The 57,671-nt window shown below is 47.3% G+C and carries 44 protein-coding genes and 1 other annotated feature (2 of these 45 cut by a window edge); of the genes, 21 read left to right on the plus strand and 23 right to left on the minus strand.

Features of this window, described 5'->3' with window-relative positions:
- Positions 1 to 490: the 5' portion of an RNase RNM gene (gene rnm, locus Q4Q52_RS09220; RefSeq protein WP_041411197.1), read on the minus strand. Its footprint begins 371 nt before the window's first position; only the first 490 of its 861 coding nucleotides appear in the window; its start codon is at positions 488 to 490; its stop codon lies off the left edge, out of view.
- Positions 491 to 700: 210 nt separating this feature from the next.
- Positions 701 to 808, plus strand: a sequence feature (Trp leader region).
- Positions 809 to 906: 98 nt separating this feature from the next.
- Between rnm and Q4Q52_RS09225 the strand changes: the two genes are divergently transcribed.
- The 16 genes from Q4Q52_RS09225 (at position 907) to xthA (ending at position 19,723) form a co-directional block, all read left to right on the plus strand.
- Entirely contained in the window at positions 907 to 2,580 is a 1,674-nt protein-coding gene (locus tag Q4Q52_RS09225; RefSeq protein ID WP_311990436.1) for an anthranilate synthase component 1, read from the plus strand.
- Positions 2,581 to 2,589: 9 nt separating this feature from the next.
- Complete coding sequence (locus Q4Q52_RS09230) at positions 2,590 to 3,213, plus strand: aminodeoxychorismate/anthranilate synthase component II (RefSeq protein ID WP_011847146.1); 624 nt, start codon at positions 2,590 to 2,592, stop codon at positions 3,211 to 3,213.
- On the plus strand, positions 3,210 to 4,283 hold the full coding sequence (gene trpD / locus Q4Q52_RS09235) for an anthranilate phosphoribosyltransferase (RefSeq protein WP_011847147.1): 1,074 nt from the start codon (positions 3,210 to 3,212) through the stop codon (positions 4,281 to 4,283). Before Q4Q52_RS09230 ends, trpD begins: the two co-directional genes overlap by 4 nt.
- A gap of 4 nt (positions 4,284 to 4,287) precedes the next feature.
- Positions 4,288 to 5,775: a bifunctional indole-3-glycerol-phosphate synthase TrpC/phosphoribosylanthranilate isomerase TrpF gene (gene trpCF / locus Q4Q52_RS09240; RefSeq protein WP_311990437.1), complete on the plus strand. Its 1,488-nt coding sequence runs from the start codon at positions 4,288 to 4,290 to the stop codon at positions 5,773 to 5,775.
- A gap of 198 nt (positions 5,776 to 5,973) precedes the next feature.
- The gene (gene trpB, locus Q4Q52_RS09245) at positions 5,974 to 7,164 is read left to right on the plus strand and encodes a tryptophan synthase subunit beta (protein WP_012089560.1); all 1,191 of its coding nucleotides are present in this window, start codon (positions 5,974 to 5,976) and stop codon (positions 7,162 to 7,164) included.
- 5 nt (positions 7,165 to 7,169) lie between these two features.
- Positions 7,170 to 7,991, plus strand: coding sequence for a tryptophan synthase subunit alpha (gene trpA, locus Q4Q52_RS09250; RefSeq protein ID WP_011847150.1), 822 nt, complete (start codon positions 7,170 to 7,172; stop codon positions 7,989 to 7,991).
- A gap of 384 nt (positions 7,992 to 8,375) precedes the next feature.
- Positions 8,376 to 8,786 (plus strand): glycerate kinase, encoded by a 411-nt coding sequence (locus Q4Q52_RS09255; protein WP_311990438.1) that lies wholly within the window; start codon positions 8,376 to 8,378, stop codon positions 8,784 to 8,786.
- Between the two features lie 236 nt (positions 8,787 to 9,022).
- The gene (locus tag Q4Q52_RS09260) at positions 9,023 to 9,307 is read left to right on the plus strand and encodes a DUF2798 domain-containing protein (RefSeq protein ID WP_006082193.1); all 285 of its coding nucleotides are present in this window, start codon (positions 9,023 to 9,025) and stop codon (positions 9,305 to 9,307) included.
- Between the two features lie 847 nt (positions 9,308 to 10,154).
- A complete protein-coding gene (locus tag Q4Q52_RS09265; RefSeq protein WP_311990439.1) occupies positions 10,155 to 11,669 on the plus strand; it encodes a lysine N(6)-hydroxylase/L-ornithine N(5)-oxygenase family protein in 1,515 nt (504 codons plus the stop codon).
- A gap of 2 nt (positions 11,670 to 11,671) precedes the next feature.
- Entirely contained in the window at positions 11,672 to 12,427 is a 756-nt protein-coding gene (locus Q4Q52_RS09270) for a GNAT family N-acetyltransferase (RefSeq protein ID WP_311990440.1), read from the plus strand.
- Between the two features lie 9 nt (positions 12,428 to 12,436).
- Positions 12,437 to 14,365: an IucA/IucC family siderophore biosynthesis protein gene (locus tag Q4Q52_RS09275; protein ID WP_311990441.1), complete on the plus strand. Its 1,929-nt coding sequence runs from the start codon at positions 12,437 to 12,439 to the stop codon at positions 14,363 to 14,365.
- Positions 14,366 to 14,443: 78 nt separating this feature from the next.
- A complete protein-coding gene (locus Q4Q52_RS09280) occupies positions 14,444 to 16,687 on the plus strand; it encodes a TonB-dependent siderophore receptor (RefSeq protein WP_311990442.1) in 2,244 nt (747 codons plus the stop codon).
- Positions 16,688 to 16,809: 122 nt separating this feature from the next.
- A complete protein-coding gene (locus Q4Q52_RS09285) occupies positions 16,810 to 17,946 on the plus strand; it encodes an IucA/IucC family C-terminal-domain containing protein (protein ID WP_311990443.1) in 1,137 nt (378 codons plus the stop codon).
- A 120-nt stretch (positions 17,947 to 18,066) separates the two neighbouring features.
- Positions 18,067 to 18,612 carry a septation protein A gene (locus tag Q4Q52_RS09290; protein WP_012587356.1) on the plus strand — a complete coding sequence of 182 codons (546 nt, stop codon included), beginning with the start codon at positions 18,067 to 18,069 and terminating at the stop codon, positions 18,610 to 18,612.
- Positions 18,612 to 18,911, plus strand: a complete 300-nt coding sequence (locus Q4Q52_RS09295) for a YciI family protein (protein WP_006082200.1) — start codon at positions 18,612 to 18,614, stop codon at positions 18,909 to 18,911. Before Q4Q52_RS09290 ends, Q4Q52_RS09295 begins: the two co-directional genes overlap by 1 nt.
- The gene (gene xthA / locus Q4Q52_RS09300) at positions 18,911 to 19,723 is read left to right on the plus strand and encodes an exodeoxyribonuclease III (protein WP_259579260.1); all 813 of its coding nucleotides are present in this window, start codon (positions 18,911 to 18,913) and stop codon (positions 19,721 to 19,723) included. The genes Q4Q52_RS09295 and xthA overlap by 1 nt, the downstream gene beginning before the upstream one ends.
- 760 nt (positions 19,724 to 20,483) lie before the next feature.
- On the opposite strand, the gene Q4Q52_RS09305 is transcribed toward xthA, so the two are convergent.
- Positions 20,484 to 21,500 (minus strand): IS110 family transposase, encoded by a 1,017-nt coding sequence (locus Q4Q52_RS09305; RefSeq protein WP_311990444.1) that lies wholly within the window; start codon positions 21,498 to 21,500, stop codon positions 20,484 to 20,486.
- Between Q4Q52_RS09305 and Q4Q52_RS09310 the strand changes: the two genes are divergently transcribed.
- Entirely contained in the window at positions 21,499 to 21,681 is a 183-nt protein-coding gene (locus Q4Q52_RS09310; RefSeq protein ID WP_311990445.1) for a hypothetical protein, read from the plus strand. The two genes, Q4Q52_RS09305 and Q4Q52_RS09310, sit on opposite strands and share 2 nt — an antisense overlap.
- Positions 21,682 to 21,921: 240 nt before the next feature.
- The gene (locus Q4Q52_RS09315; protein WP_311990446.1) at positions 21,922 to 25,521 is read left to right on the plus strand and encodes an SIR2 family protein; all 3,600 of its coding nucleotides are present in this window, start codon (positions 21,922 to 21,924) and stop codon (positions 25,519 to 25,521) included.
- 699 nt (positions 25,522 to 26,220) lie between these two features.
- Here the strand turns inward: Q4Q52_RS09315 and Q4Q52_RS09320 are convergent.
- The 8 genes from Q4Q52_RS09320 to Q4Q52_RS09355 form a co-directional block, all read right to left on the minus strand.
- On the minus strand, positions 26,221 to 27,675 hold the full coding sequence (locus Q4Q52_RS09320; protein ID WP_071939555.1) for a methyl-accepting chemotaxis protein: 1,455 nt from the start codon (positions 27,673 to 27,675) through the stop codon (positions 26,221 to 26,223).
- A 104-nt stretch (positions 27,676 to 27,779) separates the two neighbouring features.
- Complete coding sequence (locus Q4Q52_RS09325; protein ID WP_311990447.1) at positions 27,780 to 28,271, minus strand: DUF1097 domain-containing protein; 492 nt, start codon at positions 28,269 to 28,271, stop codon at positions 27,780 to 27,782.
- Positions 28,272 to 28,482: 211 nt separating this feature from the next.
- Positions 28,483 to 30,729 (minus strand): molybdopterin cofactor-binding domain-containing protein, encoded by a 2,247-nt coding sequence (locus Q4Q52_RS09330; RefSeq protein ID WP_311990449.1) that lies wholly within the window; start codon positions 30,727 to 30,729, stop codon positions 28,483 to 28,485.
- A gap of 1 nt (position 30,730) precedes the next feature.
- A complete protein-coding gene (locus Q4Q52_RS09335) occupies positions 30,731 to 31,249 on the minus strand; it encodes a (2Fe-2S)-binding protein (RefSeq protein WP_012587340.1) in 519 nt (172 codons plus the stop codon).
- Between the two features lie 3 nt (positions 31,250 to 31,252).
- Positions 31,253 to 32,035 carry a nucleotidyltransferase family protein gene (locus Q4Q52_RS09340; RefSeq protein WP_311990450.1) on the minus strand — a complete coding sequence of 261 codons (783 nt, stop codon included), beginning with the start codon at positions 32,033 to 32,035 and terminating at the stop codon, positions 31,253 to 31,255.
- Positions 32,035 to 33,051, minus strand: coding sequence for an XdhC family protein (locus tag Q4Q52_RS09345; protein WP_012587338.1), 1,017 nt, complete (start codon positions 33,049 to 33,051; stop codon positions 32,035 to 32,037). The genes Q4Q52_RS09340 and Q4Q52_RS09345 overlap by 1 nt, the downstream gene beginning before the upstream one ends.
- Before the next feature lie 349 nt (positions 33,052 to 33,400).
- Positions 33,401 to 35,140, minus strand: a complete 1,740-nt coding sequence (locus Q4Q52_RS09350; RefSeq protein ID WP_012089579.1) for a methyl-accepting chemotaxis protein — start codon at positions 35,138 to 35,140, stop codon at positions 33,401 to 33,403.
- A gap of 146 nt (positions 35,141 to 35,286) precedes the next feature.
- A complete protein-coding gene (locus tag Q4Q52_RS09355; RefSeq protein ID WP_311990451.1) occupies positions 35,287 to 35,931 on the minus strand; it encodes an MBL fold metallo-hydrolase in 645 nt (214 codons plus the stop codon).
- A 255-nt stretch (positions 35,932 to 36,186) separates the two neighbouring features.
- Here Q4Q52_RS09355 and Q4Q52_RS09360 point away from each other — a divergent pair, with 255 nt between their 5' ends.
- A complete protein-coding gene (locus Q4Q52_RS09360; RefSeq protein WP_311990452.1) occupies positions 36,187 to 37,476 on the plus strand; it encodes an alpha/beta fold hydrolase in 1,290 nt (429 codons plus the stop codon).
- A gap of 469 nt (positions 37,477 to 37,945) precedes the next feature.
- On the opposite strand, the gene Q4Q52_RS09365 is transcribed toward Q4Q52_RS09360, so the two are convergent.
- Entirely contained in the window at positions 37,946 to 40,063 is a 2,118-nt protein-coding gene (locus Q4Q52_RS09365) for a DNA topoisomerase III (protein WP_311990453.1), read from the minus strand.
- Between the two features lie 166 nt (positions 40,064 to 40,229).
- On the opposite strand from Q4Q52_RS09365, the gene Q4Q52_RS09370 reads away from it, so the two are divergent.
- Positions 40,230 to 40,517 (plus strand): hypothetical protein, encoded by a 288-nt coding sequence (locus Q4Q52_RS09370; RefSeq protein ID WP_012089583.1) that lies wholly within the window; start codon positions 40,230 to 40,232, stop codon positions 40,515 to 40,517.
- Positions 40,518 to 40,715: 198 nt separating this feature from the next.
- On the opposite strand, the gene purF is transcribed toward Q4Q52_RS09370, so the two are convergent.
- The 9 genes from purF to fabB all read right to left on the minus strand — a co-directional run bounded on the left by purF (position 40,716) and on the right by fabB (position 53,184).
- Positions 40,716 to 42,230 (minus strand): amidophosphoribosyltransferase, encoded by a 1,515-nt coding sequence (purF, locus tag Q4Q52_RS09375; RefSeq protein WP_006085457.1) that lies wholly within the window; start codon positions 42,228 to 42,230, stop codon positions 40,716 to 40,718.
- Between the two features lie 269 nt (positions 42,231 to 42,499).
- Positions 42,500 to 42,988: a CvpA family protein gene (locus Q4Q52_RS09380; RefSeq protein WP_006082220.1), complete on the minus strand. Its 489-nt coding sequence runs from the start codon at positions 42,986 to 42,988 to the stop codon at positions 42,500 to 42,502.
- A gap of 115 nt (positions 42,989 to 43,103) precedes the next feature.
- Positions 43,104 to 43,856 (minus strand): cell division protein DedD, encoded by a 753-nt coding sequence (dedD, locus tag Q4Q52_RS09385; protein WP_311990454.1) that lies wholly within the window; start codon positions 43,854 to 43,856, stop codon positions 43,104 to 43,106.
- A complete protein-coding gene (folC, locus tag Q4Q52_RS09390) occupies positions 43,849 to 45,120 on the minus strand; it encodes a bifunctional tetrahydrofolate synthase/dihydrofolate synthase (RefSeq protein ID WP_311990455.1) in 1,272 nt (423 codons plus the stop codon). Before folC ends, dedD begins: the two co-directional genes overlap by 8 nt.
- 44 nt (positions 45,121 to 45,164) lie before the next feature.
- Positions 45,165 to 45,950, minus strand: a complete 786-nt coding sequence (gene truA, locus Q4Q52_RS09395; RefSeq protein WP_012587332.1) for a tRNA pseudouridine(38-40) synthase TruA — start codon at positions 45,948 to 45,950, stop codon at positions 45,165 to 45,167.
- A gap of 102 nt (positions 45,951 to 46,052) precedes the next feature.
- A complete protein-coding gene (locus Q4Q52_RS09400; RefSeq protein WP_311990456.1) occupies positions 46,053 to 49,484 on the minus strand; it encodes a FimV/HubP family polar landmark protein in 3,432 nt (1,143 codons plus the stop codon).
- 178 nt (positions 49,485 to 49,662) lie between these two features.
- On the minus strand, positions 49,663 to 50,679 hold the full coding sequence (locus Q4Q52_RS09405) for an aspartate-semialdehyde dehydrogenase (RefSeq protein ID WP_106650935.1): 1,017 nt from the start codon (positions 50,677 to 50,679) through the stop codon (positions 49,663 to 49,665).
- 2 nt (positions 50,680 to 50,681) lie between these two features.
- Positions 50,682 to 51,812: a 4-phosphoerythronate dehydrogenase gene (locus Q4Q52_RS09410; RefSeq protein WP_311990457.1), complete on the minus strand. Its 1,131-nt coding sequence runs from the start codon at positions 51,810 to 51,812 to the stop codon at positions 50,682 to 50,684.
- A 160-nt stretch (positions 51,813 to 51,972) separates the two neighbouring features.
- Positions 51,973 to 53,184, minus strand: a complete 1,212-nt coding sequence (gene fabB, locus Q4Q52_RS09415) for a beta-ketoacyl-ACP synthase I (RefSeq protein ID WP_311990458.1) — start codon at positions 53,182 to 53,184, stop codon at positions 51,973 to 51,975.
- A gap of 138 nt (positions 53,185 to 53,322) precedes the next feature.
- On the opposite strand from fabB, the gene mnmC reads away from it, so the two are divergent.
- Entirely contained in the window at positions 53,323 to 55,374 is a 2,052-nt protein-coding gene (gene mnmC / locus Q4Q52_RS09420) for an FAD-dependent 5-carboxymethylaminomethyl-2-thiouridine(34) oxidoreductase MnmC (RefSeq protein ID WP_311990459.1), read from the plus strand.
- 95 nt (positions 55,375 to 55,469) lie between these two features.
- Here mnmC and Q4Q52_RS09425 read toward each other — a convergent pair whose 3' ends face one another.
- The 3 genes in view from Q4Q52_RS09425 to Q4Q52_RS09435 are tightly spaced (at most 4 nt apart) and all read right to left on the minus strand, a layout consistent with a single transcriptional unit that may run on beyond the window.
- On the minus strand, positions 55,470 to 56,216 hold the full coding sequence (locus Q4Q52_RS09425; protein ID WP_311990461.1) for an RNA methyltransferase: 747 nt from the start codon (positions 56,214 to 56,216) through the stop codon (positions 55,470 to 55,472).
- Positions 56,206 to 56,490 (minus strand): YfcL family protein, encoded by a 285-nt coding sequence (locus Q4Q52_RS09430; RefSeq protein ID WP_012089592.1) that lies wholly within the window; start codon positions 56,488 to 56,490, stop codon positions 56,206 to 56,208. Before Q4Q52_RS09430 ends, Q4Q52_RS09425 begins: the two co-directional genes overlap by 11 nt.
- Positions 56,491 to 56,494: 4 nt before the next feature.
- Positions 56,495 to 57,671, minus strand: partial view of an ATP-NAD kinase family protein gene (locus Q4Q52_RS09435; RefSeq protein WP_311890744.1) — the 3' portion only. 2 nt of this gene lie beyond the right edge of the window; the window shows 1,177 of its 1,179 coding nt (coding positions 3-1,179); its start codon straddles the right edge of the window (only 1 of its three bases is visible, at position 57,671); it ends in the stop codon at positions 56,495 to 56,497.

The following is a 57,671-nucleotide window of genomic DNA, read 5'->3' on the forward strand; positions in this document are numbered from 1 at the left end:
CAAGGTAGCGTTTAAACACGCTCGGCATATCCACAGCATGACCATTTTCAGCCATCCAGCGGGCGTAATGTCCACGGCTCAATGCAGCTTCACCCGCCAACGCCTTGGCACCTTCGTAAGCGCCTTCAATACCGGCCTTGGCTAATCTATGGCCAATTTCTTGAGCGCGTAATTCACGTAACTCACGCTGATTTTCTAAAAATGCTAATAACGCAGGATTATCCGCATCGAAGTTAAGCGCAACTATGTGGATATCATAACTGTTCCAGCGAGTAGAGATTTCTACGCCAGAGATCAATTTCAATGGTTCTGCTTGCGATAGATTAAAGGCACGGGCTTCGGGTAAACCTGCTACCGTGTCGTGGTCAGTAATCGCAAATAACTGCACGCCCTTTTCAAGGGCTCTAGCCACCAATTCAGACGGAGTTAACTGACCGTCGGATGCGGTCGTGTGGCTGTGCAGATCAGCCAATATGCTTTGAGTATTCATGGGCCTATTGTACGTGAATTTGTTAATAAATGCGCTGCTATCTCGCATTTTGTGGCTGTGTGACTTAAATTTTCTACGTCATTAAAGTGAATAAATCGCAGAAAATGAAAAATATTCAATTGACATTCGACCCCAGCTAAGGTTTTCTATACACCAATTACTGAATTAGCGAGACCCTTTTGAATGACACACATTAACGCTTCATTAAACATCATTTGGTGGTGGCACTTCCCAACTTAGCGGGTGGTGTGAAGCTCTGTGCTCATTTGAAAGTGACCAGAATCAACAAGAAGCCCGCAGAAATGCGGGCTTTTTTGTTAGGTGCGAAAAATGTCGGCAGACTCGGGTAACAAGATTAAGAAAGCGAGATAACTCATGATGTTAAAGACATTTTATAAGGTAGCTGGAGTATGAACATGCCCAAACAGACATTCGCACGCTCAAGCACACTCAAGTCGGCATTAACCTATCACAGCGATCCACTGCGCTTGTATCAGCACATTACCCAAGATGCGCCCCATACTATGTTGCTGGAATCGGCCGAAATCGACAGTAAAGATCACTTAAAAAGCATGGTGATGACCCATGCCGCCATGATGATCCGCTGCGACGGTTATCAACTGACCTTTACCGCACTGACCGACAATGGCGCGAGCTTACTTGCTCCCATCGCACTTTTTTTCAGTACTGCTGTCAATGTAGCCCGAGATAACTTGACTTTAGTGGTGACGCTGCAAAAAGACACTAAGTTGCAGGATGAAGATGCACGCTTAAAATCGACCTCGCCACTCGATGGCCTGCGGATGTTTATCCAGCAGATTGATTGTGGCGCTCATACTGACAGCCAAAGTAAACCCGCCTTTGAGGATCTGTTTTTAGGTGGCGTACTGGCCTACGACTTGATTGATACCGTCGAACCGCTGCCAGCCGTACCGAACCGCGATAATGATTGCCCTGACTACTTATTCTACCTCGCTGAAACCTTAATCCTGATTGACCATAAACTGAAACAAGCCGACATCATTACCCATAATTTCAGTAGCGATTCTGGCCAGAATGCCGCCATCACTGCAGCGCTGAGCGAACGAGTACAGCAGTTAAGTACACAATGTAAAACCCTCGGTAATTCACCTGCCGATGTGCCGACACTGGTCGCCATCGACGCAACTGAGCAAGTCAATATTTCCGATGAGGTGTTTAAACAAACCGTTATCGATTTGAAAGAACACATCATTGCGGGCGATATTTTCCAAGTGGTGCCATCGCGTAGCTTTAGTTTGCCTTGCCCGAATACCTTAGGAGCTTATCGTGCCCTGCGTCTAACGAACCCAAGCCCTTACATGTTTTATTTCAGGGGCCCAGATTTCACCCTTTTTGGCGCCTCACCCGAAAGCGCACTCAAATACGAAGCCAGCAGTAATCAAGTCGAAGTCTACCCGATTGCAGGCACCCGTAAACGCGGCAAAACCGCCACGGGCGAGATTGATTTTGACTTAGACAGCCGCATTGAACTTGAACTGCGTTTAGATAAAAAAGAACTGTCAGAACACTTAATGTTGGTCGATTTAGCTCGCAACGATATCGCGCGCATCAGCCAAAGCGGCAGCCGTAAAGTCGCCGAACTATTGAAAGTTGATCGCTATTCCCACGTGATGCACCTCGTCAGTCGCGTAACGGGTCAATTGCGCCAAGATTTAGATGCGCTGCATGCTTATCAGGCCTGTATGAATATGGGCACTTTAGTCGGCGCGCCCAAAGTAAGCGCATCACAACTGGTTCGCCAAGCGGAAAAAGCCCGCCGCGGCAGCTACGGCGGCGCTGTGGGTTACCTTAATGCTCTTGGTGATATGGACACCTGTATTGTGATCCGCTCGGCCTTTGTCAAAAATGGCACCGCCTTTATTCAAGCGGGCGCGGGCGTCGTGTTTGATTCGGATCCCCAAAGTGAGGCTGACGAAACCCGTCAAAAAGCCCAAGCCGTGATTTCGGCCATCAAAATGGGCGCTGGACTGCGAGTCAATGAATCGCCAGCGAATGACGCGTCAGCTCAATCGACTTTTGTGCCATCCACTTCAGTACCATCTAAATAGGAGCCAAACATGAAACTCTATCTACTCGATAACTTTGACTCCTTTACCTACAACTTAGTGGATCAATTTCGCAGCCTAGGCTGTGAAGTGGTGATTTACCGCAACGATGTTGCCGCCGACTTTATCGCTGAAAAACTGCTTAACGAACAAGAACCCGCAGCCCTAGTGTTATCGCCAGGTCCTGGTGCGCCCCATGAAGCAGGCTCTATGATGGCGCTTATCGCCAAAGTCGCCGGTAAAGTGCCTATGCTGGGTATCTGCCTTGGGCATCAAGCTATGGTGGAATATTACGGCGGCACAGTGGCGCGCGCGCCTTTTGTGGTGCATGGCAAGGCAAGCCCGACTTTCCATGATGGCACTGGCGTATTTGCCGGTTTGCCCTCTCCCCTGCCCGTTGCCCGTTATCACAGTCTAGTCGCCACTCACGTGCCTGATTGCTTGCAAGTGATTGCAACGACTGACGCTATGCCGATGGCAATTCTGCACCCTGAGCACAGAGCCGTTGGCTTTCAGTTCCACCCTGAATCGATTCTCACCACCTTAGGTAGCACACTGCTCATTCAAACCTTGGCCTTTCTTACCCAAGAGATGACATTTCTACCCCAAGACATGACAACAGGAGTAACCGCATGAGTACCAACCCTATTCAGCCTTTACTCGACGTTTTATACCAAGGTAAAAGTTTAAGCCGCGAGCAAACCGCCGAACTTTTTGGCGCGTTAATTCGCGGAGAGATGAGTGAAGCGGCAATGGCGGGAATGTTAGTTGCGCTGAAAATGCGCGGTGAGACCATTGATGAGATCAGCGGCGCCGCCGATGCTATGCGCGCCGCTGCCAAACCTTTTCCTTGCCCTGAGCGAAACAACAATCCGCTTCATAATGGCATAGTTGATATTGTTGGCACGGGTGGCGATGGCTTTAATACCATTAATATTTCCACCACTGCGGCCTTTGTTGCCGCGGCGGCAGGCGCTAAGGTCGCCAAACACGGCAATCGTAGCGTGTCGAGTAAATCGGGTTCATCGGACCTCTTGGCGCAATTTGGCATCGACTTAACTATGTCGCCAGAGACTGCCAGTCGTTGCCTCGACGCATTGAATCTGTGCTTTTTATTTGCGCCACACTACCATGGCGGGGTAAAACATGCGGTGCCCGTAAGACAAGCACTGAAAACGCGCACTTTATTCAATGTGTTAGGGCCGCTAATTAACCCCGCAAGGCCTGAGTTTATGCTACTTGGCGTGTATAGCCCTGAGTTAGTCTTACCGATAGCGAAAGTATTAAAGGCGCTTGGCACAAAACGCGCTATGGTAGTGCACGGCAGCGGTTTAGATGAAGTCGCGCTGCACGGCAACACCCAAGTTGCTGAGTTAAAAGACGGCGACATCATAGAGTATCAACTCACGCCCGCCGATTTAGGCGTGCCTTTAGCGCAAATATCAGACTTAGAAGGGGGCGAGCCCGCGCAGAATGCCTTGATTACCGAGGCGATTTTAAAAGGCCGTGGCACTGAAGCACACGCCAATGCGGTCGCCATCAATGCCGGCTGTGCTTTATATGTCTGTGGAATTACTGATTCAGTCAAAGCCGGAACCTTACTTGCGCTCGCTACCATTCAAAGCGGCAAAGCCTTTGAATTGTTAAGCCAGCTCGCAAAAGTCAGCGGTGAAGCCCTAGTCAACGGTCAAGAAAGAGGAAGATAAGCGAATGTCTCAAGTAGAAGTGACTCCAACAGCAATGACTCAAGACCTGCGTACTCAGCCAGAGGCAGCCACAAACGCTATGCCAAAAAGTAATGTGTTAACCCGTATCGTCGATACCAAAACGGCCCATATTGCCGCCCTAAAACTGCGTTTCCCTGAGGCGAGTCTGTCGCCAAAAATCTCTGACCGCAGTTTATTTTCCGCACTCAAGGCACCCAAGGCGGGTTACATTTTAGAATGCAAAAAAGCCAGTCCGTCCAAAGGGCTTATCCGCGATGTGTTTGATGTAGAAGCCATCGCCGATATTTACGGTAAATATGCGGCGGGCATTTCGGTATTAACCGACGAGCAATTTTTCCAAGGGGATATGGACTATATTCCTAAGGTGCGCGCTCGGGTGAACCAACCGATTCTGTGCAAAGATTTTTTTGTGGATGAATACCAAATCAAACTCGCCGCTCACCAAGGCGCCGATGCGATTCTGTTGATGCTGTCCGTGCTTGATGATGAACAATATCAAGGTCTAGCGAAAGAAGCCGCTAAGTATCAACTCGATGTACTGACCGAAGTCAGTAACGAAGAAGAACTTAAGCGCGCCATCGCATTAGATGCGCCGATTATTGGCATCAACAACCGTAACTTAAGGGATTTAAGTACCGATCTCGCCACCACAGAAGCCTTAGCGCCACACATTGGCAGCGACCGCGTGGTGATCAGCGAATCTGGCATCTACAACAATGAGCAAGTACGTCGCCTAAGTCCGCTGGTTGATGGCTTCCTTGTCGGCAGCTCGATTATGGCTGAGGCTGATATCGACTTGGCCTGCCGTAAATTGATCTTCGGTCACAATAAAGTCTGCGGCCTCACCCGTGTGGAAGATATTCGCGCCGCGGCAACAGCAGGCGCTGTCTATGGCGGACTGATTTTTGCTGAAAAATCCCCACGCGCGTTAACCCTTAATGCCGCAGAACAACTACTCAAGGAGTACCGTGCATCTGATGCCCCCGCCATTGAATTTGTCGGCGTGTTTGTTAATGCCGCGCCAAGCACCATCACCGATATCGCTGCCAGTTTGCAGTTATCTGCCGTACAGCTGCATGGCACTGAGACTGAGCTTGAAATAACACAGCTCGCTGAGCGACTTGAACAAGCGGGACTCACCACCCAAATTTGGAAAGCCGTCAGCGTCGATGCGCAAACGGGTGAGCTTGGCAACTTACCTCAGGGAGCACAGCGTTATCTGTTTGATAGTAAAACGGCAGGTCAATTTGGCGGCTCAGGCCAAGCCTTTAATTGGCAAAATATTGATGTGAAGTCCTTAGGCCAGCAAAAGGCCCATGCCATGTTGGCGGGCGGACTCAACGCCGAAAATGCGGCCAGTGCCAATGCCCAAGGATTTTACGGTTTAGATTTTAATTCTGGCCTAGAAACCGCCACAGGAATTAAGTCGGCGCAACTGATCCAAACGGCTTTTACCCATTTACGTCTCTAGCCTATCGCGCTAAGCAAGAAGCCCTAGATGCAGTTGGTGCTCGACAAGCGTGATGCTCGACAAAAAATATGAACCTATTAATGCCAGTGGCCAAAATAGATAACGGCTCAGTTAACATTATTTATACGATTAACACCAAGACGCTGTTAGCACAATCGAAGCCACTGACAAACTGATTGATAAGATAAGGAAAAAGGTATGTCAAAGTTAAAGCTTAACCCTTATTTCGGCGAATACGGCGGCATGTATGTGCCACAGATTTTAGTGCCAGCCCTTAAGCAATTAGAAACTGCCTTTGTGGAAGCGCAGGAAGATGACGACTTTAAAGCCGAATTTACCGATTTACTGAAAAACTACGCGGGTCGCCCTACAGCACTGACCTTAACCCGCAATTTAAGCCCCAACCCTATGGTGAAAATCTACCTCAAACGAGAAGATTTACTCCACGGCGGCGCCCATAAAACTAACCAAGTGTTAGGCCAAGCTCTGCTTGCTAAACGCATGGGCAAAAAGGAAATTATTGCAGAAACCGGTGCTGGACAACACGGCGTTGCCACCGCCCTTGCCTGCGCGCTATTAGGCTTGAAATGTAAAGTCTATATGGGCGCGAAAGACGTTGCGCGCCAATCACCGAACGTATTTAGAATGCGGTTGATGGGCGCGGAAGTCATTCCTGTCACCTCTGGTTCTGCCACCTTAAAAGATGCCTGTAACGAAGCGATGCGCGACTGGTCTGGCAGCTACGAAAAGGCTCACTATTTGCTCGGCACGGCCGCGGGGCCACATCCGTTCCCAACCATAGTGCGTGAATTTCAACGCATTATTGGCGAAGAAACCAAAAAGCAAATGCTAGAGCGTGAAGGTCGCCTGCCCGATGCGGTTATCGCCTGTGTGGGCGGCGGTTCCAACGCCATCGGCATGTTTGCTGACTTTATCGACGAGCCAAGTGTCGAACTGATTGGCGTCGAACCTGCGGGTAAAGGCATCGACACGCCAATGCACGGCGCGCCGCTTAAACACGGTAAGACAGGGATTTTCTTCGGTATGAAAGCGCCTTTGATGCAAGATAGCGAAGGCCAAATCGAAGAATCCTACTCGATTTCAGCTGGATTGGACTTCCCCTCCGTTGGCCCGCAGCACGCGCATCTTAATGCCACAGGCCGCGCCCGTTATGAATCCGCCACCGACGATGAAGCCTTGGAAGCCTTCCAACAACTGGCTCGCTGTGAAGGGATTATCCCCGCATTGGAATCGGCACATGCTATCGCCTATGCCGTGAAAATGGCGCGCGAGTGCACCAAAGAAACCATTTTAGTGGTCAATCTTTCCGGTCGTGGTGACAAAGATATTTTCACCGTTTCTGACATTTTGAATGGTAAAGAGGTATAACGAACATGAGTGATACATTGACTAACACTGGCCGTTACCAAGCCACCTTTGCCAAACTCAAAGCCGAAGGCCGTGGTGCTTTTGTCCCCTTCGTCACTCTTGGTGATCCTAGCCCTGAGTTATCGCTGAAAATTATCGATACCTTAGTGCAAAACGGTGCCGATGCCTTAGAACTGGGCTTTCCGTTTTCCGATCCCTTGGCCGATGGCCCTGTGATCCAAGGTGCTAACCTGCGTTCTTTAGCCGCTGGCACGACTCCAACGGCGTGTTTTGAATTACTGGCGCAAGTGCGTGCTAAATATCCTGAACTGCCAATCGGTTTGCTGCTGTATGCGAACTTGGTGTTTGCTAATGGCATAGATGCGTTTTACGCCAAAGCGCAGCAAGCGGGTGTGGATTCAGTGCTTATTGCCGACGTACCAGTAGAAGAATCGGCGCCCTTTAGCGAAGCCGCTAAAGCCCATGGTATCGCACCCATTTTTATCGCGCCGCCCAATGCCGACAGTGAAACCCTTGCACTGGTTAGCGCCAGCGGCGAAGGTTACACCTATCTCTTATCCCGCGCAGGGGTGACAGGCACAGACACTAAAGCTGGCGTTCCGGTGGAAGAAATTCTATCCAAATTGAAAACTTTTAATGCGCCGCCACCGCTACTCGGCTTTGGCATTGCCGAACCAGCTCAAGTGAGCGCCGCAATCAAAGCAGGCGCTGCAGGGGCAATTTCTGGCTCTGCCGTTGTGAAGATCATCGAAACCCACCAGCACGATGAAGCTAAGCTACTGGCGACACTTGGGGATTTTACTCGCGCCATGAAAGCGGCGACCTAAGTTAATCAAGATTTCAATCTCTGAGATAAATTACTGATTGAAATTGATAAACTAAGTCACTGATTTAAATTGATAGCCTAAATCGCTAGTGCTTAAGACGCGATGAAAGAGAAAAATCAACAGAATAAGTGGGGCACATTCGCAGCCTCACTTATTTTTCTTTAGATTGACCGACTCCTATGTTTACCCTGCCTTGCTCACCTCATTGTTGGTGTTCTCTTACGGCTCTTATCTTTCTCAACAATCACGCCTCAAACACCACCCCTACTGTGACAAGAAATCAAACTGATAGCTTAGCGGTTATTTAGTCGCAGTTATTTAGTCGCAGTTATTTAGTCACAGTTCCTCGATAGCATGTCTGTATCGAAATGAAATGGACTTTATATGCAGTATCGGATCTATATACTCGAGCTAACTCCATGTGGCAATGGTGTTGAAGGTGAAGTCGCAGGCAAATGCGACAATGGCGCACCGATTTGGTTTTATTACCAAGGCAGCGCTCAACAGGCAAGAATGCGCTTTCCGGTTAACCAATGGGTGACGGTTGAATTACTCGGCCAACTAGCAAGTGTTCAAGTTGACATCATTGAGCAAGCTCCACGCCTACCAATTCAATTGAACTTTGAAACTTCAGGACAAATCGTCGACATCAGCCAAACACCCGAAGATACGATTTACCTGTCGCAATCAAACCTTGCACTCCTCTTTGATACTGAACTGGGTAAATCCCCTATTTCGCTCGGTCACTGGGTCAATGTGACGGGCGAGCTTTGGGTAACAAATGGAATGAATTGAGTCTTGATCCCTGCGCTAACTGTGAACGTACAGATAGGCTAGCTTGGGCTTTAATGATTGCGCTTTATCGGTGCAATACCTAGAATGTCGCCGCGCAGACTAAACTTCATCAATCGCTTAAATACCTTGCTTCCGCTATTGAACCCAATGGGGAGAGCAAATGAAGTCGATAGCGGAATTGACAGTGCTAGCCTGTGACAAATCATTCGCCTGATGAATTCCCAATAGAGGATCCGATGACTATTTCTAAATCTTTGCCCGATGACAAACCTCGTACTTTTTTGGGCACGCCTAAATTACCAGCCAAGTATGCCACGGTTGTAATGCCATTTTTTCTTTCTATTCTAATGAGTTGTATCGTTTCTGGGATCAGTACTTTCAATGGCGTCGGCGCTTCACCGCAGTTTATCGAACTCTGGCTCGGTGCTTGGCTGATCTCATGGGTGGTTGCCTTCCCGACACTGCTGATGGTGTTGCCATTAGTGCGTAAAATTACCGGACACTTTGTCGATTTACGCTAGCTTTACGATTTAGCCTTTCGAACTTGCATTCTGAGTTAACAGCCACATTTCAAAGCCGTCTTAGGACGGTTTTAGCTTAAGTTCATGCCCTTAATAAACGCGCACTGCCGCTATCCATGCCGAGATAACCGTCCTATTTACAGCTCCAGCCAATAGCAGTTTTAAGCGAATGGTAGTTTTAAGCGAATAGCTCTGTGAGAAAATGCCAAGCTAAGCGAATAAATCTGGGGGTAATGCCTCTGAACTCATTCATCAGAGCCAATCCATTTAAACTTAACCCACACCCAACTCATTTTACCCAGTGCCTTGAGCGAGGCTCCAGCCTGCGCTTTACAATGGATTTACACTGACTGTTTAGCGGCACCTATCCCCATTGGACTCAGCCGACATTACCGCAATCTAAATCAATTCCCCTCGATTAATAAACCAACACAAATATCGATATAACCAACTGTATTTATAGCCTTAAAAGTCAAGATGCTCGTAATCCCCTCGATTATACGCCCCTTAATTTTAGCCTTTTTGCCAGCCAATTATCTTGCCGTCACATACGTTATTAACCGTACTTAGCCCGCTTATCCGTAAGTTAAAAGTATTAACACTCACCACCACCCAAATGAGAATGGTTTGCATTTGAATATTTTCACGTGCTAATTTACTCGCCGTTGTCGGGACAGAGGCAGCAGGAAAAATGGCCTAAGGACTGCGCTAAACATAGCTAATTAACCACAGCAAGATAGATAGCCAAACAGGCTATTTTGACTGCCACATTTACTTGGTTTGCGTCCTTAGGTAACTGATTACTGGATCGGCAACACGCAACAGCATGCTGCCAAAGGAGGCGTAAGTGACTACTCAACAAAGGGAAATGGATCGCGAAATCTTTGATCTACTCGGCATCGGCATTGGCCCATTCAATCTTGGCCTCGCCGCCTTATCAGAACCTATCGACGGCTTTAACTGCTTATTTTTAGATGCTAAAACCAGCTTTGATTGGCATCCAGGCATGCTACTCAAATCCTCAAGACTGCAAACCCCCTTTATGTCAGATCTGGTGACTATGGCCGATCCTACCAGCCGTTACAGTTACCTTAATTTTGCCAAAAAGACGGGCAGACTTTATCCCTTTTACATTCGTGAGAATTTCTTTTTACCTCGCCACGAATACAACTTGTACTGCCAATGGGTAAGCCAGCAACTCAGCAATCTAAAATTTGGCTTTAAAGTCACTCAAGTGGATTACAACGCAGGTGAAAGTATTTATCGAGTCACAGGTTTTGATAGACGCAGTGGCAAAACCCATACCTATCAATGCCGAAAGCTAGTGTTAGGCACAGGAACAGAGCCATATCTGCCAAAGGATTGCCCCATTCAAGATGCGCGGGTCATGCATACCGCCAGCTATATGCAGCAAAAAACCTACCTGCAGAGTCAGAGTGCCATCACAGTAATTGGTAGTGGCCAGAGTGCGGCGGAAGTGTTTTACGATCTACTGCAAGAGATTGATACCTATGGTTATCAACTCAATTGGATGACACGATCAGCGCGTTTTTATCCCTTGGAATATACCAAGCTTACTTTAGAGATGACCTCACCAGATTATGTCGATTACTTCCACGAGTTGACCCCTAATCAAAGATGCTCACTGATCGCCAGCCAGAAACAACTCTACAAAGGAATAAATTCTGAGCTGATAAACGACATTTACGATTTGTTATATCAAAAGCGCCTATTGGCCGATTTTCAATGCCGACTGATGACGAATGCGGCGCTGACTCATATCGAGCCCCAAGCCAATATGCTCAAGTTGCATTTCCACCACAATGAAAAAAATCACACCTTTGAGCAAGAAACGGGCGCAGTCATTTTAGGCACAGGTTACCACTATCGTTTACCCGAGTTTATCAGTGGTATTAAACAACAAGTCGAATTCGATGACGCCGGACAACTTAGTGTGCAGCGTGATTACAGCATAGATATTCGAGGGGATATTTTTGTCCAGAATGTCGGTTTGCATACCCATGGGATAAGCTCTCCAGATCTGGGTATGGGCTGTTATCGCAACGGCACCATCTTAAAAGCCGTGCTCGGTTATGCGCCCTACCACATTGAGGAACATATCGCGTTTCAAACCTTCGATCCGGCCAAACTTGCCAGTCATCAGCCCTGCGGCGCCAATGCAATTAACACGCTGGATCTTAATCCAAGACATTTTCCTAAGGCGCCGCACAGAAAAACTCAAGTTGATGCGCCACAAACTATCCCTCCAACCAAGATTCCAAATTCTGGCGCAAGTTCAACCGTGAGTTCAGGCGCGGGAACCAATATGCCGGTCTTAATGGCGCCGAACCAGGAGGCATAATAATGGCAAGCCAATTTAGCAACCATTGTTTAACGCGGCTATGTTTAACACAGCTATCGGCTATTACAAGCATCAATGGTTTCCAGTTCAGAGCGTTAGATCTTACACAAGACATTCCAACACTACAGTCTTGGTTTAACCAAGATTACGCCAAGTTTTGGGGTATGCAGGGCTTGAACCTTGATGCCATAAAAAATCTGTTAGCAACTACAGAGCACAAGTTTGCCTTGATAGGTGAATGGCAGGCCAAAGCGCTATTTATGGTGGAACTCTACGATCCCGTCCACGATGAAGTCGGTCAGCACTATCGTGTTGCGCCGGGTGATTGTGGTATGCATCTGATTATCGCGCCGCCAGATGGCAAACCCGTCAGCGGCTTATCCTTAAAGGTGATAGATGCGATAGCGCAGCTCGTGCTTGAAAAACTGGCCTTTAATCGCCTCGTGGTTGAACCCGATCAACTCAATAGCAAAATTCATCGCTTAAATAGCCTGATAGGCATTCGCTATCAAAAAGCGATTCAATTAAGCACTAAAACTGCTTTCCTCGGATTTTGCACTGCGGCCCAGCGCCTTCAACCATCGAGCACGCCCTCTTTGACGAGCCTAGCCCAAACAACCTCAGCCCTGCCAAGCTCAGATCAGTCAACGCCTGCTCTGCCAAACTTAGCAGAACAATACTTAGCAAGCCCAACCCTAGCAAAGCCAAGCTCGCTCGCGGCATCTGCAACCTCTCCCATGACATTATCGACTCTTTAGGTGAATTAGATGAACTTACCCACAAAAGCCTTGTTAATAAATCCATTGCCAACGCAAGATCATCATGATCAAGCAGTACATGCTCAGCAAAGCTCGGCGCTGTCGACAACATCGACTTCTATGCCAGAGCATTTAACCCCCGCCTATTGGCAAGCGGCTAATCGTCATTTAGTGAAGAAAATCCTCTGCGAATTCACCCACGAGAAGCTCATTACGCCGACCCTATACGGGCAAAAAGCGGGGCTCAATCACTATGAACTCAGGCTCAAAGACAGCACTTATTATTTTAGTGCGCGGTACTATCAGCTCGATCATCTTGCTATCGATGCAGATTCCATCCGCGTTTCAGTCGCAGGACAAGAGCAAATCCTCGATGCGATGTCGCTGATTATTTCCCTTAAAAATGACTTAGGGATCAGCGAAACCTTACTACCAACTTATTTAGAAGAAATCACCAGCACCCTTTACAGTAAGGCATACAAGTTAGCGCATCAGGCGATTCCCGCAGCCACACTGGCGCGAGCCGATTATCAAAGCATAGAAGCGGGTATGACAGAAGGTCATCCGGTGTTTATTGCCAATAATGGCCGGATTGGTTTTGATATGCAGGATTACCGTCAATTTGCCCCTGAAAGCGCGATGCCGATGCAGTTAGTCTGGCTTGGAGTCCGCAAAAACAAAACCACGTTTGCCGCCCTCGAAAACTTGAGTCACGACGCGTTACTCAAGGAGGAGCTTGGCCAGCAGTTCGATGATTTTCAGCAGCATCTTAAAACCCAGCAGCATGATCCACAGGACTTCTACTTTATGCCTGTGCATCCTTGGCAGTGGCGCGAAAAAATCGCCCGCGTCTTTGCCGGCGACATAGCCCGCGGCGATCTGGTTTACCTTGGTGAAGGCAGCGAACAATACCAAGTGCAGCAATCGATACGCACTTTCTTCAATCTTGCATCACCGCAAAAGTGCTATGTCAAAACCGCGCTTTCTATCCTAAATATGGGCTTTATGCGTGGTCTATCGCCCCTTTACATGAGCTGCACACCGCAAATCAATGCTTGGGTGGCGAACTTGGTTGAGAGCGACCCTTACTTTACTCAGCAAGGGTTTGTGATCCTTAAAGAAATTGCAGCCATAGGTTACCACCACCATTATTACGAGCAGGCACTCACCCAAGATAGTGCCTACAAAAAAATGCTTTCTGCCCTTTGGCGCGAAAGCCCACTGCCACACATTGAGCCTAAGCAAAATCTGATGACCATGGCTGCGCTACTACATACTGATCATGAAGATAAGGCCCTTATTGCAGCCTTGATAGCCGCCTCAGGCTTGCCAGCAAAGGATTGGGTCAGTCGCTACTTAAACCTGTATTTATCGCCGCTGTTACATGCCTTTTTTGCCTACGATCTGGTCTTTATGCCCCATGGTGAAAACCTGATCTTAGTGCTCGATGAATATGTGCCAGTCAAGATTTTGATGAAAGACATAGGCGAAGAAGTCGCGGTACTCAATGGCGCGAAGCCGCTACCTGATGATGTAAAACGCCTTGCGGTGAGCCTTGAAGAAGAGATGAAGCTTAACTACATCTTACTGGATATTTTTGACTGTATTTTCCGCTATTTAGCACCGCTGCTCGATGAGCAAATCAGTGTCAGTGAAAGCCAATTCTGGGAGTTAGTGGCGGACAATGTACGTGATTACCAAGCCCAGCATCCACATTTGGCCGACAAGTTTGCCCAATACGATCTGTTTAAGGACAGCTTTGTACGCACGTGCCTCAATCGTATCCAATTGAATAATAACCAGCAAATGATAGACCTCGCCGACAGGGAGAAAAACCTGCGTTTCGCCGGCGGCATCGACAATCCCTTGGCGGCCTTTAGACAAAGCCATGCCTTTAAGCGCCCTATGCTTAGCAGCGCTGAGCCGAAAACACGTTAACACGCAGCTCAGACCTGAAACTTTACGAAATGTTTGTGTGGGCTACTAATTGGCCCACTTTATTTAACCCCAACCTAAATGGAATTAAAGATCACCATTATGAAGACTTTTCCTCTCTCCAGCATCGCACTCGTCTGTCGGCAAGCCCTCGTTAACCCGAAGCTATTGCTGTGCTCTGCCATGTTAGCCAGTGTGCCCCATGCCGTAGCAGACACTGTCGATGCGGATGGTAAAACCAAGAAGCACCAAAAAGAGATTGAAATCATCAATGTCATTGGCGCTAAGGATTTACACGACAATCGCTATAAAACCCAAGCGATGAACACAGCGACAGGGCTCGATTTATCCTATTTAGAAACGCCGCAGTCGGTCACGTCCATCACCCGCCAAATGATGAACGATCAACAGCTTAATAGCGTGATTGATGCCATGACCAGCGTTGCCGGGATCAATGCTCGCCCTATGGATAACGATAGATACAGCATTAGTGCCCGCGGCATTGCCGTGACCAGCATACTGTACGATGGCGTGCCCACCACCTACGACACCCGCTTCAACTATGGCGATAATCTCATCGACACCGCCATCTACGAGCGAGTTGAAGTGGTACGCGGCGCGACGGGACTCATGACGGGAGCCGGTAATCCCTCGGCGGCGATTAACCTTATCCGTAAACGCCCGACTCAAGAGTTTATGGGCAGCACATCGTTAAGTGTGGGCTCATGGAATAATGTGCGCGGTATGGTCGATCTTTCGAGCGGCTTAAATGATTCGGGTTCTGTGCGCGGTCGCGTGGTGGCCGCCTATCAGGATAAGGATTCGTTCCAAGACAGATACGAGCAACAGCGCACCACGTTATACGGCATAGTCGAAACCGATATTGGCGACAGCACCTTGTTCACCCTAGGGGTTGATTATCAAGATGCCACACCGAGCGGCACTATGTCGGGTGGTTTACCGCTATTTTACAGTGACGGCAGCCGCACTAACTATGATCGCGCCACTTCAACGGCGCCCGATTGGGGCTCGGCGCATACCCAAGGCCTCAACACCTTTGCAAGTCTCGAGCACAGATTTGATAATGGCTGGAACCTAAAAGGGACTTACACCTATGGCGACAACTCATTGGAGTTCGATGTGCTATGGGCCATGGGTTATCCCGATCCTGTAACCAATATAGGCGCAACAGCAGGCTCTATCGCCTATGTCGACGGCAGTCGCACCCAACACAATGTAGATTTACGCGCCGAAGGACAATTCCAACTCTTTGGTCAAGAACATCAATTGATGTTTGGCTGGAATGGTCAGCGACAAGAGTTCGCCAATCCCTATTATTACCCCACTGCTGCAGTACCACCACTGGGGGATTTTCGCGATCCGAACTTCCAATATCCTAAACCTCAATGGAAGGAGGCTTATACCACTGGCTCATTTGGCGAAACCAAACAGAGTGCAGCCTATGTGGCGACTCAGCTTAATCTCAGCGATGCCTTAGCTGTCCTCGTTGGATTGCGCCTCAATGAGTGGAAAACCGATCAAGATAACTTTAAAAGCCTTTACAATTTCAACATCAGCAACGAACTCACTACTTACTTCGGCCTCACTTACGCTTTGACCGAACAATATTCGCTCTACGCCAGTTATACTGACATTTTTGCACCGCAAACTAAGCAAAAAATCGATAAAAGCTACCTAGAACCGGTCAAAGGGAAAAACTACGAAGGCGGGATTAAGGCGAGTCTATTCGATGAGGCCTTAGATATGTCGCTGTCGGTGTTTGAGATCAAGCAAGACAACATAGGCGTAGACACTCGCACACGCATTCCTGGCACCACCATCCCAGTGTACAGAGAAGTCGATGGTACGAACACTCGAGGTTTCGAGTTCGAAGCGACGGGTAAAATCACTGATGACTGGAATGTTTACTTAGGCTACACCCAGTTCACCACCGAAGATCCTAAGGGCAAGCGCATCAATACCACGTCACCACGTCAGCAGTTAAAACTCTTCACCACTTATACCTTTGGTGGTGATTGGCATAAATTGCAAATTGGTGCAGGGGTTAACTGGCAGAGCCGCGTCTACCAAGATGCCGATAAACCTGTAGGCAATGGTATAGACACGATTAGAGTCGAAGTCGAGCAAGGCTCCTATGCACTAGCGAGTCTGATGGCAAGTTACGCCTTCACCGAGCAACTTAAGCTTAGCGCCAACCTGCACAACGCCTTAGATAAAACCTACTACAGCCAAGTAGGTCAATACAGCCAATTCCAATACGGTACGCCGCGCAGTGCCAGCTTAACCTTGGACTATCGCTTCTAAGTCAGACTTTTATTGAGATAGTTCGAAAAACCTTGTGAGCCTAAATCCTGGGCTCACAAGGTCCTCATCTATCGGACTTATCAATAATAGCGGCAATCAATCACAGCCATTAAGGAGTCACTATGGCAAGCCAACGAGGAGATACCAGACTGCAACGATTGCGTGAGACCTCGCTCAGCCAAGACGGTTTGAATCAAACCATTTTGACACTCAATCAGCTGTTACATGAACGCGCGCCCTTCTATGGCGAGCACCTTAGCGCAACGTCCTCACCCACGGGACTCAGTTTCGATGAATGGAGCTGTGCCGATACCTACCAAACACTGCTCGCGCGTTTTGCCATAGCGCACCCTAGCGCCGAAACTCAGACTGAAACTAAAACCGAAAACGAAACCGAGACGGATAAAACAGCTGCAACCAGCCAAACGCCAGCTTTCGCCAGTAAAAGCGTTTTGGTCAGTAAAAACGCTGGGCCCAGTAGAAAAGACACTCGCAAAGCACTGCATTCACTTTGGGGCCAATGGTATTTCGGCCTCTTAGTTCCGCCTATGATGGAGTGGATTTTCAATGCCCCACAAACTGACTTTGAATCCATCCACTGGCAGCCACAGTCCATTTTTATGCAGCTACACCCCAGTGGCCGAGTGGCCAAATTTGAATTTAACATCGCAAAACACCAACCAAATACCGCTTTGACCTTTAAAAAACACCACGGCATCGAGCCACTTTGCCAAATAAACACTAAGCCAAGTTTCAAGATAGACACCAAGGTACACTCGCCATTAAACCCATATAAACCGCCAGTTGATAAAGAACTTGTCCTACAAGGTTTTATCTTAAACTTACTGCAGCCGAGTGTGGAGCGCCTGCTCACTCTGAGCCCTGTACCCGCCAAGTTATATTGGAGCCACTTAGGCTATCTTATCCACTGGTATCTTGGGGAGTTGGGACTCTCTGAGCAGTACAGCCAGCAACTAAAACAAGCCCTGTTTCGCCGCACGACCTTTTTAGATGGCAGCACAAATCCGCTGTATAACAGCATTAACTTACTCATCGAACCAGAGCAAGACAGCGCAACACCGAACACTGTTGCGAGAATAGTAACGAGTACAGCATCGCGCTCAAAACCGAGCCCAAAAATCCACTGCATTCGCCGTACTTGCTGCTTAAGGTATCAACTCGCCAACACTGGCCAATGCCACGATTGCCCGCTGTTAAGTCGTGCAAAGGTTAACGTCAACGCCGCCAAGCCAACGTGAGGCGAGCTTATAAGATTAAATCGGTTTAATGGGCAAGATCGCAATCCTAGGCCCATGATGCTTTTGCCCTTATGTTGCACATGCTACACTCAAGCCCATGTCTCTTTAACACGATTAATTATGAAACAACTGCTTGATTTCCTGCCCCTCGTCATCTTTTTTGCTGTCTATAAATTTTTCGATATTTATATCGCCAGCGGCGCATTGATCGCAGCCACCGCGCTTCAATTAATCGTGACCTATGCGCTATATAAGAAACTTGAAAAGATGCACTTAATCACCTTTGCTATGGTGACAGTGTTTGGCACACTCACTTTAGTGTTCCACGATGATTCTTTTATCAAGTGGAAAGTAACCATCATCTACAGCTTGTTTGCCATCGCCTTAGGTGTCAGCCAATTGCTCAATAAATCGATATTAAAGTCGATGTTAGGCAAAGAAATGCAAGTAGAAGACAAGATTTGGGCCCGCGTAACATGGTATTGGGTCGTCTTCTTCGCCAGCTGCGGCCTAGTCAATATCTATGTCGCCTTTAGTTTGCCATTAGAAACGTGGGTCAATTTTAAAGTGTTTGGTTTAACCGCTTTAACCTTAATTAATACTGTCCTGACCGTATTTTATCTTTATAAACACCTTCCCGAAGATCAACGCAAGGAACTCAAATAATGTGGTATATGATTTCAGCTCAAGATTTTGAGAACAGTTTAGAAAAACGTTTAGCCGCTCGCCCTGCCCATTTAGCTCGGCTGCAAGCCCTCGCCGATGAAGGTCGTTTACTGATCGCTGGCCCACATCCAGCCATTGACAGCGAAAACCCAGGTGATGCTGGCTTTAGTGGTTCACTGGTTGTCGCCGATTTTGAATCCTTAGTGGCAGCAAAACACTGGGCCGATGCCGATCCTTATATCGAAGCGGGCGTGTATAAAAGCGTGGTCGTTAAACCTTTCAAACGAGTCCTGCCCTAATGAAAATAGTGTCCTTTAACATCAATGGTCTGCGCGCGCGCTTGCATCAATTACAAGCCTTGATCGACAGCCACCAGCCCGATATTATCGGCCTGCAAGAAACCAAAGTACACGACGAAGCGTTTCCATTAGCCGACGTCGAAGCCATGGGATATCAAGTGCATTACCACGGCGGCAAGGCCCACTATGGCGTTGCTATGTTGTCTAAAGTCGCGCCAGAAAAGCTGCAAAAAGGTTTTCCAACCGATGACGAAGATGCCCAGCGCCGGATGATTATCGGCACATTTACCCAAGCGAATGGTCGTCCGTTAACCGTATTCAACGGCTATTTCCCCCAGGGCGAAAGCATAGAACACCCAACAAAATATCCTGCTAAACGTAAGTTTTATCAGGATTTAATGCACTACTTGCAGACAAATCACAGCAACGATGAAGATATCGCCATCATAGGTGACATCAATATTTCACCGACCGATTTAGACATAGGCATAGGTGAAGTCAATCGTAAGCGTTGGCTAAAAACCGGCAAATGTAGCTTCCAACCGGAAGAACGTGAGTGGTTGAAAACCTTGCAAGACTGGGGTTTAGTCGACACTTTCCGTCAATTACACCCAGAGCGCATCGAACGTTATTCTTGGTTCGATTACCGCAGCAAAGGGTTCGATGACAACCGCGGCCTTCGTATTGATGTGATTTTAGCAACACCTTCACTGGCAGCACGTTTAGTCGAATCCGATGTCGATTACGATCTGCGCGGCATAGATAAACCCTCAGATCACGCGCCCATTTGGAGCACGTTCAAAGAGGCTTAATCAGCTAACGTTCGACCATCTTAGTAGATATAAAACATCGGCTTAGGCCGATGTTTTTGTTTGAGAGTGACTTAAGCAGAATGAGATTGGCACAAGTAAGTTAAAAATGAACAGCATACATCGCAAAAAAGTTGTGAGCTTAGCTTCAGCCACAGATTAATCGTGAGCCATGGCATTCACTCTACGATACACAGCGAGTCCATATGTGGATGTTCGACCGCCCCATCTGATGTGAAAGGATTCACAAATGCCGCGATGGCATGAACGCCAAAGAGCGGCCATGGGGCGGACGGTCGTCTCGCAAATCACCAACGGCGAAGCCTGTTTGTTTTAAAGAAATACATAGCAAGCTGTTGGACAGAAATGCGTTGGAAAGTAGTGTTTTGGGAGCAGTAATTTCAGTTGTTAGAAGTTTAGCGTTTACGGGTATCCACTCGCACAGGCTTGCCATGGCATTCGCTCGTCGACTCGCAGCAAGTCCATATATGGACCCATCCGGTTTGCAAGACATTCGATATCAATTTTGAGAAGAGTTCATTGCACCCATATATTCGGCCTGTTGCAGAGGTATCCCTCTGGCCCTGATGGATATGTGCTTCTACTGTCCTTATCATCCGTGCGGCTTCTTTAGAGCCTATGGACTTGTAAGGTTTTCAGTAGATCAGTCTGACTGTCTCATCATCAAATCAAGTGTCTTAGCAACTTACTGATAGGATTTTTTAACTGTTACGGTCTTTCTTAATATATTCCTTTACACGGTTTACTTCGAGGGCTGATATTCTTCTCCTCGAGCCGCAATAACCCAAGCGATCCTAGCAAGTTTGTTAGCCATTGCGATACAGGCTCGATTAAAACCTCGGCGTTCTATGAGTGCTTTAGCCCACAGACTGAGCTTATCGGTTTTAGTTTCACAGTGCCGCAGAATAGCCCTGGCACCATGAATGAACAGTGTACGAAGATAGGCATTGCCACGCTTACTGATCCCCAGCAGGTTATCTTTACCACCACTGCTGTGCTGCTTAGGCACCAGACCACACCACGCTGAAAAATGCCGCCCATTATAAAACTCTTTGCCCTCTCCGACAGCGGCATAGTACGCCGTCGCTGTGACTGGACCTATCCCCAAGACTTTACCTAGTCGTTGGCAAGTAGGATTTATTTTGTGTTCTTGCAAAACCTGCTTTTCGCAGTCTACGAGCTTCTGCTCTAGAGCCATAAATTCATTGTATAGCTCATGAAAAATCCCCCGTCCTTTTACAGTCAGCGGGTTGTTATAGTCAGTCAAAATATCGGGTAATCGATTTCGGAATGCCGCTTTACTCTTGGCTATCACGATCCCATATTCAGTCAACATACCTCTGACTTGATTTACCAAGGCGGTGGTTTGTTTAGTGAGTCGTTCACGCATTCTGTGTAACATCTGTACATCTTGCTGCTCGACAGATTTGAGCGATACAAAGCGCATATTTGGCCTTTGGGCTGCCTCAGCAATAGCTTGTGCATCGTTGTAGTCATTTTTATTGCCCTGACGATATGGAACAACAAACTGAGGCGCGATTAATTTCACTTCGTGCCCAAGTTGAGTGAACTCTCTTGCCCAATAGTTAGCACCACCACAAGCTTCCATTACAATCAGGCAAGGCTCAAGCCTAGCAATGGCGCTTAACAACTCACAACGCTTAAGCATTTTCTTACGCACTAACTTGCCTGCTTTATTGACCCCGACAAAATGAAACACAGACTTTGCGATATCTAAACCAACTGTAGTAATCTTCATGGTGGACCCGTCCTCTTTCTTGATGAGTTTTAGCAACTACATCGTGGCCCATTGTGAGGCCGATTTAAAGTGGATGGGTCCATTCCATTATCCTTGGATGCTCGATCGCCCCGTCCATGGGGCGGACGGTCGTCTCGCCAATCACCATGGCACACCTTTCGAGCATTCGCGTAATCTGTAGATTTAAAAGCGTTACGCAGCACGCTTTTGGACATAAATGGACTAGATTATTTACTCTAATGTGGATAAGTCAGATGAGAAAAGTATCTTAGTTTTATTCGAAATCTCAAATTAGTTCCGACCCATTTATCTCCCCGATATCCTTTTTTTCATGCAAAACGCTTTAAAAATAATGCATTATGTTCAAAAGTAATACCAACAGTGATATATTCAAAGAAATCAATATGTTTGGATATACATCATGTCGTCAATCGCATCTAACTCTTATCTCAAAACAGCCATAACAACTGGCAAACTGATCCCTTTAGTTGGTGCTGGTGTATCGATGTCGATTAAAGATGACAATAGAAACAGAGTTTTCCCGAGCTGGGTAGAGTTGCTACAAAATGCAGCAAGTGAATTAGAACCTGATGTTGCAGTACTGATTAATCGTCTGATTGATGCTGGCTATTTATTAAAAGCGGCTGAAAAAGCAAAAGAGCATCTTAAAGGTGAGCGTTGGTTTACTTTTCTCGAATCGCAATTTGATCCTAATTTAGAAAGTCTTGATCAAAGCAGCTTTGAGTTGCCAGTGGCATTATGGCAACTCAGCAGCCGATTAATTACATTGAATTATGACCGAGTACTAGAACATACTTCAGGGTCTTCAAATACTAAAACTATTACGAATTATTCAGATGCAACGCTAAATAAATTCCTTTTGCCTACAGATAAAAAAATGATTTGGCACCTGCATGGTTATATTGATAAACCTGAAAAATTGATCCTGACACTCGACAGCTATAAAGATTTTTACGAACAAGAAACAGACTACACCGCTGCAATGCAGGTTCTTAAATCTGTTCTAGCAACACAAAGCCTATTTTTTGTTGGTTGTAGCCTAAGGGACGCCGAGTTACTGGCTGAATTAAGCAAACAGTTTAAGCTCTTTGCTGGTAATACTGCGGTACATTTTGCGCTAGTGCTGCAAAGTGATAAAGAACTCATTCAAACGATGCTTGAAGACATTAAAAACATAGAAATACTGACGTTTTCTGATTTCGGGCAGCCTTTAGTGGATACCATCAACGAAATCGCATCGTTAAAATCCGTCATACCTCAGCTTGAAAATACCCCAATATCTAAACCGACAGCCAAAATAGCAAACCAACCCCAAATAGCCTATTTAAGTGCTAAACCTTTTGGCGAAACGGTAGGTGATTTTACCGCAGTTGAAAAAGCACTTAAAAATAAGCCACCTTATAATATTTCAAGCTGTGCACTTTCATTAACAAACTTACAATCCTTAAGTGACGTGAACTATCTGGTGCTGGCGTGCCAGTTTAAAAATGACAAACTTATTATTGAAAATGACTACTGTGGTAGTGAGCGCATTACGCTAAACGAGTTAGAAAACAACCTAGCACTCGATGCACTTCATGGTATTGTCGTTATTTGTGATCACCCTCCCTCATACGAGGCTTTAAGTGGTATCACACTGCCCATCATTTTTATTCCTGAACTTTTGGCAGTAAAAAATATCAACAGCCTATGGTTCCAGTTGTTTAAAAAGCAGTCTTTTTTATTTTTTGAACAACATGGTTTGTTATGGAATACCAGCCAATTTATTTTGGGCAACACACTTACATCACTTAACGGCCAATGGCTGTCAGCAACAAGCAAACTGCCTGCAGAATTATCCAAAGATGAAATAGCAAAGTTCATTGGCCGAGCACAAGACCTTGAAGAAGTTAGCCGAAAGTTATTTCAAGCCCAGCTACATCATGAATGCCTCACCATTTTGGGTACAGGCGGTTTGGGGAAAACCTCTTTAGTAAAAAAACTGGCCTACGAGTATAACGAACGAAAACTGTTTGCTGGTGGTGTCTTTTTTATCGATTGTGAACATGCAACCAGTTATCAGCAGTTTCACCGCCATATTGCCGAGGCATTTGACTTAGCTGATGCGGTTGATGTGATTGCACATATCAATCAAAACCCAGAATTAGGCCAAGGTCAACGCCTGATTATTATCGATAACGCCGAAAGCTTGTTGTTACTGGCAGATAAAAACAAAATCCTTGCATTGGTAGGGAAAACCAATCAACTCGCTACTTTGCTCATTACCAGCAGAGAAAACCTCAATGTAGCGTCGGAGGTAACCTATCAGTTGCGTGATTTTGTAGCGGATGAAGCGTTGCAGTTGTTTGCTAGTAAAGCGAAAAGGGAATTCTCAGCTGAGGAAAAAGTATTTTTAAAAGAGCATATTTTAAAAGAGTATTTAGATCATAACCCACTGGCTATTGCCTTGGTGGCCAGTACCATGGTTACTGGTAAAAAACTTGAAACCTTAAAAGATGATTTAAAAGCAAATTTTTTTGAATTAGCACGACAAAACCCGAGTTATGAAATAGACGCAACTGAGCGCAATATTGACCGCCGAAAGTCGATTTATAACAGCATTGATTATTCTTATCGGCAGCTAACGGATTCAGCAAAAGAAGCGTTGATTAAACTTTCGTACTTTCCCGATGGTATTAATTTAGAAGCATTTAAAAAACTTACCGAGCAAGATGCAAAAGCTCGGGGCAAAACCCCAATTAAAGATTTCACCATTAAAGAGTTACAAGATAAATCCTTAATCCAAACAAACCAGCAGCATATTCGCCTACATCCATTAGTGACACGTTTTGCAAAAAATAAAGTCAACCCAACTGAAGAATTCTCTTACTTACAGGCTATTTTTGACTTTCAGCTTAGTTTTGTAAGAGCGTTGCGCGAGCTAAGTTGTGATTATGATTTAACGAGGCGAATGCTCGCCATTAAGCTATGCCATACGCAAATAAATAACTTTTGTTTTATGTTAGAAAAGCTGAATCCCGCGTTTAATCATCAAGATATTATTAGTTTTGTCGATGGCTTAGATCAATTACTGTCGATACTTGAGATATATCGAATACCTCATGACGCACTGAAATTCTCGATAAATTTATTTACAAACAATGCTGAATTATATAGATACCTAAAAATTGCCCTCTTACGTTGGCAATACTATTTAGGCGACTTTTCTGCCGCGTATACCGAGTTACAACATGTATTACCAGTGGAACAATGGTTAACGCTCGACAGTAACAAGCAGATTGAACAAGTTACTTTTAACTTTGCCGCACTGATATACAGCAATGAAGGCATGGCTTACGAGGAGGCTGTTTATGAAAACAATCGGTCCTCTACTTCTACTTGGCTATTCTATCGATATTCACTATCAAATATGGGCATCTTTAATCTAAAACTGGTACAGGTTTGTTTAGAAGCTAGTACTTCACTGTATGTAAAATGGGCAACAAATACGTTGGAACTACAAGAGTTGAACCGGTTTTTAGCCAGTTTACCACCTAAAGCACATATCGAAATCGCAAAGATACTGAGCTTAAAAGCCAAATTAACACGCCTTGAACCAGACGAAATTAATAACCTTGTGGTGGTCAATCCTTATACGCAAGGCGTAAAATATTTATTACATGCCTTGCATAGCGCAAATATCACAGATACAAAATCGCTTTTTCAACAGGCATTATCGGAGCTTAAACACATCAAATTTGCTTATACTGAAGCGCTGCTCGATTATGCCACTTGGTTAAATACGCAAGGTGATGCTGATTTTGTGGCTATTTATCAGCAAGGTTTAACCTTAGCCAAACAATACCACTATCGTTTTTTACAACACGGTTTTTTACAACTCAAATCGGTAATAAAAAAGCCCTATAACGAAATAGACTACCCACTGCCCAACGGTGAGGATTTTAGTGCTTCTATTGAGTTATCTATAAAGTATTGTAAAAAAGAAAATAAGCTTAAGTAACTAACTTGTCGTGATAAATCACAACCTACAATACAAGCTCCATCAAACCACTTTGCTTAAGAAAACCCATGGCAGGTCGTCGTTAACGGCGACCTGCCATGATACACAAAAGATAGGACAGGTATAACTTTTTAGCTTATTAAACTCTTTCACATTAGATGTTCTATGGACAAACCTATAATCAATCTATTTACCTTTTGAACTTTGAAACTCATTTTGGGGCAATAGCTTTTTTAGCTGAACTAACTGCTAGAGGGTTGGGGAGGATTGGCATTGTTGCACCTGTGACCTTCTAAAACAGGATGTTTTAGTTGAGCCCTCAGGGACGAGTTTATGGCGAGTCACAGGGGAAACAATGACAATGAATGCTACACAACTGACGATACAATTATCTTGCTTTGGGGCAATATCTTTTTAGCTAAACGAACAGCGAAAGGGTTAGTTAAGATTGGCATTGTTGCACCAGTGCCCCTCTAAAATAGGGACATTTAAGTAATAAAAGGAGGTAGTGATATTGAGGAAATAGTGACAATTAATGCTAAGCAACTCAGTTATCTGCTTTGAGGTATTTAGAGAATGAAATGGCGGAAATCTACGATTTCCGCCATTTTCAGATGATACGCGAATACTTAACATGAGACTCAGTATCGGGCGTTATTACTCAACAACCCATGCCGACGACTCACATTAAAGGTGAAACTAGCTAGTGCGATACTGCTTTAAAATGCCATCTAGCTCGACCGAGGCATGGTGCAGATCATTGGCTAAGGTCACACTGCGCTGAGCCGTTTGTTTGATGGTTTCCGACTGATGGCGGATTTCATTCAATTGTCCGGCAATGTCGCGCGCGGCGACACTCTGCTCTTCCGCCGAGGCGGCAATTTGGCTGCTCATATCAAATACCGCATTCACCGATTGCGCCATACCTTGAACATCGTCACCGACGGCGATAATCGCGCTGCGGCCTTCATCGGCCTGATCGACTATCTCCATGGTAATGCTAGATAAACGACTCGTGCCAGACTGTAAGCCTTCAATCATAGACTGAATTTCTACCGTGGCCTGTTGAGTTCGACCCGCTAAGGTACGTACTTCATCGGCGACCACGGCAAAACCACGCCCCTGCTCACCGGCACGTGCCGCTTCAATGGCCGCATTTAGGGCTAACAAGTTGGTTTGCTGCGAAATACTGTTAATCGTCGTAACCACGGCATCGATACTCGCCGCATCCTTAGACAATTGTTCAACCGATGAAAACGCTGCGCCAATCTTAGTTGAAAGTAAACCAATACTATCCACTGTGTGGCTAATTCGCCCACGACTGGCCGACATTTGGGTTGAGTTTTCTTTAGTCTGCAGCGAAGTGTTGCTCGCGTTGATAGAAACTTCTTCAATCGCTGAAGTCATTTGCGCCATCGCCACGGCAACGGAATCGAGGAATTGATGTTGGAAACCAATCAGCTCATCACTGGTGGCCGCCTGTTGATTAAATTCATCGGATGCTAATGACAAGGTTTGTGCATTTTTACCAATGGCCGACACCATTTCACTCATGTTATCGGCGCAGCGGTCAATTTCGCGGGCAATCAAACTGAAATCGTCAGTGCCAAAGAAGTTTAATCTAAAGCTCAAATCACCATCAGCTAAGCGTTTGATGGCTAAGTACATATCCCACAAGCCACCGCCGAGTGAGGTCGAAATCCAGTAACTCAGTTGGAATAAGGGCAACAAGCCCACTAATGCTAACCAGAACATAAAGTTAGCATCGCTGCGCGCATCGACTTCCCACTCATGGACATTCTGCGTCAGTTGTAAGGCTTGCATGCCTGACACGCTGGCGCTGGCCGTCACTTTATCCCCTTGACGCTGCGCTTCACTTTGCCTTGAAGTCACGGTTAAACCGTATTGACTGGCAAATTGTGATAAGGCATCAGCCTCTAGCTTTTGCGCCGTGGCAACTTGCGCTAAGGTATCGACGCTTGCTTGAACACGGGCAATAGAAGCTTGCTCGACGTTTCGGTGCGCGTGTTGATAGTTGACGAGTGCCACGGCGGCCGTGATCAACGCCACCATAGAACACACTACCCAAAACTTTCCGTTGAGACTGAACTTGATCAATATGGCATCAATGGTGCGAAACTGGATTTGTTTCATCTTGATAATTCCTAAGAACAAAATGCTATTTGGCACTAAATCAGCATTATAGCCCAGATCGCTTCGACAGCTATGTCAGTAATAAGATCTGAGCAGGTATTATGCTAATCCGCGCTAGCCACTTGACTACGCGTGGCGGCAGACCACTTTTGTGTCAAGCTAACCAACTGCCCCGTTAACAGGCTCATACTTAAACCTAATAAGCCACCAATGATCAACGACGGCACGACATTGGCCACATCACCCGCCATGGCAAAGGTAGTGCAACAGCCAATAAATGCGCCGGGAATAAAGCTAAGCTTTTGATAACTAGCCTGTAAACACATGGCCGAAGTGGCTATGCCGGTAAAAATATACCCAAATACGGGCGAAATAAAAAAGCTGCTACCCGAGATAATGAGCCAAGCCCAAAACACACCGGACAGATTCGTGCACCACGCCATCATCACGCCTTGAAAACCAGCCTTGGGTTGAGCGAAAAAAGTGCTGCAACCTAAAAAGCCAATCCAAGTGACCAGATGAAAGGCATCTGCAACGCCACACCAAATAGCCGCCAATAGGCCGGCAGAAATAGCGACTTGCCAACGATTTTCCATGGATGACCCCTTTATAATTCTATTCACGGAAGTTTATCTGTTAGTTAAATTACCTCTATTCTGGTAACAAAAACCTGATCTATTGCTAATTTTCGGCATTAATGCCCGTAAAATAGCTAACAAGCAAATTTTTTGTGGTAAAAAAACGAAAAAAGCGCTTATTAGGCGCTTTTTTGTTCAAACGGCTTTCAGTTAACCCTCTTGCCGACACTTACACTCGCAATAGTTTATTCACGGGAAGATCGCGGATCCTCAGCCCCGTCGCCGCAAAAATCGCATTGGTTAAACTCGGGGCAACGGGCGGCACACCCGGCTCACCCACGCCCGCTGGCGCAGCATCAGACTCAATAATGATGATCTCCATATCGGGAGTTTGGGGAAGTCGCAGCAAAGGATAATCGTGGAAATTCGATTGCTGCACCTTGCCCTCTTTGTAAGTGATTTCCCCCATCAAGGCTAAACTCAAGCCAAATACAATCGCACCTTCTGTCTGTGCTTTTACCCTATCAGGGTTAACTATCGTGCCCGCATCTATGGCTGCGATGGCATTAAGCACTTTAAGCTGTTTATCCTCACTCACTTCCACCAGCATAGCCACAGCAACGTAACTCACAAAACTGCGGTGCACGGCAAAACCCCAGCCCTGATTTTTGCCCGCCTTGGGCGCCTTAGTTTGGGCTTTTTCGACCGCGTCGATTACCCCAAAATAGCGACTGACGTCCACGGGATGACGATCAAGATCTTCGCCATAGTTGCCATATTTAAACTGTTGGTCGGTAAAGGTCTCACGCCTTGCTTCACCTAACAGGCTACGCCACATTGCAGGGCAAGAAACCTGAGAACGATGAGCCATTTCATCGACAAAACTGCCGACACTAAAACCGTGCTGAATGTTACACACAGAGCGCATCCAACCAATACGGCTATGCGCCTGCGCTTTTACCGCTTCGTATCTTAAATTTGGCAAAGCAAAGGGCACATCCACAAAGCCTAAATCCAACTCACCGCCAGAGGGATATTCCACCCCTTCAGCAAAGGTTGAACTGATCGATGGGAATCCCGTACGGGCTAAAAGCGCGGTCGGTTTGTTGCTGGCATCAAACAGCGCCTTATAGGACTGGGCGCTGATAGCATGGTAATAACCGTTTTGGATCTCATCCTCGCGGCTCCAACTCACTTTAATTGGACGCTTGAATTGCTTCGATAACAGCGCGGCTTCAACACTAAAATCAGGTTTGGATTTACGCCCAAAACCACCACCCAATAGGGTGACATTCACTTTAATCGCATCTTCTTCCATACCCAGTGCAGCGGCCACATTTTGCTGGGTACTTTGCGGCGTTTGGGTCGATGCCCAGATTTCACAGCCCTTTTCAGTCACATGGGCAGTAGCAACGGGCGGCTCGATAGAAGAATGAATTAAATAAGGCACGGTATAAACCGCCTTTAACGTATTCGCCTCGGGCCAGTTTTTGATTTCATCACCAGCTTGACGCACAACGTTACCGCTTTGCTGTACCCGCTCGACAAGCTCCTTTAAATAAAGACTTGAATCATGCTGACTGTTGTCGGCCTGAGTCCAAGTGACTTTTAAGGCTTTGCGGCCTTCGAGGGCACTCCAAGTGTTTGTGGCGATAACAGCAACGCCGCCCAAAGCCTGAAACGCGGGTGCGCCCTTAGCGGCGGGCAAACGATACACATCTAATACACCGGCCACCTTGCGCGCCGCAGTATCGTCCAAGCTTGCCACATCGCTCCCAAGCACGGGCGGGCGCATGATGCTGGCGTAGAGCATACCGTCGAGTTTGATATCGTAACCATAAATCGCGCTGCCGCTTAACATGGCATCCATATCAACGATTTGGCGTGATGCGCCAATCTGCTTGAAATCTTTAACCTCTTTAAAGGTTAACGACTCAACGGCGGGGACTGGCTGCTTTGATGCGGCTAACGCTAACTCGCCGAACTTGGCCGAGCGGCCAGATTTAGCATGCAACACTTTATGGTCGGCGGTATGCACCTCGCTCACGGGGACTTTCCAGCGCGCAGCGGCTGCTTGCTCTAGCATGGTTCTTGCCATCGCCCCCATCTGACGCATGCGGTCGTAATTTTCGCGAATACTGCGGCTACCGTCAGTGTTTTGGCTGGCATAACGTTTATCGGCTAAGCCTTGAATGGGGACGATTTTATCCCAATCCGCTTCTAACTCTTCGGCTAATACTTGCAGAATACCGGTTCTGATCCCTTGTCCCATCTCGGAGCGATGGCAGGTGAGGTACACTTTGTCGTCTTCACCAATGGCAATAAACAGATTCAGCCGCGCTTCTTTATCCTGCGCCAGCGCCATAGGGCTCCAAGTTAATCCACTCGCCCCTAATGCTAATCCGCCACCCACTGCGCCAAACAGTTTTAACACATCGCGGCGGCTGATATTTTCTACGGCAGTAAAAGTACTCATATTAGCCCTCCTGTTTGGCATAGTTTTGCAGTGCCGCTTTAATCCGCGGGTATGTGCCGCAGCGGCAGATATTACCCGACATGGCCGAGTTGATTTGTTCTTCAGAAGGTTTCGGATGCTGCGCCACTAACGCCGCAGCCGACATCAATTGGCCCGCCTGACAATAGCCACACTGTGGCACGTTATGTTCGGCCCAAGCATTTTTAAGCTTTTGATTATCCAGCCCTTCAATTGTTGTCAGTCGTTTTCCCTGTGCCTGCCCCAAACTGGTTAAGCAAGCGCGTACGGGTTGGCCGTCTAAATGCACAGTGCAAGCACCGCATAGCCCTGCACCGCAGCCATATTTAGTGCCCGTGAGCCCTAAAATATCCCGTAGTGCCCACAGGATTGGCATTTTAGGATCGGCATCTAAGGTAAATGATTTACCGTTGATGGTCAGTGTCTGGGTTGAAAGTGTCTGAGAGGAAGCGGCGGTATTCGCTTCCTTGACGACTGCTTTGGTTGATAAAACTTCTGCCATAACTCACTCCTTAAGTGCCAACCACGACGCAAGATCGGCTTGGGTATCAATATCAATTGCGGCGCGGGGTAGTGTTATAGCGACTAACGCTCCCTGCTGTGCTTGTTGTTTTAAAATAGATTTCGCCCCGCGATCACCACTCAAATGAGTGAACAAAGGCAATGTAGAGGCATTAAAAATAGCAGGTACACCTAAATCATCCAAATAATGGGCGGCAACGTCTTTACCCGTTTCATGCCATGTCAAAATCAGTTGGCGATAATCATCGGCGCTCAGAGCCACTTGGTCAGCGAGCGTTAGCAGCATGGCATCAAAGCCTTGCTCCTTGGCATAACTTGCCGCCAAACTCACAGAGGAGGCCAAACCCGTATGCCAATGCGGATTAATCAAAATATCAAAGGGTTGGCGGGAGTTAAGTTCGGCTAATAATGGTTGCAGTATGTGCTGGTGAGCACCGAGTATGACTAACAAAGGCGTATGCTGGGGCGAATGTGTGTCTTGGCGCTCCAAATCTAAATCTTGGCAATGAAGCTGTTGTAAAAGCTCAACATGGGTGCAAATGATGGCTTGTTCGCGAGTTTCTGTAGCGCTAAGTGATGGTATAAGCTGCGCTAACTTAACCCCCTCAAAACGCTTACTTTCACCCGCCGCAAGTACCACAATAAGCAGCCGTTTGGATGAGCATGGCGCCTGCGCTGCCAACTTTGGCACTGCCAAACTGGGCTGTCTCGAACCGGGCAGTGTCGACGTTAGCGCAGTGGGCTTTGGCACTGGCGGCAATGTCATCAACGCATTATCTCATCGAGATGTTGTAAGGTCGCGCCATGGAGTACGCCGTGGCATTGGGCCAAAATACTTAACGCCACTGCGCTCGGTAACTCGCCGCCAAGGGCAAGCCCTGCGGGGGCAGAAAACACCCCAGAAAATGATTCAGTACTCAGCCCTGCCATCCCAAGCACTTTATCCCGTCGATGGGCAGGGCCAAGCAAGGCGACATAGGCGAGTGTGTGGGCTTGAATGACCTTCAATGCCGCAGCATCTAAGCCCAAGTTATGATTCATCACTACGGCGCAATCCAATTGGGCGATATGATTCGCGGTTAATTCCCCTGCGGTAAGTTTCACGATATGGGCATGGGGGAAATCCGCCGCTCTGGCATAGGCGGTACGACCATCAAAAACTGTCACTTGCCAGCCTAAGGTATCGGCCATGGCGGCAATAGGCTTAGCGTCGATACCACCGCCAAAAATCCCAAGGTGGAATCTCGGTCTCAGCGGAATAATCAGCGATTCTCCCGCCTCTTGGGTGAAGACGCCTGTGCGGACAAAATCGCTGGCGGGGAACGGTGTCAACGCTTCGGGGTAGAAAGCGGCCTGATATTGGCGCGCATCCGTCCCCGCTTTGACTAATGGCAATTGATAAAAACCCGACCGACCGTGGCGAAATGCCTGTACTAGCTCAATCAAACCAAGATCATGATTCTCTTTTAAGAGTGGGATCAACATGATATCTACTATGCCGCCACAGCCGAGTCGATAGCTGGCATCGGACTCATCGCTCGCGTCATAGGTCACGCACGTGACTTGCTTTGTCTGCATGGCCTTTTGGGCATGGCGGCGGAGATCGGCTTCTAAACAGCCGCCACTTAACATACCCACGCCTTGACCAAACTCATGAAACAACATCATGGCGCCAGGTTTGCGATAGGCCGAGCCTTGAATTTGGGTGATCACCGCAAGCACCCAAGCGTCATCCGCCAGCGGTAACCAATGCTCTAGTAAATCTTCGATTTGGTGATCCATCCGCAAGGACTCCATTGGGTTAGGGATATTTGAAAAGACTGAATGCACTTTTTACTGTCAAAACTAAAACGATCACTGGTTAAGATCGCTGATAAATATCGCAGTTCTCGACGTCTATTTTGTTATCAAGGTTTGATGCGAGTTTCAGTTGTCGATAAAAACAGCTTCGCCAAACGCTCGGCATTAAACACATGGACAACCAAGTTAGCAAAGGCCTGTGCGTATTGAAAGGAGTAATAGATGTCAAAAAGTGTCGAAGCAGAAAATATGTTCAGGGGAGGATTCAAAGGGGGAAGGATTGACATCCGTGTCTTGAGTGGCGTGTGCTCGTAAATCAACCACATCTCATCTAAAACTGATATTCCCCCGCCTTAGTGCGCAGTATCTGGGATTGATTGTCTAGGCTAATAGAGGTCGATTCTATCTGCTCGATAATCTGTGATACTTCACGGGAATTATCGCGGATCACCATCATACTCGAAGCGATTTCTTTAGAAACCAAGGACTGTTCCTCAGTTGAAGCGGCAACCTGAGTATTGATCCCATGAATCGCTTCCGTACTGTGACGAATATCCTCAAATACAGCCACGATACGTTGCAGCTCTACCCCCGCCTTTTGCATAAGCGTCGCGGCTTGAGTCACAGATGTACCCACTTGATTTGTACGACTTTGAAGGCTTGCGACAATATCATCGATTTCCTTAGTGGAATCTTGGGTGCGCTGGGCTAGTGATCGAACCTCATCGGCCACAACAGCGAAACCTCGCCCTTGCTCACCGGCCCTTGCGGCTTCAATCGCGGCATTCAATGCCAGCAAATTCGTCTGCTCTGCAATCGCCTTAATCACACTCAACACATTACTGACTTGGGTACTTTCGTTCACTAAATGCGACATAGAATCTTGAGTATTGGTAAACTCAGTTTCTAATACCGACATGGCTTTCAACGCTTCCGATACCGTCTGTTTACCCACAGTGACATGCGCTTCATTTTCAGCGGCGCGACTTTCAGCGTTCGACGTGCTCTCACTCACATGCACTAACGTCGTGGTCATTTCTTCCATCGCACTGGCGCTGGCATCCAGTTCTCTCGCCACCCGATTTGAGCTTTCACGCGAAACTTGGATTGATGCCTTGGTTTGCTTCGCTAAATCAGCGACCTCTTTTGCAATACCATCCGTTGTCGATAAGGAACTGGCAAGGGAAGAGATAAACAAGTTGATTTGATTAACGATTTCGCCAATCTCTCCCTGAGTAGTAACGGAGATCCGCCGCGCAAGATTTTTAGATCGCTGAATGTCGAGCAACTCACTACAGGTCTGCACTAAGGGAGTCACAATCCGGCTCTTAACGATAATGAATCCACCAACGGCCGCTAGAATCACAATGAACAATACGAACTGTGACCAGTTTAATGCCGCATGTAAGGAGTCGAGTCGACCATTAACTTCACCATCGGTACGTTTATCCAACGCCGTAAAGAACTCATCAATCGGCTGCATTATCTTGGCTTTTTCTCTATGGTATTGGTCGCTATGTAATAACTCCCTCGCCATGGTTAAGTTCGGCTCGCCTTTTATCGTGTAGGTTTGGGTGTTGGGGTCCATAAAGATACCTTTGACGGCATTCATGGCTTTCACTTCGAGGGCGACTAACGCATCTGAGTTTTTTTGGGCTTGTTCGAGGTAACGGAATTCTTCATCGGAAAAACCAAGGGACTTCATTTGCTCTTTTATAGCAATTCTCGCGCCGTCTGGCTTTGGCTTATCGCCATAACTCAGCACCAAATCCCAATAAATCTGATGATATTTTTCGGGTCTGGGTTTCTCACCATTACGGATAGCCAAAATATCCATATACATTTTTTCGTATTTTTCATCGCCTGTGACGGCGTAGGTACGGGCGAGACGTGTTAAGTCATCGGAACCTTGCCTTAATTCATCGGCAAGTTGATAGGACTGATACCGGATGCTGGCGGCATCATTAAAGAGATCGATTTTAGACTTCACATTGAAGCTCAGTGCCGCAGAAATCACGGCACTCGCGACTATGGTCGAAAATACCACACTCATCATCGTTTTTGTTTTCATACTTACCCCAATAGACGGAAGAACTGCTTTAAGTCTAGAAGGAAAATCAGAAAACATCGGTAAAAGTGGGACAATCAATGGAAATAATCATTTGATTTGCGAGTGATTATCGCTCACAAATCAAACAGTTCTTAATGACGTGACACTTAGAGTAAAAGTTGGTCCGCGACAAAGGGATTATGCTCGCGCTCTTCACCAAAGGTCGATATAGGACCATGCCCCGGAATAAATTCGACGTCGACACCTAAGGGCCACAGTTTTTCGGTGATCGAGTGAATTAAATCCTGATGATTTGATTGAGGAAAGTCGGTGCGCCCGATTGAACTTCTAAACAAAATATCCCCCACCCACGCCAATTTAGATTGGGCAGAGAAAAGGGCAATGTGTCCCGGCGTATGCCCAGGGCAATGCAGCACAGACAAACTTTGTTCACCCACTTGCACGTTATCGCCGTCCTGCAGATATTGATCCGGTTCAAAGGCATCGCAATGGGGAAAACCGAAGTTTTGGCTTTGCTTAGGTAAGTTTTCAATCCAGAATTTATCGGCGATATGCGGGCCAATAATCGGCACATTGGCGGCTTGCGCTAAGGCTTTTGCCCCACCGACATGATCGATATGCCCATGGGTAAGGATAATTTGGTCAAGGACGAGTCCAAGTTTTGTCACTTCGTTTTGGATCCTGTCAATATTGCCACCAGGATCCACGACCGCAGCTCGCTTGGTTTTCTCACACCAGATCAGGCTGCAATTTTGCTGAAAGGGTGTCACTGGAATAATCTGATACTTCATAGCTTCAATCTCGTGTTATCCATAAGCGATAGATTACGCTAAGAAACTCATCATGGCTCAAATTTAAAATGGAAAAATTGATCTTCACCAAAAGCTAATCAAATAATCCTAGCCTGCTGCATAAACTATTTGGTCTATACCCAAGGTAGTTGAAGATACGAGTTTCAACTAGCCTAGGTTGCTGCATCTTCAGGTTATTTGGGTATACAATCTGCCAATCACAATAACATGATCCTCTGCCATTAAGGTTGTTTGATGAAACCCGATATTATTCTCGCCGGAGTGCTGGCGAAGAAACATACTTTTACCTTGCCCCTCAACTATCAAAATCCGATTGCAGAGCAAATCCAAGTGTTTGCCAGAGAACTCTGTAGCCCAGAAAACAAAGATAAAAAGCTACCTTATATCGTGTTTTTCCAAGGCGGCCCCGGATTTGCGGCCATGCGCCCCGCCAGCAACAGCGGCTGGATCCGCCGCGCATTAAAAGAATATCGGGTGTTATTACTCGATCAACGCGGCACAGGCTTATCAACACCAATTAATTATCAAAGCCTGCAACACTTAGAGCCCGCAGCTCAAGCTGAGTATCTGAGCCATTTCAGGGCTGACAATATCATTCGTGATGCAGAGACGATTCGCGCCCAACTTTGCCCCGCCGATAAATGGGCGATTCTTGGCCAAAGTTTCGGGGGATTTTGCGTATTACATTATTTAAGCGCCGCCCCTCAAGGTGTCAGCGAAGCCTATATTACAGGTGGCATACCGTCATTAACCCCCAGCGCTGATGACGTCTACCTTGCAACTTATCAACGCGTGCTGGCGAAGAATAAACAATTTTTCCAACGCTTCCACGATGCCCAACATTTAGTCACTCGCTTAGCAAAACATTTGCTTGAAAATGAAGTGTATTTAGCAACGGGAGAACGCCTCACGGTTGAAATGTTGCAGCTGCTGGGTATTAATATAGGAATGGAGCAAGGGCCTGAATCGGTTTACTATTTACTTGAGCAAGCCTTAATCAACACGGCTTCTGGGACAGTCGTGAACCCGTTATTTTTAAATCATTTCGGTCAAATGCTCGACTACAACACTAACCCGATATTTGCCCTGCTGCATGAGGCGATCTACTGCCAGCACTCAGCTTCACAGTGGGCGGCGCACAGAGTGAGACAACAATTCCCCGCCTTTAACTATCAGCAAGGTAAGCCGTTTTTATTCACTGGCGAGATGATTTACCCTTGGATGTTTGACCAATTCAGTCACTTAGTACCGCTTAAAGCCGCGGCAGAAATCCTAGCCCATAAATCAGACTGGCCTGCACTGTATAGTCTTGAACAACTGGCGCAAAACCGCGTCCCCGTTGCCGCAGCCATTTACAGTGAAGATATGTTTGTCGAGATGCAATACAGCCTAGAAACCGCGCAACAGGTCGGCAGGCTAAAGTATTGGCTAACGTCAGAATATGAACACAACGGCATTCGCATGGATGGTGAGCACATACTGGATAAGCTCATCAGCTTAAACCGAGGCGATACCTTAAGATAAAGGTTAATTTTAAGGGCTAATTAAGTTAACGCTGACATTATAAACCTGCTCCTCATCTATTGAGTGATTTTGGCAAGTTTCAACGACCTATTTCCGTATGAGTAAACCGTTTTGGTTTACTCTTTTTTTTGCCAAAATTTAGGGCTATTTCGCGCCATTGTTATACCAATCACATTAAATATCTAATCAGTTCAGAGCCTCACAGGCATCTCAATCCAAGGCGCATTGACGCAGAAATGGTTATTCCCTTTTAAGTCAATGCAACACCGGAGTGGGATGCCTGTGTGGCTCCCGAAGGGCGGGTTTCAACGCGCTTTATACTGCGTTCAAAGCTTTCGACAGAGCACCACTATGCCTTCAGCGTTCGCCTTGTCTAAAGCGCGTTAAACTCCCGCTGAATGAACAGATATTTAATACGATTGGTATTAATGGCCGGAAATGCCCCTAAAACCAATGACACTCGTGCCTATCAAACCTCAGCCGCCACTTTGCGTGTTCGACTCCGAGTCCCTGAACTCGCAATCGACTTTTTCGCACTGCTACTTGTCGTTGTACTTGTTTTAGCGGTACTTGCCGTGCCAGTGCGTTTTGCAGAGCTAGAGGCTTTACGGTAAGGCGACTTGCGATAACCGGATTTATTCCCAGCCGTTTTACGATAACCTTGGCCTTTTAAACCATTAAGCGCGGTGGGCAGTTGCGCTCCTGCGTTTTGAATAAGCGTGGATAAAGTGCCGAGCAACGGTTGCATAAAGGCTTGATAGGAGGTTTCTTTATGACAAATACCGTTCAAGCTTGCTTCCCAAAGGGCAGTCATGTCTGGCGTTGTTGCACTCGCAGGCAGGCTGTTAATTAATCCCTTACCCACATCCGTCGAAACGATAGATTTACCTAAGCGTTGTAAAAAACCGCGTTTAAACAGTAGTTCAATAATGCCTGCACGGGTGGCTTCAGTACCTAAGCCATCGGTTTCTTTAAGAATTTTACGGATCTCAGGGTCGGTTACGTAACGGCTAATCCCCGTCATAGCACCAAGTAAAGTGGCATCGGTAAAGGCCTTTGGCGGCTGAGTATTTTTCTCAAGTAACTCGCCTCGAGTACAATGCAAAGCCTGCCCTAGTTTCAGAGGCGGTAATTGGCCGATAAACTCGTCATTCTCCTCATCATCCTTACCCGCATTTTCCTCCGTCGACTTGTTGCCACTCGCCTTACTGCCATTTGGCTCTTGGCGGGCAAAGAGCTGCTTCCAGCCAAGAGATTTATCCTGACGCGCCTTGGTATTAAATAAGCCGCCCTCAATTGTCACTTGTACTGTGGTTTCACTGTAACAATAGGCCGGATAAAACTGGGCTAAGTACTGGCGGGCAACATGAAGATATAACTGCCTCTCACGCTGACTCAAGCTGGATAAGTTAGCTGTCTTCTCGGTAGGAACAATGGCGTGGTGGGCATCCACTTTTTTATCATCCCATGCCTTGGATTTAAGCCGTGGATCGGGGGCATCGGCGCCTTGCAGTAACTCAGCGGCACCACCGCTAATCGCCTTAAGAACCGACGGCGCTAGGCTATGTTGCTCGACGGGCAAATAACGGCTGTCGGAGCGGGGATAAGTAATGAGTTTATGGCGTTCATACAAACTCTGGCAGGTATCGAGCACATCCTTAGCACTCATGCCAAACCGTTTTGCCGCATCAATTTGCAACGCGGATAAGCTGTAGGGCAAAGGCGGATTCTGTTTCTTGTCCTTAGCCACTAATTGAGTCACTAAGGCAGGTTTATCACTGATGCGACTCACCACATTTTGCGCTAACCCTCTGGCTAGTACTCGCCCTTCTTCGTCCATATACGGCTGACAAGCTTCGCTGGGTTGCCACTTAGCGCTGAAGGTTTCCTGCTTTTCGGTCGCCAAATGCGCTAGCACTTCATAGAAAGGTTTAGATTGAAAATTGGCAATCTCTTCATCACGGCGCACCACTAGCCCGAGTAAAGGCGTTTGCACTCGCCCGACGGACAATACGCCTTGATAACCAACCTTTTTACCTTGGATAGTGTACGCGCGGGTCATATTCATGCCGTAGAGCCAATCGGCACGACTACGGGCTAAAGCCGATGTGGACAAAGGAATAAACTCGCGATTACTGCGTAGCTGCGTTAGCGCCCGTTTTACGGCTTGTGGGTTTAAGTCGCTGATCAGTAAACGCTGAGTTTGATGTAACTTGTCACCCCTCACGCCAAGATAGGCAATCACTTCATCCACGAGTAATTGCCCTTCACGATCGGGATCGCCTGCATTAACCAGCGTGTTAGCTTGTTTGACTAATCGTTTCAGCACTGTGAGTTGGCTGCGAGTTGCGGCCTTAGGTTTTAGTTGCCACTTGTCCGGCACTATTGGCAAGTGCTCGAATTTCCACGACTTAAATTCGGGATTATAGGCATCAGGTTCTGCTTGTTCGAGCAAGTGACCTACGCACCAAGACACGCAATCGCCATTGGCGGCTTCGATAAATCCATCGCCTTTTTTATGGGGTTTAGGCAATACATCGGCAATGGCCCGCCCTAGGCTAGGTTTTTCAGCGATATAGAGGATCATACAAACACCAAGCACTGGATATAATTACAGTATAATTTAGCCCAAACGCCCGTTGAGTGCAAATTTCTGTGACAAACCGAGCTTAAATACCAAAGCTAAAGTGTAAATTCAATTGCGAATAGTTCTCAACAACTACTAGAATGCACTAAATTTTAGAGGAGTGGCTATGAGACAGTTTGCAATAAATGCGCGGCAGGCGATGACAATCAGTCCAGCATTGATATTAAGATTCAATCAGTTACTGCTATTTCATAGCCTGATGTTACTCGCGATAAGCATGCTCACCAGCACTTGGCTGGGACAAATGAAAATCATCAACATGCCTTTAGCTTGGGGATTCATGCTAGTAATGCCCATTGCGGTGAGTTTATCGCTACTGCTAAAACACCAAGTCACCCGCCATAGCTTAAGCAGCTTATTCGGGGTGTGGATGCTGCTGTGGATCTGGGGATAAACACGGCAAACCTATGGCAGAAAAGATCAGCAGCCTCGCATGCGGATGTCGAGAACAGCAAACACTCATAGAAGTTTCCCCTCCCCCAATCGCGGCACCTTTCCCAAGTGGCGGTTACCAATTCATAAAAATCCATAAAAAAAAGCCAGTGACATTATCACTGGCATCACTGGCTTTTTATCCGCCTAACGTTTCACCTTATGGGTGACAGACGTTATGCAGTTCTAAGTTAGTACCGATATCTTTATTGCGATCCGCTTTAGCATCGTCATTACGCAGTTGCGTCAAGTGATCTAAATACGCTTGATCTACATCGTTAGTGATGTAATGACCATCGAAAACAGAGGTTTCGAAACGCTTAATCGCTGGATTTTCCATTCTTACTGCTTCGATTAAATCAGGTAAGTCTTGGAAAATAATGCCATCAGCACCAATTAACTTGGCGATTTCATCGGCATCACGGCCATGGGCGATCAACTCGTTTGACGTTGGCATATCGATACCGTACACGTTCGGGAAACGAATTTCCGGCGCTGCAGAGGCAAAGTACACTTTCTTGGCTCCCGCTTCACGGGCCATTTCGATGATTTGCTCTGACGTCGTACCGCGAACGATAGAGTCGTCCACCAGCAAGACATTTTTGCCTTTGAATTCAGTGTTAATCGCATTCAATTTACGACGCACTGACTTCTTACGTTCCTGTTGACCCGGCATGATAAAAGTACGGCCAATATAACGATTTTTCACAAAACCTTGGCGGTATGGTAAGTCCATGCAACGAGCAATTTCCAGCGCGATATCGCAAGAGGTTTCAGGAATAGGGATCACCACATCGATATCGTGATCGTACCATTCTTTCTTAATCTTCTCGCCAAGCTTAGCGCCCATGTTTACGCGACTGGCATAAACAGACACTTTATCGATCGTCGAATCTGGACGGGCAAAATAAACGAATTCGAAGATACAAGGGGCGTAGCTAGGTTCTGCTGCACATTGACGGGTATACAGCTGACCATCAATTGACACGTAAATCGCTTCACCTGGCGCCACATCACGCATCACTTCAAAACCGACGGCATCGAGTGCCACGCTTTCAGAAGCGACCATATATTCAGTACCCGTTGGCGTTTCGTGCTTACCTAACACCAGAGGACGAATACCAAATGGGTCACGGAACGCGACTAGGCCTTGACCAATGATCATGGCAACAACCGCGTAGGCACCACGAGCTTGTTGGTGTACGTTAGCGACCGCATCGAACACTTCTTCCGACGTCAGGGTCAAGCTAGTGGTTTTTTGCAGTTCGTCGGCCAACAGGTTCAGCAACACTTCAGAATCCGAAGTGGTGTTCACATGGCGACGTTTTTTGATCAGCCCTTCGGCTAATTCGACTGTATTGGTTAAGTTGCCGTTGTGGGCTAAAGAGATCCCAAATGGCGAGTTAACATAGAAAGGCTGCGCTTCAGATGCGCTTGAACTGCCCGCAGTTGGATAACGCACATGCCCAATACCTGCATTACCTTGTAGGCGTTGCATGTGTTTGACTTCAAAAACGTCTTTGACCAGACCATTGGCTTTACGCAGTCTGAAAGCACCACGATCAATGGTCACAATACCTGCCGCATCCTGACCTCTGTGCTGCAACACTGTCAGTGCATCATAAATGGTCTGATTAACCGATGATTGGCCAACTATTCCGACGATACCACACATGGGTAAGCTTCCTCATTGTAAGATGTTCTATGCCCTTTCATGTTGAAATATAAGCAAATGATAAAGTAAACCTCTAGCCTTTCGGCTTAAGTGCTACCTATCGGTCGCCAAGGTATCCCGTCACTAACCTGCTAATCGCAATCGCACGCCTAAACTTGCTATTGCGCTCAAAGTTACCCTGTTTTTAGGCATAAACCCTTGAACAGGAGTGACGTACATACCTAAGCGATTGCTACTTTCCATCACTTAGGATTAATTAATTTTCTTTCTTATAGTTTGGGTACAAAGCTGGAGGTGTTTTCCAAATAGTCAAAAAACCATTGAATGACAACGCCAAATTCGGGCACTAGCACAGAGTCCTTCCACCATTGGGTGTTGGGTGAACCTGTGAAAGCATCCATAAAAAACAGCAAGGCGCTTACAATTAGCGCGCCTCGAATAGCACCGAAACACAGGCCCAAGAGCCTATCAGTGCCAGATAATCCGGTTTTGACAACAAGTTGTCCGAGAATATAGTTAACTAAGGCGCCGAGTACCAAAGTGGTAATAAAGAGGATGGCAATAGAAACGCCATTACGCAGCATCTCATCGTTCATTTGAGTTAAGTGAACGGCAAGATCTTGGTAAAATTGGCTGGCAACAAAGAAAGCCGCGAACCATACCACTAAGGACATGGCTTCTTTGGCGAATCCGCGGATTAGACTGATGAGAGTCGATAATCCGATGACGAATATGATAGCGTAATCAATCCAAACCATTGAGATGGCTTTCCGACATGGGCTTTAAGACGGCGCGATTCTACCAGAGACTGAAACGATTCTCACCCCTAGAGAGGTAAATAAATCATTTTCAGTCGCTGATCTTATATCACCATTAAGATTCTAAGGGATTAAAAGGAACAATCCAGCCCTTAAGACGCGTGAGGTTTTCCACCTCAACTTGTATTTTCTTCAGCTTTGCCTCAGACACATCTGGCCCGACAAACACTTTGGTTAATACGCCATCTTTAGGATTTTCAGGGATAGTGTACGCTTTAAAACCGCTCTTACGTAGCTGTGCAATCAAGGCTTTAACATTGGTTGCATTGTTAAAACTGCCAAGCTGCAAGGTAAAGCCACTTTTTAAGCTGTCACGGCTGGCAGCACTGGCTTTAGGCGTTTCTGCTTTGGGCTTTTCAGTCTTAGCGACGGTTGGCGCTTTAGTCTCAGCTTTTTTAGCGGGCTCCGTTTTTACCGTCGCCTTAGGTGGCTCTTTTTTAGGTTCTGGTTTCGCTTCCGGCTTTTTAACTTCTGCTTGCTTAACCTCTGGCTTCTTGACCTCGGATTTAACGTCCGCCTTAACGTCTTGCTTAGCGATGGCAGCTGACTTGTCACTGTGTGCATTATTGCCTGTCTCAGCTAAGGCGACATCAGCCCCACTCAGCGCAGCAGCATCTTCGGCCGACAAGACTTCAAACATATCATCGTCGGCTTTTTGCTGCTCAATCACAGTCGGACGCAAAGGAATTTCAGAAAACTGCTCTTCTTGGCGATCTTTTTTGCCATCCAAAATATCCGGCAAAAAAATCACTCCAAGCGCAACCAGCACCACAGTGCCGACTAAACGATTATGAAACTGGCTAGACAAAACGGACTTCCTGCATAAATTGAGACTTAAAACCTGCCACAGTGTAAAAGGAGCCAAACACAATTACCACATCATCTGGGTTAATTTGCGCTTTTAATGCCGACCATGCCTCAGCTATGCCCTCAAACTCAAATACGCTGGCCTCAGGTGCTAAGGTTTTGCGCAGCATGGCAGAACTCGCGCCACGCTCACCATGAAGGCTCACTAAATACCAAGTGTCGACCAGAGGATGGATCACAGGCAACACGCCCGCAATATCTTTATCCTTCAACATGCCACAAAGGGCAAACACCCGCTTACCTACAACCATTGGCGCTAATTGCTGCACCAAAAAACGCGCCGCATGGGGATTATGCGCCACATCGAGTAGCACTAACGGCTGCTCACTCACCCGCTCTAATCGACCGGTTAACCGAGCAGTGCTAATACCCTGGGCAATAATAGCGGGCGCGATATTCGGCCAACCCTGTTCAATTACGGCCAATACCGTGGCCGCATTAGGTAGCGGCAAGGTCGGTAACGCTAAATCGTGCAGTTTGAGCACTTGGCCTTGAAAGTCCCATAAACTACCATGGACTTGATAACTGAATTCGTTGCCGACGCGATACAAGATGGCGCCAACCTCATTAGCAACATCATTGACGGTATGCGGCAAGTTGGGCTCGCCAACAATCGCAGCTTTACCGTGACGGAAAATACCCGCCTTTTCACGGCCAACGAGTTCACGGGTATTCCCCAGATAACTTTCATGATCTAAATCGACCGACGTCACCACGCTGATATCGGCATCGATAATATTGGTGGCATCTAACCGTCCACCTAAACCGACTTCTAAGATGACTACATCCAGCTTGGCGGCTTTAAACAGTATCAGGCCCGCAAGCGTGGCGTATTCAAAAAAGGTCAGGGAAATCTCGGCGCGCGCCGCTTCAATTTGTTCAAAGGCGGCGACAAAGGCGCTATCACTGGCGTCGCTGCCATTAATACGCACTCGCTCGTTGTATTTCAGCATGTGCGGCGAGCTGTATACGCCCACAGTCAAACCCGATAATCGCAGAATATTTTCCAGCATGGCGCAAGTTGTACCTTTACCATTTGTGCCAGCGACTGTGACTATCTTGCTTTGGCCTAAATCTAATAGGCCAAGGGTTTGCGCGACCTTAGAAACACGGGTTAATCCCATATCGATTTCGGTTGGATGTATGGATAACAAATAATCCAACCACTGTTCCAATGCTGCATTTGACGCTGGCGCTGTTAGCATGTCCGTACATCCTCGTATTCGATAATCTCTCAAATAAGATCTTTTCAATCCAACATGAATAATGGCCCAAGGGCGAGCTTAGGCAATTGATATTGTTCTGGATAAGTCACATCAACTAAATAAAGCCCATGGGGTTTAGCCGTTGCTGCGGCTTGGTTTCTGTCTTTTAACGCGAGCAAATCACCCATCCACGTCAGCGGCTGATTGCCTAAACCGATTTCTAATAATGAACCGACGATATTGCGCACCATGTGGTGTAAAAAGGCGTTGGCGGCGATATCAACAATCACATACATGCCTTGGCGCGTAACATTGACGCAATGTACATTACGAAACGGCGTTTTTGACTGGCACTGGACTGCGCGAAAGCTGGTAAAATCTTGCTCGCCTAAGAGTGCCTGCGCCGCTTGGTGCATTCTGTCTGCATCGATATCACCGTGATAATGGCTGACACCATGGCGTAAAATTCCAGGGCGAAAACTGTGATTATAAATCACATAACGGTAGCGTCTGGCGGTGGCCGAAAAGCGCGCGTGAAAACTGTCGTCGACTTCTTTAACCCAACGCACCGCAATATTATCGGGCAAATTGGCATTCACCCCTAAGGTCCATGCGCCTTCATTACGAATGGCATGGGTTTCAAAATGAACCACTTGTCCCGTGGCATGCACGCCCGCATCGGTACGGCCAGCGCAGAAGACGCCGATAGGCTCGTTGGCCACTATCGATAACGCCCGTTCTAATTGCGCTTGTACTGAATCGACTTCGGCCTGACGTTGCCAGCCAAAATAACCATTGCCGTCATATTCAATACCTAATGCAATCCGCATCCACTTTTCCTCACAATTGATTTAGCGGCGCATTTTATCACAGCAGCCCATAAAAAAAACGGCGCTGAAGGCGCCGTTAGGTTGAAACTCTCTCAATCGGGATTAACTCATCTCTTTGAGTAAACGTCCGGCTTCATCTTGCTGGCGCTCATTACCATCAATTTGCACTTCTTTGAGCAGGGCTTTGGCGCTGTCGCTGTCGTCAATTTCGATATAAGCGCGGGCTAAATCCAGCTTAGCGTTGACTGAGTTTTCTTCATCATCGACATCAATCATAGCGGCATCGCCGATTAAGGCTCCGACATCACTCATTTCCACGTCGACTTCCGAATACAAATCGGTATCAGTGCCGTCTTCATCGGCATCATTCAACAACTTATCGATGTCGATAAAGCCGTTTTCATTTTGGAAATTCGTTAAATCATGCTCAGGAACAAACTTCTTCTGTGCTTTACGCGACTCTTGAGCATCGAGTGCAGCTAACGCTTCATCGACAGTGAGATCATCGACGAGTGAGAAACTGTCTTCCGACGTCAGTACATCTTCATCGTCATCAAAATCGGTATTGGCCGTGAAAGCAGCGAGTACATTGTCGTCGCTTAAATCGAGGCCTTGCTCAGAATCGTCAGCATCCTCTTGGGTATCGAGTTTAAAATCTTCACTAAAATCAAGATCGTTACGCGTCGCCTTAATCGGCTTCTCTTGAGTCGCATCATCCGGAGCCGGCGTATCAGCTAGCGAAGCATCGGCATTAGGCTCGACATCCGTTTCAGCGGCGGCATCAGCTGGCGTCGCAGCAGGTTTGGCCTTAGGCGCAAAATCAAGCTCTGAGTCCCAATCAAGCACGTGGGGATCTTTGCTCTTATTGGCTTTTAAATCATTAAAGAAAGAAGACTCTTTTTCCTTAACACTCGCTGCCGCGGTAGCGGCTGCCAAAGTGGCTGCTGCCGTAGTCAGGGCGTCAGAATCATCATCTTCACCCAACTCTTCGACTAACGAGAAAGTATCATCAGTGCCATCAATCGAGTGAGACGCACCAATACCTTTGAGTAAATTGTCTTCGTCTGTGGCGTTATCGTCCGCGTCAAGCTGCGCCGTTTCCATATCGAAGTCGAATTCATCTTCATCGGCATCGAGTTGCTCTGGTACATCAAATTCAGCTAAGAGCGCATCTAAATCTTCATCGCCTGACGCTTCGCCCTTTATATCTTCCGGTAACGAAGCTTCTAGCTCTGCGGCAATTTCTGCACTGATCGCATCATCTTCGGTATCGTTTTCGGCATTGTCTTCAGCATCAACTTTGATTTCAGGCTCAGCATCAAAACTCGCCAACAACGAATCGATATCATCGGATTCATCTACGCCTAATTCATCCAATTCATCGTCTAACTCGGCGGCGATTTCAGCGCCAAGATCGGGTTCAACTTCGGGTTCTGCTGGGTTATCGAAATCAGCTAACAGCGCATCGATATCGTCAGAGTCTTCGACGCCAAGCTCATCAAGCTCTGTATCTAACTCGGCGGCAATTTCAGCGCCAATATCAGGCTCGACTTCGGGCTCTGCGGGTTTATCAAAGTCAGCTAACAAAGCATCGATGTCGTCAGTGTCTTCGACACCCAGTTCATCCAGCTCAGCATCTAACTCGGCGGCAATTTCAGCGCCAAGATCAGGCTCAACTTCGGGCTCTGCGGGTTTATCAAAATCCGCTAACAGCGCATCAATGTCGTCGCTATCTTCTACACCCAGTTCGTCTAACTCTGCGTCTAACTCGGCAGCAATTTCAGCGCCAAGATCAGGCTCGACTTCGGGCTCTGCGGGTTTATCAAAATCCGCTAACAGCGCATCGATATCATCAACCTCTTCGCTGCCCAGTTCATCATCTAACTCATTATTGAGTTCTGCGGCGATGGCAGCACTGAGATCTTCATCATCAGACGCAACAGCGTCTGGTGCTTGTGCAATCTCAGTATCTTCTGCAGGAACACTAAACTCGGCAAGTAATGCATCAAGATCATCGTCATCCGCGATGGCTTCATCGGCAGGTTTAGTATCTTCTACTTCAACGTCTTCTTCAGCTAAATCGCTCGCAAAGTTTCGCTCTAATTCGCTTAAATCCTCTTCAGCCTCAGCGCTGTCTTCAGAAGTGCTGTCATCAGAGCCTAGGCCCGCTAAGAGTGCATCAAGATCGGCTTCCTCAAGAATATTGCCAGATTTAGGTTTCTCCTCAACAATATCCTCTTCCTGATCGCCCATGGCTTCTGCCCACAGATCATCAATAGATTGCCCTTCGTCTTCAACCTCAGGTTCAGCTGAGAGACCAGGATCGACAAACATTTCAGACGCCATATCCATCTGATCGTTTGAATCAGTTAAATCTTGCTCTGGTTGTAAATCGACGCTGCCCATATCCAGCAGGCTATCGATAGAGTCCGCATGGTCGGTATCTAAATGCACCGCCATATCATCTAAATCGTCATCATCCATGTCCATTATGGCTGCACCAGCAACGCCAGCAGCACCAGCGGCCATCACCGCTTCTTGCGCCTGCATTTCCCGACGTTCTTTATTACGCTTACGGCGTAGGAACCAGAACACTGCCAGTAACAAGAACAAGGCAGGGATCACTGCGGCAGCAATCATTAACACTGGACTGTTGAGGATATTACGCCATAAATCATCGGGCTCAGCAGGGGCCTGAGTCTCAGCTTCAGCCGTTCCCGTTGCCATCTCTGGTGTTTGGGCAGCTTCAACTTCGGCTTTCAAAGCTTGATTTTGCAATTTGCTGGCTTGCAGAGTTTCCTCTAGCACGGCAATGCGTTGATTCAATTCTTCAACTTTCACTTTTAGCGCTTCAACATCTGAAGTGCGGACAGTGAGTTGATCTTGGGTGCGAGCTAATTCATCGGTTAATGACAGATTTTTACTTTCAGCTGCTTCTAAGCGCGACGTTACATCAGAGCTCAGCATCTTAGGCTTGTCTGGCGCCGGCGTTTCTACCACTGGCACTTTGGGCGGCGTCACTTTGGTTTCAGTGATCACTTTGGTTTCAGCAATCACAACAGGAGCAGCAACAGGGGCTTGCGTGGTCACTTTAGCAGCAGGTTTCTGCGTCGCTTTCGCTGGCGCACGGGATTGTCTGTCGCTTTGCTCTGCTCTTGCTATCGCCATACTATTGGGAATCGACAGCATGACTTCTTTAGACGGGATCAGCAGGATCATGCCACGTTCTAAACTGTTGTAGCTGGCAGAGTTAAACGCATGAGGGTTAGCATCGTATAACGCGGCCATCACTTGATAGACGCTGACACTGGCATCGGGACGGACTTTTTGCGCTATGCTCCAAAAAGTGTCTCTGGATGTCGTTGGGCCATATTGATGATTAACTTGACGGATCTGTCCGTCTGGACCCATGATTTTTAAGGGTTTTAATCTTGGCGTATCTGCTGCAACGGCGGGATCAATAAAATAAGCGGTAGAAGAAACAGCTAAAACAGTGGCCATTAGACCCACAAGATACGAAGTGCGAAATTTCATCAATCCTTCCCTTTGAAGCGCTATAAAGTTATCTCGCTGATAACAGGCTTTAGGCAATTGTATTTATTGAGATTACTATAAACCAGAAATCCCTGCCCTGCTACTGTTCACAATTGTAAAACAAAAAAAGCCTGCTGACAGCAGGCTTTTTCAATGGGCATGAAATGCAATCTCGTGCTTAGTAATAATCTCTCACTAAGATCTCGGCAATTTGCACACTGTTCAAGGCTGCGCCCTTACGAATATTGTCTGACACCACCCACAGGTTAATCCCATGAGAATGAGAGATATCCTTACGAATGCGGCCAACATAAACCGGATCGGTACCAGCACCATCGGTTACAGCCGTTGGATAGTCATCATCTGACTCAAACAATACCACTCCTTCGGCATTACGCAGTAAAGCTTTAACGTCTTCTGCATCGACAGGCTGACGGGTTTCGATATTAATGGCTTCAGAGTGACCATAAAACACAGGTACACGTACCGCGGTCGCATTCACTAAAATCTCATCGTCACCGAAAATTTTCTGGGTTTCCCAGACCATTTTCATTTCTTCTTTGGTATAGCCGTTATCCATAAACTTATCGATTTGCGGCAATACGTTAAAAGCAATTTGCTTTGGATAAACTTCAGCGTCAGCAGGTAAACCTTGCAGTAATTTAGTGCACTGATGCGCTAACTCTTCAATGGCTTTTTTACCTGTACCCGAAACTGACTGGTACGTTGCCACGTTAATGCGGCTGATGCCATAGGCATCATAAATAGGCTTAAGCGCCACCAGCATTTGAATCGTTGAGCAATTTGGGTTAGCAATGATATTGCGATTGCGGAAATCAGCAATAGCATGCGGATTCACTTCGGGTACGACCAAGGGAATATCGATGTCGTATCTAAAGTGCGAGGTGTTATCAATCACAACACAACCTGCTTCAGCGGCAATCGGGGCCCATTTGGCGGAAACATCACCACCTGCGGAGAAGAAACCAATTTGAGCTTGGGTCCAATCGAAGGTTTCTACGTCGAGAATGGTAATTTGTTTGCCATGAAAGCTGACCGTTTCACCGGCGCTACGGCTACTGGCTAAAGGGTACAAATTGGCAACCGGGAAATTACGCTCTTCGAGGATCTCTATCATTGTTTGACCCACTGCGCCCGATGCACCTAAAACGACAACATTAAATTCCTGTGACATAGCTACTGACCGACTCCTGAAAAACCTAAATTGGACAACCAATCTACCTCAGATTGACCGTCATAAGCCAGCGCCAATGCACTAAATTCGCGTCTATGTTGGTGATTTTTTCTCATAGTGTCGAAGCCATTCTCATTTAAGAATGTATTTCTGAACATCTTGTCATCGTCGCGCAAATCATAGACAAAGCGCGCAAGCTGTAATAAGGCTTTTTCATTCGGCGCTGCCGCAAGTTCGACCGCCTTAATGTTAAAGCTTGGCAAGAGATCCAGCAGGCTTTTATCGGCTGCTACATTCAGCAACTGACACAGGTTTTGGTAAAGCATAAAAGTGCCGCGCGCCTTACCTTCTAAGCTGTAACCTGCAATATGCGGCGTAGCAAACTCTGCCAATGGTACCAACTCGGGCAGAGGTGTTGGCTCGCCTTCCCACACATCTAGCACTAACTTAAGGTCATCACGTTGCTGCTTCACTTTGATAAGCGCCTGATTATCTATCACATCACCGCGGCAGCAATTCACTAACCATGTATTGGGTTTGAGTGCCTTTAAGCGCGCCTCATCGAACAAATGTTTGGTTTTATGCTCGCCAGTGCGCGTGATGGGCACATGCAAACTGATGATATCGGCCTGCGCCATGATGGTCTCTAAGCTCACAAAACTGCGCGGATCGCCCTCTGCAGCTTTGATGGGATCGTTAAGCAACACCTTAATACCATAGGCTTGCAAGCATTTAGCTGTTGCAGTGCCAGTGTTGCCCGCGCCCACTATGCCGACGACCTTGCCCTTAAGCGGCGAATTAAAGCGCTGCGCTAACTCCAGCATAGCGATAAAAGCAAACTCCCCAACCGCAGTCGCATTGCAACCTGGTGCATTAGAGAAGGGAATATTTCGCTCAGCAAGATAGGTTAAATCCACATGATCTGTGCCTATGGTGGCACTGCCGACAAATTTCAGCTTGTTATTGCCTGAGAGCAACTCGGCATTCACTTTGGTGACCGAGCGCACTAATAGCACATCGGCCTCGCGCACTTGCGCTGCGGTTAACGTACGGCCGTTAACAGGAATAATGTCTCCGAGATCGCCAAATAGCGGTTCAACATAGGGCATATTTTCATCGACTAAAATCTTCATGGGCACCTGATCGGATAAAAGTGGGAATGGAAGGCATCAAGATGCTCGGTATTCTAACAAGACTAATGGGATAAATCCTTGTCGATGCAACAAGTTCGCGAAAAACGTCCATAAAAAAGGGAAGCCTAAGCTTCCCTTCAATCGGGTTTGATCAATAAACTTATTTAAATTTACGCATCACTAGCGTGGCGTTAGTACCGCCAAAACCGAAGCTGTTGCTCATCACAGTGTTCAGCTCAGCAGCGCGATATTCACGTACGATAGGCATGTCTTTCGCCGCTTCGTCCAGATTATCGATATTGATGCTTGGGGCAATAAAGCTGTTTTCCATCATGATTAAGCTGTAAATCGCTTCATGTACGCCTGCGGCGCCTAATGCATGACCTGTCATAGACTTAGTCGATGCAATCGGTGGACACTTGTCTTTAAAGACTTCACGTAGCGCTTCTAATTCACGCACATCGCCCACTGGCGTTGAAGTGCCGTGCGTATTGATGTAATCGATTGGGGTATCGACATCCATCATCGCCATTTGCATACAACGCACTGCGCCTTCGCCTGATGGCGCTACCATGTCATAACCGTCTGAAGACGCGCCATAACCAATCACTTCAGCGTAAATTTTTGCGCCGCGAGCTAGAGCATGCTCTAACTCTTCAACCACTAAAATACCGCCGCCGCCAGAGATCACAAAACCATCACGGTCTGCATCATAGGTACGGGAGGCTTTTTCGGGTGTGGCATTATACTTAGTTGACAGTGCACCCATAGCGTCGAAGCCCATGGTCAGTGTCCAATCCACTTCTTCAGCACCACCGGCAAACACCATGTCTTGCTTACCCATTTGGATAAGTTCAACGGCGTGACCAATACAGTGAGCGCTGGTTGCACAGGCTGAACTGATAGAATAATTCATGCCTTTAATTTTAAATGGCGTAGCCAAACAAGCACTGGCCGTGCTCGACATGATGCGAGGCACAATATACGGACCAACACGTTTGACGCCTTTTTCACGCAGTGTATCGGCAGATTGCACTTGGTTAGACGATGATGCGCCGCCTGTACCGACAATCAAACCGACGCGCGGATCTGAATACTGCTCTTCAGTTAAATTGGCATCGCTAACGGCTTCTTGCATCGCAATGTAAGCATAGGCAGCGGCATCGCCCATGAAGCGTAGCGCTTTACGATCGATATGCTCAGCTGGGTTTAACTTGATGTCACCCCATACGTGGCTACGTAACTGCATCTCTTCAAACTGAGCTGAATGCGTAATACCACTGCGGCCCGCTTTCAGTGACTCGGTCACTTCTTGCTTGTTATTACCGATACTTGAAACAACACCCATTCCGGTGATCACGACTCTTTTCATTTTATTGCTATCCATTGTGTACATGTCAGTACCTACTTTTCGCTGAGCCAATAGTATCTGTTTTGACTCAATTAAGTGGTCAGCTTTCCATAAAGGCGAGTAAAATAATGCCAATTATGAGACCGAGAGTAAATTTCTTTGACTGCAGAGCCCAATAAACCTTGTCAAATTAAGCGTGATTACCCGCAATTAATCAACCTTTATCCCGCAACCGCTGACACTGATGCACACTATCTCAGCAAGTTGAGCATTTATCAGCAGCGGGTATTTGAGGCTCATTCACAGCAAAAACTCTTAATATTAGGCCAAATTGGTCTAGGCAACGGGCTTGAACTCTTAGCTTGGTGGCGCGCTCATTCGCACCTTAGCCAACGTTTACTTTTAAAAGTGTTCGAACCCAATCCGATTAATGCTTACGAACTTAAATTACTTTGGGATCAATCCGCCTGTTTAACCAAAGAGCCTGAACTTGAGCCACTTACCCAACGCTTACTTCATGCAGAGCCTGCGGCTATTATAGGTTGCCAGAGATTAATTTTTGATGACGGTCGTTTCACAATCGACTTGCACTTTGGTGATATTCAATCCCAGCTCAGTTCACTCATCCATTCTCCACTTCACCCCGTTCAGCACTGGCTGGTATTGCCCCATCTGCAAAATGGGTTGAATCAGCAAAACCATTGGCAGATGGCAAAACTCAGTGACGATAGCGCGACCATTGCCACTATTGAATTAAGCGAATCGAGCGAATCAAGCGGATTAAACGAAACAACAATCAATCGTTTCCAAGCCTGTGGCTTTGAGGTGAGCGATTTTACCTGCGCTGAAATACAGACAAACCATCAGCCTGATGCCATTTTGTTACACGAGCGCCACGTCTTACGCCAGCAAGATGCCAAAGCCTATGCTTTTAATCCTATGGCTGCAATCTTATCCTCGGCGACGCAAAGCTCAATTGCCATCATAGGCGGCGGCTTAGCCTCGGCGCATTTGGCGCTGTCTTTAGCTGAGCGCGGCCAAGGTGCTCAGGTATTTTGTAAAGATGCCGAGCTAGGCCAAGGCGCATCGGGCAATCGCCAAGGAGCCATTTATCCGCTGCTGACCCCAGAAAATGACGAGCTGAGCCGCTTTTTCCAACAGGCATTTTTATTTAGCCGACGTCGAGTGCAGGCGCTGACATCCGCCCCCGCCGGCAATCAGACGCCGATTTCCCATGATTTTTGCGGCGTATTGCAAACCGCCCACGATGAACGCAGCCAATTACGACTCGATAAAATCATTCAAGGCCAACCTTGGCCAAGTGAAATCGCCTACGCCGTCGATGCTGAGCAAGCCAATGCCATTGCCAAGATCAATCTCGATAAGCCAGGCTTTTTTTATCCCTTAGGTGGCTGGGTGTGTCCATTTGAATATGCCGAAGCTGCAATACAAAAAGCAAGGCAACTGGCCGATGTGAGCGTCTCGCTCAATACCGACATCCTTGCCATTGAACGCCAAAGCGATGGCTGGGTTTTGTTAACTGAAAAGGAACGTTTCGGGCCCTTTGCGCAACTGGTACTCGCCAATGGCGCAGAATTGACACAATTTGATGCCAGCAACAAATTACAAATTAGCCCTTTTCGCGGCCAAGTCAGCCATGTGCCCGCGCAATTTCAATTGAGTCAGCTCGCAACTGTGCTGTGCGCAAACGGTTATTTAACGCCAAGTCACCAAGGACTCCACTGCCTTGGTGCGAGTTACGTTAAAGAACCCAAGCATTTAGATTTTTGCCCGCAGGAACAACAAGAAAACCTCGCCAAAATGCACGAGAGTTATCCGAACCAAAGCTGGCTTAAAGATATCGACATGAGTGGCAACAATGCCCGTGTTGGCGTGCGTATGGTGACGCGGGATCATTTCCCTATGATGGGCTGCGCGCCCGATGTGGCCAAAATCCTTGAGGATTATGAGCAACATCAACTCACTAAAGAGAGTCGTCACTACTGGCAAACCACGCCAGCGCCGGTGCATCAAGGACTGTATATTCTTGGCGGGTTGGGCTCACGGGGACTCAGTTCTGGGCCTCTGGCCGCCGAATGTCTTGCGGCGCAGCTTTGCGGCGAACCAATACCGCTCGATAAAGCCACCCTGTGTAAACTCAACCCCAATCGCATGTGGCTGCGAAAATTGCTCAAGGGTAAAGCGCTCTAGGCAATCAATCGCTAGAAAAATAACGTTTCTCAGCGCTATAAAAAAGGGACTAAGCCATGGCTTAATCCCTTTTTTAAATGTTTTCAGTAAACCACTTAAGCGGCTGTGATGACGATAGTGCTATCACTGCTGCTAGGCTCTACTTTGCTAGACTTAAGACTGCTAGCTTCAGCATGTCGAGGTTTTCGCGGCGCTCTGGGCACTTTTACCCGAGTACGATTGTTGTTATCGCGACTCTGACGAATAAGCGTATCACCGCTAAGACAGGGTACTAGGCTCGATGTCAGGCTTGCAGCCTCACGGTGAGATTTCGCCAATCTGTCGTATAACAACACATTGACCGACGCAGCAAGATTCATACACCCTACCGTAGGCACATACACTACGGCATCGGCTTTATCGATAATCTCTTGGCCAATAGTGCCATCTTCAGGACCAAACACATAAAAGGCCTTCGCGGGATGGACAAAATCCGGCAGCGGCGTTGCGCCCACCACCAAATCGACACAAATAAGCTGAGTGTCAGCCGGAATCGAGGCGAGTAATGAAGTGACGCCAGTGAGCGGAATGCGATCGCCAGCATCTTTAGTATCGACATGATATTGCGCCGCACCCGAGCGCGCGGCTAACTCGTAGCGCCTGCCGGTATAAAATACGCCATCGACGCCATAACAACCCGATGCGCGCATAATGCCACCGACGTTAACGGGCGTTTTAGGATTCACTAAGCCGATAAATACCGCGCTGGCATCGAGCGTTTGCTCACTGGCTAATTCAGTGTTAGCCACTTCGGTATTAGTCACTCGCTCATCGTCAGTCATAGGCATAACCCTAGGCAACATCTAATTCGCCTACAATCCATGCATGCAACTGTGCCCATGCCTGTTCAACCAAGGCATAATCGGCATCGTTTAATTCTTGGCGCGCGAGTGCTAAACAGTCGGTCATTTTTAGCATTAAAGCATCAAGATCGGTTTCACCCTGTGCTTCAAGTTGCGATAACACAACGGCGACATGACCCTGTAAGTAGCCACAGGCAAACAAAGCATCGTCATCACCATGGCTGACTACACTGGCGATCCACTGTTCTAATGCGTCTTCGTAATGCTCTAACATGGGTCTAACTCTCCATTAATACTGGATTGGCCGACACATCTGCTGCGACCAATAAATCTGGATTGGCCACCTGATACATGACGTAATCATGGTAGCCCGTCGTCACTTTGTAATAGCCGCCAAGCTCGCTATCTAATTTAGGGTCGCCACTATCCACAATTAGTGGTCGTCCATCAAGTGCTTTTAACTTAGTTTTTGTGGCGAGGATAATAATATTGTCTTTTCCGATGCGCCGAATCAGCTCAGGCGACAATTGTTGATTACCGCGCCCTAAGATATGGCCTTGACCGCCAATTAAAGTAATCACCAACTTAGTCGGCTTATCTTGGGTCAGTTCGAGTAATTCATTTGCGGTTAAGTCACTACCGACAAGATTTTTATCTTGAATAAGATCAACACCTAATAGCGTATTATCCAGACCTAACTCTTCCATCACAAAGGCAACCGTACTGCCAGAGCCCATGATGTACAGTTCATCTTCCATTTGATTGATCACATCGGCGGCGATATCGGCCAGCACGAGTTCATCGACTTCCTTGCCGCCCATCTTCACCGCTTGCACAAAGCGCGGCTCGGCGGGTACTAAAAGCTCACCAAAGCGTTTAGCGCGCACTGTGCCTTGGCGAAAAGCCACCTCGTCGATGTCCATCACATCGGCGGACATCAAACTAACGAGTTCGCCATCGAGTAACATCTTGACCACCATGCCAGAGGCATGGGGCGTAATACCGTAAACGCCGGAATGAATTTTCACGCCAGCAGGCACGCCAAGCACGGGGAGTTTGTCATCGATAGTAGCTTGCTCAAACACAGAATAAACATCGCGAGCAGTGCCGTCACCACCGGCAAAGAGCAGTAAATCCAGTGGTTCATCCAGCAGCGCGCGCACAACGGCCTGCGTATCCAGTGCCTGTGTTTTATCTGGGGTTTGATACACCACTCGCGTGGTAAAACCCAGTGACTTAGCGGCGTCTTCACCCATGATGCCCGAAGCGGTAATGACTTCGATGTCATCGGCATAATCACGGATAACCTCAAGGGCCTGCATCATACGCAAAGCGGCTTTGGGTTCAGCGCCTAAGGCGAGCGCCTCTTGCGCAACGCCATCACTGCCCTTAAGGCCAACACTGCCACCTAAGCCAGCCAATGGATTGACAACTAACCCTAAACGAAACCGAATC

This window comes from Shewanella sp. SP1S2-4 (assembly GCF_031932075.1).
GTDB classification, from domain to species: domain Bacteria; phylum Pseudomonadota; class Gammaproteobacteria; order Enterobacterales; family Shewanellaceae; genus Shewanella; species Shewanella baltica.

Bases quoted from the DNA above. Each gene is read 5' to 3' on its own strand.
- Q4Q52_RS09340 (WP_311990450.1), bottom strand. From the start codon at position 32,035: ATGACATTGCCGCCAGTGCCAAAGCCCACTGCGCTAACGTCGACACTG.
- Q4Q52_RS09315 (WP_311990446.1), top strand. From the start codon at position 21,922: ATGTCGTCAATCGCATCTAACTCTTATCTCAAAACAGCCATAACAACT.
- Q4Q52_RS09405 (WP_106650935.1), bottom strand. From the start codon at position 50,679: ATGTCACAGGAATTTAATGTTGTCGTTTTAGGTGCATCGGGCGCAGTG.
- Q4Q52_RS09365 (WP_311990453.1), bottom strand. From the start codon at position 40,063: ATGATCCTCTATATCGCTGAAAAACCTAGCCTAGGGCGGGCCATTGCC.
- Q4Q52_RS09400 (WP_311990456.1), bottom strand. From the start codon at position 49,484: ATGAAATTTCGCACTTCGTATCTTGTGGGTCTAATGGCCACTGTTTTA.
- Q4Q52_RS09370 (WP_012089583.1), top strand. From the start codon at position 40,230: ATGAGACAGTTTGCAATAAATGCGCGGCAGGCGATGACAATCAGTCCA.
- Q4Q52_RS09230 (WP_011847146.1), top strand. From the start codon at position 2,590: ATGAAACTCTATCTACTCGATAACTTTGACTCCTTTACCTACAACTTA.
- trpA (WP_011847150.1), top strand. From the start codon at position 7,170: ATGAGTGATACATTGACTAACACTGGCCGTTACCAAGCCACCTTTGCC.
- Q4Q52_RS09260 (WP_006082193.1), top strand. From the start codon at position 9,023: ATGACTATTTCTAAATCTTTGCCCGATGACAAACCTCGTACTTTTTTG.
- Q4Q52_RS09330 (WP_311990449.1), bottom strand. From the start codon at position 30,729: ATGAGTACTTTTACTGCCGTAGAAAATATCAGCCGCCGCGATGTGTTA.
- trpB (WP_012089560.1), top strand. From the start codon at position 5,974: ATGTCAAAGTTAAAGCTTAACCCTTATTTCGGCGAATACGGCGGCATG.
- Q4Q52_RS09275 (WP_311990441.1), top strand. From the start codon at position 12,437: ATGAACTTACCCACAAAAGCCTTGTTAATAAATCCATTGCCAACGCAA.
- Q4Q52_RS09310 (WP_311990445.1), top strand. From the start codon at position 21,499: ATGGTGGACCCGTCCTCTTTCTTGATGAGTTTTAGCAACTACATCGTG.
- Q4Q52_RS09320 (WP_071939555.1), bottom strand. From the start codon at position 27,675: ATGAAACAAATCCAGTTTCGCACCATTGATGCCATATTGATCAAGTTC.
- Q4Q52_RS09255 (WP_311990438.1), top strand. From the start codon at position 8,376: ATGCAGTATCGGATCTATATACTCGAGCTAACTCCATGTGGCAATGGT.
- truA (WP_012587332.1), bottom strand. From the start codon at position 45,950: ATGCGGATTGCATTAGGTATTGAATATGACGGCAATGGTTATTTTGGC.
- Q4Q52_RS09225 (WP_311990436.1), top strand. From the start codon at position 907: ATGCCCAAACAGACATTCGCACGCTCAAGCACACTCAAGTCGGCATTA.
- trpCF (WP_311990437.1), top strand. From the start codon at position 4,288: ATGTCTCAAGTAGAAGTGACTCCAACAGCAATGACTCAAGACCTGCGT.
- Q4Q52_RS09345 (WP_012587338.1), bottom strand. From the start codon at position 33,051: ATGGATCACCAAATCGAAGATTTACTAGAGCATTGGTTACCGCTGGCG.
- Q4Q52_RS09425 (WP_311990461.1), bottom strand. From the start codon at position 56,216: ATGTTGCCTAGGGTTATGCCTATGACTGACGATGAGCGAGTGACTAAT.
- xthA (WP_259579260.1), top strand. From the start codon at position 18,911: ATGAAAATAGTGTCCTTTAACATCAATGGTCTGCGCGCGCGCTTGCAT.
- Q4Q52_RS09360 (WP_311990452.1), top strand. From the start codon at position 36,187: ATGAAACCCGATATTATTCTCGCCGGAGTGCTGGCGAAGAAACATACT.
- Q4Q52_RS09325 (WP_311990447.1), bottom strand. From the start codon at position 28,271: ATGGAAAATCGTTGGCAAGTCGCTATTTCTGCCGGCCTATTGGCGGCT.
- Q4Q52_RS09270 (WP_311990440.1), top strand. From the start codon at position 11,672: ATGGCAAGCCAATTTAGCAACCATTGTTTAACGCGGCTATGTTTAACA.
- Q4Q52_RS09380 (WP_006082220.1), bottom strand. From the start codon at position 42,988: ATGGTTTGGATTGATTACGCTATCATATTCGTCATCGGATTATCGACT.
- Q4Q52_RS09295 (WP_006082200.1), top strand. From the start codon at position 18,612: ATGTGGTATATGATTTCAGCTCAAGATTTTGAGAACAGTTTAGAAAAA.
- Q4Q52_RS09430 (WP_012089592.1), bottom strand. From the start codon at position 56,490: ATGTTAGAGCATTACGAAGACGCATTAGAACAGTGGATCGCCAGTGTA.
- Q4Q52_RS09335 (WP_012587340.1), bottom strand. From the start codon at position 31,249: ATGGCAGAAGTTTTATCAACCAAAGCAGTCGTCAAGGAAGCGAATACC.
- Q4Q52_RS09280 (WP_311990442.1), top strand. From the start codon at position 14,444: ATGGAATTAAAGATCACCATTATGAAGACTTTTCCTCTCTCCAGCATC.
- Q4Q52_RS09285 (WP_311990443.1), top strand. From the start codon at position 16,810: ATGGCAAGCCAACGAGGAGATACCAGACTGCAACGATTGCGTGAGACC.
- Q4Q52_RS09290 (WP_012587356.1), top strand. From the start codon at position 18,067: ATGAAACAACTGCTTGATTTCCTGCCCCTCGTCATCTTTTTTGCTGTC.
- Q4Q52_RS09350 (WP_012089579.1), bottom strand. From the start codon at position 35,140: ATGAAAACAAAAACGATGATGAGTGTGGTATTTTCGACCATAGTCGCG.
- folC (WP_311990455.1), bottom strand. From the start codon at position 45,120: ATGCTAACAGCGCCAGCGTCAAATGCAGCATTGGAACAGTGGTTGGAT.
- purF (WP_006085457.1), bottom strand. From the start codon at position 42,230: ATGTGTGGTATCGTCGGAATAGTTGGCCAATCATCGGTTAATCAGACC.
- Q4Q52_RS09305 (WP_311990444.1), bottom strand. From the start codon at position 21,500: ATGAAGATTACTACAGTTGGTTTAGATATCGCAAAGTCTGTGTTTCAT.
- Q4Q52_RS09355 (WP_311990451.1), bottom strand. From the start codon at position 35,931: ATGAAGTATCAGATTATTCCAGTGACACCCTTTCAGCAAAATTGCAGC.
- Q4Q52_RS09410 (WP_311990457.1), bottom strand. From the start codon at position 51,812: ATGAAGATTTTAGTCGATGAAAATATGCCCTATGTTGAACCGCTATTT.
- trpD (WP_011847147.1), top strand. From the start codon at position 3,210: ATGAGTACCAACCCTATTCAGCCTTTACTCGACGTTTTATACCAAGGT.
- fabB (WP_311990458.1), bottom strand. From the start codon at position 53,184: ATGAAAAGAGTCGTGATCACCGGAATGGGTGTTGTTTCAAGTATCGGT.